The 57,671-nt window shown below is 38.1% G+C and carries 51 protein-coding genes and 1 other RNA gene (1 of these 52 running past the window's edge); 12 read left to right on the top strand and 40 right to left on the bottom strand.

The window, feature by feature from the left end; all coding sequences use genetic code 11:
- Window positions 1–610: the 5' portion of a LamB/YcsF family protein gene (locus ABS917_RS16580; RefSeq protein WP_350480047.1), read on the bottom strand. 161 nt of this gene lie to the left of the window's left edge; 610 of the gene's 771 nt are visible here — the first part of the coding sequence; the start codon lies at window positions 608–610; its stop codon lies off the left edge, out of view.
- Window positions 611–879: 269 nt separating this feature from the next.
- Between ABS917_RS16580 and pxpB the strand changes: the two genes are divergently transcribed.
- Both pxpB and ABS917_RS16570 read left to right on the top strand, forming a co-directional pair.
- Window positions 880–1,614, top strand: a complete 735-nt coding sequence (gene pxpB, locus ABS917_RS16575) for a 5-oxoprolinase subunit PxpB (protein ID WP_350480050.1) — start codon at window positions 880–882, stop codon at window positions 1,612–1,614.
- Window positions 1,611–2,606, top strand: coding sequence for a 5-oxoprolinase subunit C family protein (locus tag ABS917_RS16570; protein WP_350480046.1), 996 nt, complete (start codon window positions 1,611–1,613; stop codon window positions 2,604–2,606). The genes pxpB and ABS917_RS16570 overlap by 4 nt, the downstream gene beginning before the upstream one ends.
- Before the next feature lie 88 nt (window positions 2,607–2,694).
- On the opposite strand, the gene ABS917_RS16565 is transcribed toward ABS917_RS16570, so the two are convergent.
- From ABS917_RS16565 to ABS917_RS16555, 3 genes are all read right to left on the bottom strand, one after another.
- The gene (locus tag ABS917_RS16565) at window positions 2,695–3,450 is read right to left on the bottom strand and encodes an IclR family transcriptional regulator (protein ID WP_350480045.1); all 756 of its coding nucleotides are present in this window, start codon (window positions 3,448–3,450) and stop codon (window positions 2,695–2,697) included.
- Window positions 3,451–3,769: 319 nt separating this feature from the next.
- On the bottom strand, window positions 3,770–4,729 hold the full coding sequence (locus tag ABS917_RS16560; protein ID WP_350480044.1) for a nucleoside hydrolase: 960 nt from the start codon (window positions 4,727–4,729) through the stop codon (window positions 3,770–3,772).
- 221 nt (window positions 4,730–4,950) lie between these two features.
- Window positions 4,951–5,550 (bottom strand): hypothetical protein, encoded by a 600-nt coding sequence (locus tag ABS917_RS16555; RefSeq protein WP_350480043.1) that lies wholly within the window; start codon window positions 5,548–5,550, stop codon window positions 4,951–4,953.
- A 633-nt stretch (window positions 5,551–6,183) separates the two neighbouring features.
- Here ABS917_RS16555 and ABS917_RS16550 point away from each other — a divergent pair.
- The 3 genes from ABS917_RS16550 to ABS917_RS16540 are packed head-to-tail and all read left to right on the top strand — an operon-like array spanning window position 6,184 to window position 8,646.
- Window positions 6,184–6,912: a conserved phage C-terminal domain-containing protein gene (locus ABS917_RS16550; RefSeq protein WP_350480042.1), complete on the top strand. Its 729-nt coding sequence runs from the start codon at window positions 6,184–6,186 to the stop codon at window positions 6,910–6,912.
- Window positions 6,909–8,174: a replicative DNA helicase gene (locus ABS917_RS16545; protein WP_350480041.1), complete on the top strand. Its 1,266-nt coding sequence runs from the start codon at window positions 6,909–6,911 to the stop codon at window positions 8,172–8,174. The genes ABS917_RS16550 and ABS917_RS16545 overlap by 4 nt, the downstream gene beginning before the upstream one ends.
- Window positions 8,167–8,646: a hypothetical protein gene (locus ABS917_RS16540; protein WP_350480040.1), complete on the top strand. Its 480-nt coding sequence runs from the start codon at window positions 8,167–8,169 to the stop codon at window positions 8,644–8,646. The genes ABS917_RS16545 and ABS917_RS16540 overlap by 8 nt, the downstream gene beginning before the upstream one ends.
- A gap of 159 nt (window positions 8,647–8,805) precedes the next feature.
- Here the strand turns inward: ABS917_RS16540 and ABS917_RS16535 are convergent, their stop codons facing one another.
- The 7 genes from ABS917_RS16535 to ABS917_RS16505 form a co-directional block, all read right to left on the bottom strand.
- On the bottom strand, window positions 8,806–8,943 hold the full coding sequence (locus tag ABS917_RS16535) for a hypothetical protein (RefSeq protein ID WP_350480039.1): 138 nt from the start codon (window positions 8,941–8,943) through the stop codon (window positions 8,806–8,808).
- A 77-nt stretch (window positions 8,944–9,020) separates the two neighbouring features.
- Complete coding sequence (dcm, locus tag ABS917_RS16530; protein ID WP_350480038.1) at window positions 9,021–10,295, bottom strand: DNA (cytosine-5-)-methyltransferase; 1,275 nt, start codon at window positions 10,293–10,295, stop codon at window positions 9,021–9,023.
- Window positions 10,296–10,323: 28 nt separating this feature from the next.
- Window positions 10,324–11,307, bottom strand: coding sequence for a phospholipase D family protein (locus tag ABS917_RS16525; protein WP_350480037.1), 984 nt, complete (start codon window positions 11,305–11,307; stop codon window positions 10,324–10,326).
- A complete protein-coding gene (locus ABS917_RS16520) occupies window positions 11,304–12,008 on the bottom strand; it encodes a DUF6339 family protein (RefSeq protein WP_350480036.1) in 705 nt (234 codons plus the stop codon). The genes ABS917_RS16525 and ABS917_RS16520 overlap by 4 nt, the downstream gene beginning before the upstream one ends.
- Window positions 12,001–12,957 carry a hypothetical protein gene (locus ABS917_RS16515; protein ID WP_350480035.1) on the bottom strand — a complete coding sequence of 319 codons (957 nt, stop codon included), beginning with the start codon at window positions 12,955–12,957 and terminating at the stop codon, window positions 12,001–12,003. Before ABS917_RS16515 ends, ABS917_RS16520 begins: the two co-directional genes overlap by 8 nt.
- Window positions 12,958–12,972: 15 nt before the next feature.
- Entirely contained in the window at window positions 12,973–14,952 is a 1,980-nt protein-coding gene (locus ABS917_RS16510) for a hypothetical protein (RefSeq protein ID WP_350480034.1), read from the bottom strand.
- 5 nt (window positions 14,953–14,957) lie between these two features.
- Entirely contained in the window at window positions 14,958–17,738 is a 2,781-nt protein-coding gene (locus tag ABS917_RS16505) for a Z1 domain-containing protein (protein WP_350480033.1), read from the bottom strand.
- Window positions 17,739–18,379: 641 nt separating this feature from the next.
- Between ABS917_RS16505 and ABS917_RS16500 the strand changes: the two genes are divergently transcribed.
- On the top strand, window positions 18,380–18,634 hold the full coding sequence (locus tag ABS917_RS16500) for a hypothetical protein (RefSeq protein ID WP_350480032.1): 255 nt from the start codon (window positions 18,380–18,382) through the stop codon (window positions 18,632–18,634).
- 83 nt (window positions 18,635–18,717) lie between these two features.
- On the opposite strand, the gene ABS917_RS16495 is transcribed toward ABS917_RS16500, so the two are convergent.
- The 15 genes from ABS917_RS16495 to ABS917_RS16425 form a co-directional block, all read right to left on the bottom strand.
- Window positions 18,718–19,071, bottom strand: coding sequence for a DUF3846 domain-containing protein (locus ABS917_RS16495; RefSeq protein WP_483316068.1), 354 nt, complete (start codon window positions 19,069–19,071; stop codon window positions 18,718–18,720).
- A 208-nt stretch (window positions 19,072–19,279) separates the two neighbouring features.
- Window positions 19,280–20,242, bottom strand: a complete 963-nt coding sequence (locus ABS917_RS16490; protein ID WP_350480030.1) for a restriction endonuclease PLD domain-containing protein — start codon at window positions 20,240–20,242, stop codon at window positions 19,280–19,282.
- Between the two features lie 61 nt (window positions 20,243–20,303).
- The gene (locus ABS917_RS16485) at window positions 20,304–21,422 is read right to left on the bottom strand and encodes a DNA cytosine methyltransferase (RefSeq protein ID WP_350480029.1); all 1,119 of its coding nucleotides are present in this window, start codon (window positions 21,420–21,422) and stop codon (window positions 20,304–20,306) included.
- Between the two features lie 538 nt (window positions 21,423–21,960).
- Window positions 21,961–24,627, bottom strand: a complete 2,667-nt coding sequence (locus ABS917_RS16480; RefSeq protein WP_350480028.1) for a hypothetical protein — start codon at window positions 24,625–24,627, stop codon at window positions 21,961–21,963.
- 11 nt (window positions 24,628–24,638) lie between these two features.
- Window positions 24,639–27,695 (bottom strand): UvrD-helicase domain-containing protein, encoded by a 3,057-nt coding sequence (locus ABS917_RS16475; RefSeq protein WP_350480027.1) that lies wholly within the window; start codon window positions 27,693–27,695, stop codon window positions 24,639–24,641.
- 1,030 nt (window positions 27,696–28,725) lie between these two features.
- Window positions 28,726–29,973 carry an AIPR family protein gene (locus ABS917_RS16470; RefSeq protein WP_350480026.1) on the bottom strand — a complete coding sequence of 416 codons (1,248 nt, stop codon included), beginning with the start codon at window positions 29,971–29,973 and terminating at the stop codon, window positions 28,726–28,728.
- A gap of 516 nt (window positions 29,974–30,489) precedes the next feature.
- Window positions 30,490–30,847, bottom strand: a transfer-messenger RNA (tmRNA) gene (gene ssrA / locus ABS917_RS16465).
- Window positions 30,848–31,012: 165 nt separating this feature from the next.
- A complete protein-coding gene (locus tag ABS917_RS16460) occupies window positions 31,013–31,390 on the bottom strand; it encodes a helix-turn-helix domain-containing protein (RefSeq protein WP_350480025.1) in 378 nt (125 codons plus the stop codon).
- 192 nt (window positions 31,391–31,582) lie between these two features.
- Window positions 31,583–32,047 (bottom strand): SsrA-binding protein SmpB, encoded by a 465-nt coding sequence (gene smpB, locus ABS917_RS16455; protein WP_251690278.1) that lies wholly within the window; start codon window positions 32,045–32,047, stop codon window positions 31,583–31,585.
- A gap of 69 nt (window positions 32,048–32,116) precedes the next feature.
- Window positions 32,117–34,525, bottom strand: coding sequence for a ribonuclease R (rnr, locus tag ABS917_RS16450; RefSeq protein ID WP_350480024.1), 2,409 nt, complete (start codon window positions 34,523–34,525; stop codon window positions 32,117–32,119).
- 237 nt (window positions 34,526–34,762) lie between these two features.
- A complete protein-coding gene (locus ABS917_RS16445; RefSeq protein WP_350480023.1) occupies window positions 34,763–35,509 on the bottom strand; it encodes an alpha/beta hydrolase in 747 nt (248 codons plus the stop codon).
- A gap of 182 nt (window positions 35,510–35,691) precedes the next feature.
- Entirely contained in the window at window positions 35,692–35,919 is a 228-nt protein-coding gene (secG, locus tag ABS917_RS16440; RefSeq protein WP_008408959.1) for a preprotein translocase subunit SecG, read from the bottom strand.
- Window positions 35,920–36,033: 114 nt separating this feature from the next.
- The gene (locus ABS917_RS16435; protein ID WP_350480022.1) at window positions 36,034–36,879 is read right to left on the bottom strand and encodes an ABC transporter ATP-binding protein; all 846 of its coding nucleotides are present in this window, start codon (window positions 36,877–36,879) and stop codon (window positions 36,034–36,036) included.
- The gene (locus ABS917_RS16430) at window positions 36,876–37,877 is read right to left on the bottom strand and encodes a FecCD family ABC transporter permease (RefSeq protein WP_350480021.1); all 1,002 of its coding nucleotides are present in this window, start codon (window positions 37,875–37,877) and stop codon (window positions 36,876–36,878) included. Before ABS917_RS16430 ends, ABS917_RS16435 begins: the two co-directional genes overlap by 4 nt.
- 14 nt (window positions 37,878–37,891) lie before the next feature.
- Window positions 37,892–39,022 carry an ABC transporter substrate-binding protein gene (locus tag ABS917_RS16425; protein WP_350480020.1) on the bottom strand — a complete coding sequence of 377 codons (1,131 nt, stop codon included), beginning with the start codon at window positions 39,020–39,022 and terminating at the stop codon, window positions 37,892–37,894.
- 180 nt (window positions 39,023–39,202) lie between these two features.
- Between ABS917_RS16425 and ABS917_RS16420 the strand changes: the two genes are divergently transcribed.
- Window positions 39,203–39,847, top strand: a complete 645-nt coding sequence (locus tag ABS917_RS16420) for a phosphate starvation-inducible protein PhoH (protein WP_350480019.1) — start codon at window positions 39,203–39,205, stop codon at window positions 39,845–39,847.
- Window positions 39,844–40,455: a hypothetical protein gene (locus ABS917_RS16415; protein WP_350480018.1), complete on the top strand. Its 612-nt coding sequence runs from the start codon at window positions 39,844–39,846 to the stop codon at window positions 40,453–40,455. The genes ABS917_RS16420 and ABS917_RS16415 overlap by 4 nt, the downstream gene beginning before the upstream one ends.
- 63 nt (window positions 40,456–40,518) lie before the next feature.
- Here the strand turns inward: ABS917_RS16415 and ABS917_RS16410 are convergent, their stop codons facing one another.
- A complete protein-coding gene (locus ABS917_RS16410) occupies window positions 40,519–40,812 on the bottom strand; it encodes a hypothetical protein (RefSeq protein WP_350480017.1) in 294 nt (97 codons plus the stop codon).
- 153 nt (window positions 40,813–40,965) lie between these two features.
- Here ABS917_RS16410 and ABS917_RS16405 point away from each other — a divergent pair, with 153 nt between their 5' ends.
- Both ABS917_RS16405 and ABS917_RS16400 read left to right on the top strand, forming a co-directional pair.
- Window positions 40,966–41,895, top strand: coding sequence for a nuclease-related domain-containing protein (locus ABS917_RS16405; RefSeq protein ID WP_350480016.1), 930 nt, complete (start codon window positions 40,966–40,968; stop codon window positions 41,893–41,895).
- Window positions 41,896–41,928: 33 nt separating this feature from the next.
- A complete protein-coding gene (locus tag ABS917_RS16400; RefSeq protein ID WP_350480015.1) occupies window positions 41,929–42,216 on the top strand; it encodes a transposase in 288 nt (95 codons plus the stop codon).
- A 56-nt stretch (window positions 42,217–42,272) separates the two neighbouring features.
- Here the strand turns inward: ABS917_RS16400 and ABS917_RS16395 are convergent, their stop codons facing one another.
- The 12 genes from ABS917_RS16395 to ABS917_RS16340 form a co-directional block, all read right to left on the bottom strand.
- Window positions 42,273–42,476 (bottom strand): phosphomannomutase, encoded by a 204-nt coding sequence (locus ABS917_RS16395; protein WP_350480014.1) that lies wholly within the window; start codon window positions 42,474–42,476, stop codon window positions 42,273–42,275.
- Between the two features lie 351 nt (window positions 42,477–42,827).
- A complete protein-coding gene (locus tag ABS917_RS16390; protein ID WP_350480013.1) occupies window positions 42,828–44,243 on the bottom strand; it encodes a DHA2 family efflux MFS transporter permease subunit in 1,416 nt (471 codons plus the stop codon).
- Window positions 44,244–44,706: 463 nt separating this feature from the next.
- Complete coding sequence (locus ABS917_RS16385) at window positions 44,707–45,288, bottom strand: TetR/AcrR family transcriptional regulator (protein ID WP_350480012.1); 582 nt, start codon at window positions 45,286–45,288, stop codon at window positions 44,707–44,709.
- A 555-nt stretch (window positions 45,289–45,843) separates the two neighbouring features.
- On the bottom strand, window positions 45,844–47,136 hold the full coding sequence (gene eno / locus ABS917_RS16380; protein WP_350480011.1) for a phosphopyruvate hydratase: 1,293 nt from the start codon (window positions 47,134–47,136) through the stop codon (window positions 45,844–45,846).
- A 76-nt stretch (window positions 47,137–47,212) separates the two neighbouring features.
- Window positions 47,213–48,754, bottom strand: a complete 1,542-nt coding sequence (gpmI, locus tag ABS917_RS16375; protein ID WP_350480010.1) for a 2,3-bisphosphoglycerate-independent phosphoglycerate mutase — start codon at window positions 48,752–48,754, stop codon at window positions 47,213–47,215.
- Window positions 48,747–49,508, bottom strand: a complete 762-nt coding sequence (tpiA, locus tag ABS917_RS16370) for a triose-phosphate isomerase (protein ID WP_350480009.1) — start codon at window positions 49,506–49,508, stop codon at window positions 48,747–48,749. The genes gpmI and tpiA overlap by 8 nt, the downstream gene beginning before the upstream one ends.
- 128 nt (window positions 49,509–49,636) lie before the next feature.
- A complete protein-coding gene (locus ABS917_RS16365; protein ID WP_350480008.1) occupies window positions 49,637–50,821 on the bottom strand; it encodes a phosphoglycerate kinase in 1,185 nt (394 codons plus the stop codon).
- 285 nt (window positions 50,822–51,106) lie between these two features.
- The gene (gap, locus tag ABS917_RS16360; RefSeq protein WP_350480007.1) at window positions 51,107–52,120 is read right to left on the bottom strand and encodes a type I glyceraldehyde-3-phosphate dehydrogenase; all 1,014 of its coding nucleotides are present in this window, start codon (window positions 52,118–52,120) and stop codon (window positions 51,107–51,109) included.
- Between the two features lie 66 nt (window positions 52,121–52,186).
- Window positions 52,187–53,248, bottom strand: a complete 1,062-nt coding sequence (locus ABS917_RS16355; protein ID WP_350480006.1) for a sugar-binding transcriptional regulator — start codon at window positions 53,246–53,248, stop codon at window positions 52,187–52,189.
- 137 nt (window positions 53,249–53,385) lie between these two features.
- Entirely contained in the window at window positions 53,386–53,619 is a 234-nt protein-coding gene (locus tag ABS917_RS16350; RefSeq protein WP_350480005.1) for a glutaredoxin family protein, read from the bottom strand.
- Window positions 53,620–54,297: 678 nt separating this feature from the next.
- On the bottom strand, window positions 54,298–55,071 hold the full coding sequence (locus ABS917_RS16345) for a TPM domain-containing protein (RefSeq protein ID WP_350480004.1): 774 nt from the start codon (window positions 55,069–55,071) through the stop codon (window positions 54,298–54,300).
- A 57-nt stretch (window positions 55,072–55,128) separates the two neighbouring features.
- Window positions 55,129–55,719, bottom strand: a complete 591-nt coding sequence (locus tag ABS917_RS16340) for a LemA family protein (protein ID WP_014822790.1) — start codon at window positions 55,717–55,719, stop codon at window positions 55,129–55,131.
- Window positions 55,720–55,817: 98 nt separating this feature from the next.
- Between ABS917_RS16340 and ABS917_RS16335 the strand changes: the two genes are divergently transcribed.
- On the top strand, window positions 55,818–56,429 hold the full coding sequence (locus ABS917_RS16335; protein ID WP_350480003.1) for a spore coat protein: 612 nt from the start codon (window positions 55,818–55,820) through the stop codon (window positions 56,427–56,429).
- A 146-nt stretch (window positions 56,430–56,575) separates the two neighbouring features.
- Entirely contained in the window at window positions 56,576–56,752 is a 177-nt protein-coding gene (locus ABS917_RS16330; protein WP_008406370.1) for a hypothetical protein, read from the top strand.
- 156 nt (window positions 56,753–56,908) lie between these two features.
- Here the strand turns inward: ABS917_RS16330 and ABS917_RS16325 are convergent, their stop codons facing one another.
- Entirely contained in the window at window positions 56,909–57,364 is a 456-nt protein-coding gene (locus ABS917_RS16325) for a nucleotide-binding protein (protein WP_350480002.1), read from the bottom strand.
- Between the last annotated feature and the right edge of the window lie 307 nt (window positions 57,365–57,671).

Below are 57,671 nucleotides of genomic sequence, written 5' to 3'. Positions count from 1 at the left end.
CTTTTGTCACCATTTTCACTATTTGCGCTACAGATTGCTCTTGATCTGTAATCATCGCATTCTTTTGTGATCGAGAAGTCAAAGACCCGTCTGCCTGATACGTGCGATCAGCAAAAACCTCATGTGCCGTTCGTAAACCAATCTTCTCTCCGGCCTTCGTCAATTCACTGCCGGAAAGTCCAAATAATATCAATGATGGGGATACATCATATACTGCTTGTGCAATCGCTTCGGCAAGTTTTGGATCCTTTGCAGCCATATTGTACAGAGCACCGTGGGGTTTTACATGCTGCATTTTTTCATTGAATGTCATTAAAAATCCTTGCAATGCACCAATTTGATAGACGACCATGTCATATCCTTCTTGAGGAGTAATCGCCATTTCTCTTCGCCCGAATCCGTTCAAATCCGGCAAACCAGGATGCGCTCCAATTTTGACACCATTGGCAATGGCCATCTTCACGGTTTCTCTCATCACGCTCGGATCTCCGCCATGAAAACCGCAGGCAATATTTGCAGATGTAACGTATTTCAAAATCTCTTCCTGCTCCCCAAGTTTATAGCGACCAAAACTCTCCCCTAAATCACAATTCAAATCTACTTGAAACATATTTCTCCCCCCATTGATAATCGTTAAATTATTTTAAGTATTTTCACTGTTCCCGAAATTCGGAACATTAGTTTTAAAACTAAAACAAATTCTAGCATAAATATTTTCACTTGAATATATTATTCGCAAAATTATTCGAAAATTGTAAATAACGCAATATTCTTAACATACATACTTGATTTTAAATTTGAAAACAAATTATAATGTTAGCAATATCCGTTTTGAAAAACATAGATACCGAAATTCGAAACCTTGAGGAGCTGTATATAATGGCCTATCAGAAAATAAATGCAAACATAAGGCCCTTAGGGGATTCTGCGCTCGTCATACAGTTAGGTGATGGAATCAGCCTTGCCGTCCATGAAAAAGTGAAAAATCTTTCCAATCTATTAGAAAAAGAACCGTTTACAGGATTGATAGAATCTGTGCCGTCTTATAATAGCTTGACCATTTATTACAATCCTGTTGCCGTCTTTTTGTCTAACACGGATAAAGAATCTTCAAGTCCTTATAAGAAAGTAAGTGCAATTCTTTTATCGCTGCTGGATCAATTGGAAACAAGTGAAACTTCCGAACAACGGCTAATCACAATCCCAGTCCTGTACGGAGGAGAGTTTGGTCCGGATTTGGAATATGTCGCAAGTTATCACGGACTTTCTGTTGAAGATGTGATTCAAATTCATTCGTCAAATGAGTATTTAGTTTATATGATTGGCTTTGCTCCTGGGTTTCCGTTTATGGGCGGGATGGATGAAAGAATCGCAACACCACGTAAGGATTCACCGCGTCTAGCCATCGCACCGGGATCTGTAGGAATTGCCGGTAAACAAACAGGCATCTACCCGTTGGAAACTCCCGGAGGATGGCAAATTATCGGCAGGACTCCGCTTGATTTGTTTCTTCCGGAACTTTCACCGCCAACACTGTTGCAGGCCGGAGATAGAATCCGCTATGTACCGATAACGCTTGAAGAGTATGCTGTCTATAAGGAGATGAAACAATGAGCATTAAAGTACTTCATCCTGGATTAATGACTACGATTCAAGATTTAGGGAGGTTTGGTTCACAAAAATTTGGTGTCATCGTAAGTGGCGCAATGGATTCGATTTCTCTCAGGATTGCAAATTTACTTGTCGGAAATGACGAAGGCGAAGGTGCACTCGAAATCACACTTTTAGGGACAACGCTCCAATTTGACACGGATGAGTTAGTTGCCATTACAGGTGGAGACCTGCAGCCTACAATTGATGGAGAAAAAGCGCCAATGTGGAGACCTGTGCTGATTCGTAAAGGTTCTGTTTTAAAATTCAAGTCAGCAATTAATGGGTGCAGGGCCTACGTGGCATTTGCTGGCGGAATCGTGGTCCCGGAAGTTATGGGGAGTAAAAGCACTTATTTGCGTGCAGCTATTGGAGGACTTCAAGGCAGAGCATTACAAAAAGGAGATGTATTGGACAGCGGAGACTCCAATCCAATCAGTCAGGCATTTGTACATCAGCTCGAAAAAATGACGACTCACTTTAATTGGTCTGTCGACTATACAGAGTTTCTATCATTCGATAAAACACAAACGATCAGGGTTTTACATGGTGCTGAGTTCGAGCGTTTCGATATTGAAAGCCAACAAGCATTTTTCTCGAAGCCCTATAAATTAACGACACAAGCGGATCGAATGGGCTATCGGTTGGATGGCGAACCACTCAACCTTTCAGAGAAATTTGAATTGTTATCTGAAGGAGTTACGTACGGTACGATCCAAGTGCCTTCAAACGGCCAGCCTATTATTCTGATGGTAGACCGTCAAACGACAGGAGGATATCCAAAAATCGGTCAAGTCATTTCCGTTGACCTCCCTTGTTTAGCACAGATGCAGCCAAACTCTAACATTCAGTTCAAGAAGTTTTCCCTTGAACAAGCAGAATTAGAATTGATCAAACAAGAGCAGTTGCTGCGTAAATTAGCAATGGGCATTCAGTTTAAAGCACTTCATCAATAAGAGTATATAAAAATCGATACATAAGTGTATTTAGAAGCAAAACGAGGCGGTCTCCCATCCAATTGATGCAGAGACCGCCTCGTTTATGTTATTTGCGATAGCCTAATTGCATTGAAATATCCTCAGCAACTTTTTTTACCTTCTTTGCATAGATCTCAATGTTTTCATCCTGATAATTCGCTTCGATTCCTGCAATACTTATTCCCGCAATAACTTCTCCATTGTGATTAAAAATCGGGGCAGCAATGGCAGCTGTATGGTTTTCCAATTCAGAATGACTGATTGTATAGCCATCGATTCTCGCTTGTTTAATCGTTTCATAAATTTTATCTTTTTCAGTAATTGTCCCGTTTGCAAATGATTTTGGATTGATCGATTCGAGATATGTCTCTATTTCGGAATCAGGTAAAAAGGACAAGATTGCCCTTGAACAGGCACCGGCATAAAGCGGACTTTTCCTGCCGATCGAAGTATACAAACGCACCTTTTGTTTTGTGTCTATTTTCTCAATATAGATCGCTTCATCTCCATCTTTAACAATTAAGTTAATGGCTTCCTTCACATCATTATGTAATTCATGCATAAACGGATAAGCAACCTTACGTAAATCAATCCTGCCTAAAACCAGCTGACCGAATTTGAGAAACAAAAGTCCAAGCCGGTATTTCGAATCGCTTCCCTTTTCCAAGAACTCCATTTCCTCTAATGACCTGAGCATTCGATAGACCGAAGATTTCGGAATCCCCGATAGATTAATAATTTCTTGAAAGGTTAATTCCGTATTCTCTATAAATAAATTCAATATATCCATCGAACGGACAACCGTTTTATTTTTGTTGTTCATTAATTGTCGTCTGCTCCTTCCCATTCTATTTCTATATGTATAAAACTCCCTATTGGAATCCGTTGAATACACTTCCTTACTTAATATAATTATTATACCAAGATTGGAAGATAAAACGGAACCTATAGTAGGTGCGCATTAAATAAAGAACAGATTTACTAATGGAACAGTTTTCTGTGACTATCCTTTCGTACGTAATCGGTTGACCAGACCTGGTTTTCATTCGACTAGGTATTTTTTTACCCATCAAAAAAGCCGATTGAAAATTCTCAATCAGCCTTAATTGCCATGTTTGATTCTGTTTCCGTTTGTGCTCCTCTTATGATAATCGATCAGAAATTGTCCGGACGGCATCCATAAATACGTTAACAAATGCTTCGCGATCCACATCATGCAATACATGCACGTTTGGTTTATGGCCTGTTGAATTGTGTAAATCTACGACGGTCGCACCTGCTGTAATACCCTCTGTCGACATTTCTACGTAGTAGTCTGTTCCTTTGAAAAACTCAGGATGCAGTAAATACATGATGGCAGAAACATCATGGAAGCGGAGCACATCGGCGTAATGCGGCTCACTAAAAGGTGTTGGTTTCGCTACGTCCAAATAGTACGTCACAAGATCATAAGCCTTTTGTGCAAATTCTGTACCGATGTCTAGAATTTTTTCAGCCTCAGTTTGTGTGACAAATGCTTTGTGCGTCACATCTAACCCGCACATGCTCATCGGTACGCCTGATTGCATCACAATTTGAGCGGCATGCGGATCTACAAAGGCGTTAAATTCGGCAACGGCTGTTTTATTGCCACCTTGAGCTGCCCCACCCATCCATGAAATCGTTTCAATGTTATCCTTTACTTCTGGGTGAGCGAGTAATAATGCACCGACATTTGTTAAAGGACCTGTCGCAACAATCGTTACCTTCTCCTCACTCGCTAAAATCGTTTCACGCATAGCTGCAACTGCTGGAAGGACATTTGTCGGTACCTCCACTTTCGGAAACTCTACTTTTCCAAATCCAAATGCACCGTGAATCTCCTCTGCTACTTCAAGCTTACGGAACATCGGCTGCTCAAGCCCTCGTGCAATCGTAACGTCTTCTCTAATATAATTTAAAAATGCATGTGCATTGTAATTCGCCTTACTTTGCGAAATATTTCCAGATGCAGTGGTTACTAAACGAATATCAAAAATATCCTTATTAGCAAATGCTACGGTTAGCATCATTGCATCATCAATGCCTGGATCTGTGTCAATAATTAGTGGTCGTCTTATCATGCTGAATTCACCTAATTCTTTTATTTATAGTCTCATTTTCATTATAGACAAAAATAAAATGAATAAAAGCTTTCCGATATATGTTTGTTCAGAAACCTATAATGACTGGAGTTAGTCTAATCGCTTAAGCTACGACGCATGATATAAAAAATAAACTCAACGAAATTAACAATCTTTAGTTAATTCGTTAAGTTTAAATTAGCAATATTAATATATTCTACTTAATAAAAATCTATTGATATTTCCGATACATCTTTTTTAGTGAAGCGTTGAATAAATTCAATCAGTTCCTCTTTATTTTGGATTTCCTTGAAAGAGATAATAATTTTTTCTTCAAAAAATTTTGAATCGTTATTATTAGAATAATGAATTCTCAAAAACTCTTCATAGCTTCTATTAGTTAGCTTATTTTCAATGGTTGTTAATATGGTTCCCCACTCATTAAGCTTTTTTTCACCTAACTTTGCTTTCAATTTTTTTTCGCTTTCTTCTCGTTCTATTTGTTCTATCAAACTTCTTATTTCGTTAATATAGCTTTTGAGTTCGATATAACTATAAGAATCTAAATTCGGCAAGATTCGAGAGTTATATTCTAAATATTTAATTTCCCTAAACGGTATTTTGCCTTTATTTTTCTTTTTTTCGATTCGTTTTTCATTTTGATTTTTAATTACATTTATCGCTGAATTAGCTACATCTTTAACATGTGGTATTAATGGAATAATTATAGCAGCTTTCTTAAATGTTTCTTCATTCTCTTTAATTATCTGAGCTGTTTTTTTAATTCCACCTACAACTTGATTTAAAGGTATTTTTGCCATGTAGTTCCCCTCTTTAGCTATATCTTCTTCACAAGACTTTATCAAATAACCATTCATCCTTAAACTTTAAAATATAAATTGCATGAGTACCTAGTACTATTAAACTCTCACGCATACTAATCATAAAAAAGAACTATACCCCTCCAATTATACACGATTTGGAAATTTATTTACTATATGATTTCATAGAATTGGACACCTTCAAAACTTTCTTACTCCTTGTTAACATTAAAAGTATTTTACCCTAATAAAAATTTATACATTATTCAATACCCATTATTATTTTGAAATATCTATATTCTATTTCCCCAATACTTAACAACCCATTTTAAATTCCTAAGTTTACGGGAAAATAACTACCCTTCCAACAGCCGGTTCCATTCCTTTCTAGAATAAACCACTAAAGGCCTCTCCACATGAAACCGTAAAAGGTCGCTCAAAAAGATCTTATATCTTTTAAATAATTTAAAAATATATATATTGTTGCGTTAACACGCAACTAGGTGGATTTTTTCTTTATGGCTTTTAATTATTTTTTCTCTCGAAAAATTATTTCCAATTAGCTTGTCCCTTTTTTTGTCTTTGGATGACATATATAGGGCAAGACAATATTCAAGAATTGGAGGTTGAAGCATGAAATTATTAGTGGACGGCAGACAGTTATTTTTATCACAAGATTTGGCGGTACGTATCGGAATTGAGGAAGCGCTATTCCTTCAGCAACTGTATTATCGATTAGAAACACGTGGTGTGGAGAAAGAGGGACACATCTGGTATCGCCAAACTTATCAAGGGTGGGCTAAGCAATGCCCACAATGGAATATTAGAAAAATTAAAAGACTCGTAATGAAATTGGAACGCTATCAAATTATTATTTCTTCAAATAAATTTAACAGTTTCAAGACAGACCGTTCAAAATGGTACCGAATCGATTATGGAAAAATTGATCAGATCGTTCAATCAGAAGTTTATACACAGGAGGAACTGTTTCCTGAAGAAGAAAACTTATCTGAGAAGAATACGAAATCAAACACTGGCCAAAGTAATGAGATTGCCAACATCATTCACTACTTAAATGAAAAAGCCAAAAAGAACTTTAACGAACATTCAAAGACAACGATCCGACTGATCAAAGCAATTTTAAAGGAAGGCTATACAGCAGAAGATTGCTACTTAGTCATTGATGAACAGGTGAGAAACTGGAAAAATGATCCGCAGATGAATAAATATTTAAGACCGATTACATTATTCCGACCAGGGAATTTCGAAAGCTATTTAAACGATGCCCTTACAAGACAGCAGGAAAATAATCTTGATTTTGAACCTGTCATACTCGATTTTGATGAAGGTGATTGCTATTGATCAAAAAGGAATTTTTAGAGCAGAGCATTTTAGCAACAATGCTTGAGGAAAACTATTTGATTATGGATAGTCAGCTGAAGCCGGAAATGTTCTACGGACGACACCACCGACAGCTTTTTATGCTCATGCAGCAGCTCGTAACAGAAGGACACCCGGTCGATTACCTGACGCTCAGCGCACGATTTGAACAGATGAAAACAATCGGCCTATCCTACGTTACGGAGCTCATGATGTTTGCAGATACGGAGAAATTTGATGATTATGCCCGACTGTTACGAGAAATCTGGCGTGAACGACAAAAAGCCCAAATATTATTTCAGGCTGCTGAAGGTGATTGGGCGATTCCTCAAATTATCGAGCGGCTTGATCATACACAGCTAGAAGGTAATCAGGTTGATACATCCATCACACAAGATTTGGTCACGATGCATAACCGCCCTTGGGAAGATGTCGAGACTCCAGGGCTCATCGTCCCCCACATTCAGGATCTTGCTTCCATAATCGATGGATTTCGACCAGGAGAATTGACGATTATCGCAGCCCGTCCTTCAATGGGGAAAACCGATGTCATGAACAATATCGCCCTACAAGCTGGCTGGCAAGGACATTTACCGATCATCTTTTCGTTGGAAATGAGTAAAACCATTTTACTGGACAGGCTTATTGCAACGACAGGTCAATATTCTCGACTTAAGATGCGCAACCCGAAAGAATATTTTTCGGAAGACCAGAAAAATAATTGGCTGCATGTACTTGATAAAGTCAATAAGTCGTATATCCATTTAGATGACCGTAGTAGTTTAACAATGCCCCAAATTCGAAGTCAGGCTCGCCGTATTATCCGGCATAATCCAAACAAGACACCTGTAATATTAATCGATTACTTACAAATTATTCAGACGGATGGCGACCACGATTATCCGGCGACGGCAATGAGCAAAATCAGCCGTGCCTTAAAGCAAATGGCTAAAGAGTTCAACTGTCCGGTCATTTGCCTGTCACAGCTCAATCGCAATGTTGAAACGCGCAGCAATAAGCGACCAGTAATGAGTGATTTACGTGATTCCGGTTCTATTGAACAAGATGCGGACGTCATTATTTTACTGTATCGCAACTCGTATTATGAAACAGAAAAGACCGATTCCCCTGATTTATTGGAATTCATCGTTGCGAAAAACCGCAATGGTCCGACTGATACAGCAAAAGCCATCTATAACAAAAAAACAGGACATATTTGGACAAGGAGCGAAGTGAATGCCTAAAGTAAGCGTCTATAATCTATTATTAGAGATGATAAAACACGAAGAAAACTTCGGTGCCTACTGGATCTATCTTGCTTTAAAGAAAGGCTATCTACAAAAGGAAGATGACCCAAAGCGAATTTACGATGTACCTTTTACTGATGAAGAAATCGCTGAAATCAACGCAATGAACGAGCGTGATGTGCTCGGCATCAATCGGATTAAACTTTATGCAACAAATATTTCAGATACTAAGTATGCCCTATATTTTGCAAGAACACCATACGATGCACAAATACTGCACTCCAATATTTATGGCTCCAAACCTACAAAATGGCACAGCATTTATAATCAACATAAATACACGAGTATCCTACATAGCGAAACAAATGAGGAAATCTATCTGTTTATGTTGAAGGAACGAGTTAAGGAATTTCCTTATTATATTGGAGAGGTTGTTGTAGAGAATGATGAAAATAGAGTTGGGGTATAAGGAGATGATGTGTAATCTTAACTTAAATAGTCCTTTAACGAAAGGGGCTATACCAGGACATAATACATTTCAAATGCACGACACCAATAATTACTAATAAAAACGGATTATCTATTACTTTTTATAAGTAATAATAATCCGTATGGTTTCAATTATTATTTACGTTATTATAACATTCGGATCAAGCATACTACTTACACCCTTCGCTACTGGTGCTACACAACAAGTTACCCATCTTATTATCCCAACTTTGCGTAAAGCTTGCCTTGCTTCGCTACTGTACCAAATTCTCTGCACAATCTTTACTCCCCTAAAAATCTAAATAAAAAAGCACCTAATTGTTAAAATGACATACAATTAGGTGCCGCTTAAAATTAAATTAATACTTTCCTTTTTTCCTCTTTAGAGTGAAAGAAAATATTATTTATATCATTAATCTGTTCAAAAATACTTTCAAGCACTTGAACAACAATACTGTTACCTGCTAATCTAATTAGCTTAGAGTTAGAGAGAATTTTCCCTTTATTCCCAATATTTATGTTATACTCCATTAGTAAATCAAACTGCTTTTCATCAAAACCCATTAATAAAAAACATTCACGAGGAGTTAAATTTCGGTATTTTGTATTAGTCGGTGTTAGCACTATATTATTGTATCCTATAATCCCAGAATTAGGATGGCGATCTTGCTTTGTAGTAATAGTTCTAGCAAATTCATGCTCATATACTAAATTATCTACAGCTAATAATTTATTATTTTCAAAAATTTTTTTTCTTGACACAGTGTATGTTGGTGTACTTTCAATTGCTTCATTTCTATATTTGCTAATTTTATAATCTACTTTCAAGTATTTTTTTAATGGATTAACCTTATTTTCAGGTAATACTCTTCTTTCTAAATCATTAATAACAAAATAATTTTCAATGTCTTCCGCTTCTTTTACATTGGAGGCCAAAACACTAATCAAATAAGTACGTATTCTTGATTGTGGAACACCAAAGTTCCTTGCATCTAAGGTATATACTTTATTTACATAACCTAAGTCTTTAAGGAAATTTGTCCACTCATTAAAATTGTGAATATGTTTACTAGATAAAATATTACTAACATTTTCCATCAATAAAAAACGTGGAAGCTCTTTTTCGTTATCTTTATATTCTTTTAAAATACGTTCAATCTCCCAAAGTAACATTGAACGGTTATTAGCATCTCGGTCAATTCCCCCTTGATTATTATGCCAATGTCCACTGACAGACAAATCTTGGCAAGGAAATGAATATGTTAATATATCGGCTTGGGGCAAATCTTTAGCCTTTACTGTTGTAATATCAACTAAGTTATTTGTACGATCAATAGCACATAAAATAGACTTTAATTGAATTACTGGCATCGCTACCAATGCTCTCAAGGTAATGGGTTCTTTTCCATCTACTGATAAATTGTATTTTTCTAATTGCTTTATTAAAGAATCCTTCGTATGATGCCTATATGGTGTTAAATCTTGTGGACCATTGTGCATAATATCATAGGCATACATTGCCCCAATCTCCCACTCTACAATAGCTTTTACTGAATGTTCGATTTGTAAATTCTTAAGAGCTTGCACCTGGCTACCAATGCCACTAAATGTTTCTATAATACTTAACATTGAGCCTAATCAACCTCCTAAAAATAATTTAATTTTTTTCAAAGCTCATTATATATGTTGTTTCATTTATTCTAATGAAATACAACCTTTCAATGCTATTAATAGCTAAATCTTCGAAACTAATAGCTCTTTCCTCTTCCAGTGATAATTTAGTATATAGGTACTCATATAAATCAAAGTCTTTAAAGTATAAATAAGCGCCAAATGCCCCATTTAAATAACATGTAATACACTTAGATTCAAAATATATTTTAAATTCTTTGTCACTAGGGAAAACATTTTGGAAATTCCAAGTATTATTTTGTCTAATATAGCTTTCTCTATTAATGAATCTTGCATTAATTGTACTAGATGCCCAACGAGGATTATTCTCTGCAGGTTGCACGATTAACACATCAAACTTTTCATACATAGTTGGATCAATTTTAGTTTTCAAGAATGACTTATTTTTAATAAAATCTGATGGGGGGTTATTTCCAATCTTGTAAGTTGTAATTGAGTTATGGCGAATATCACCTTTTTCGGATTCACTTTTTTCTATTTCCTCTTCAAGAGTTAACGGTATATAGTCCAAAATATTCTCGTCAATACAAGACAAGGATACTTCAAGTTGTTCATCAAAAATATATTGAAAATTATCCAATACACCCACTAAAATCTCTCTTTGTTTTATAAAACCATTTTCGGAAAAATTAGCAGAACCTATAAATTTTAATGTTTCTGTACTATTTTCAAATTGATAAATTTTCATATGATTATTCGGTTCATATATTTGGTAATATACTTTTATTAAAGGATTATTTCTACATAGATCTGTAAACTTCAAATGATCTTTAAATGTAATCCCTTGTTTAGCCATACCTATATACAATTCAACTTCTAGGTAAGGAAATTGAGTTACAACTCGTTCTAAAAAACCCGCTGAAGCATATCCACTTAATACTTTTAACCTTTTATTATATAAAGCATTCTTTTCAATTACTTTACTATACAATTGGGAACTTATTATCATGTTTTCACAGTCCCTAATACTTTGGCTTTTTCAAACAAATCGTTTACATACCCTTCTACTCCGTCTTCAACCAACTCAGGAGAAATAGTTATAAGTCTTGCCGTATTCAATATTAGCACCCTACGAAATAAGTCTCTAGAAGAATTTCCGTAAAGATTATATTGTAACATAATTTCTCTGTAGAGCTCAGTATGGTAACCTATCCCTGGGCGCTCTACTAACTGTTGAATTGTATCGGTTGTATTAGATGATAATATATCATAGGTTATAAAACTATTTGTTCTCCAAGAAAGATGTATATACCACCAAATTGTCTTTAACCAAATTCTTCGTGATGATTTGTAATAACGCTCTTCATTTAATGACCATCTTGAATGAACAATATCAGGAACTATACAAATTGATAAATATCTCCAAATGTCATCATTTGACGCAATACGGTTGGTAAATCCAATTTGTTCATTTAATATATCATATACTTTTAAACCGAAAGATAAATCAAATGTATAACCTAATTTCTCTGAACTATCTAAGTTATGTTTCTCAAATACTTCATCACGAGCTGCTATCAACCTTACACGTAAATCCTTAAATTCTTCTCTAATACTTATTGGTTCCATTGATGTTGTAAGTACTTGCAACTTTAAAAAATCTCTTTCTGCAGCACCAAATTCATAGCGTAAATTGTGCCAATTAATCACTGCTCTCTCCTCCATTTAAATTGTTTTCTAGATTTGCTCTTAAGGAATTACTAATAGAAAACAAAGATGAAGTATCAATTTCAAAAGTTGAAACCCAGTACCGAACCGCTGTTAATATACTATCAGGTGTGGCTTGATCATCTTGCTCAGCATCAAAATTTTCAATTATTATTACTTGCTGAATAATTAAAGCCATTGCTTGAATCATAATATCTGACATCATTGCCCTAGCTACTTTTGTTTTACCTGCCTTCACTTGAGAAAATAATGGATGAGCTATGTTTAAACTCAAATTAACATTGGCTACATCAAATGAATCGATACTAGGTTCAACCCAGTTTTTATCTAGTTTCCACAAAGGACCTTTAGGATCTTTGAATTCAGAAATAGGGAAAATTGAGCCTTCTCCATCAACCAAAACTGTTAAATTTAATAAATTATCCTTTGATAAACGCATCCCTACTTTTGAAGCATGATATGGATAAGGGTTCACAATCGATTTCAAGTATAAATAAAAATCTAAGCTAACTCTACCGCGAATTGAATTTTTAGGGAAAGTATGTTCAAATAATAATTCAACTGTTTCATTACAGTCTTTAATAACACCAAATGAAACATTTTTTTGGAAACTAGAGCTTTTCGAATATAAATGTACTGCAAATCCAATTTCATTTCCTACCATTGTAACACCATTTACACCGAATAAAACGTTTGGGTTTTTAACTATAAATTTTTGAGTAATTTTCAAATTAAAATCATTTGGTGCCCAATCTGTATCGAATTCATTTATGTTAATTTCGTATGGAGTTTCAGAATTGATTTCAATAATTTTTTCCCCTTCAGAATTCTCATAGCTAATAATAGGATTAGAAATTTCTAATCCCGATAGTTCAAGGAGCTTCACATCAAATTTTTTATATAGTGAAACTTGATTTGTTGATTGAATCATCTATTTAATCCTCACTTACTCTGCCTGTAAAGTTTTTACTGCAATATTTGGTATATAATCACTTGATTTAATATTTAAAGTAATAGTTCCTGTTACTTCAATATTTTCCACAGAATCATTTACAGTCAATATAATCTTCGATTTATCTCCTTCTACTTTCTGTATCTCAATATGATTATTTGAATCTAAATGAATACTTTCAATTTCAAAAGGAAAATCAATTAGACCTTCCATCGATTTATTCCAATTAGTAATATCAATTTTCTTTTCTTGTGATAAAACCTGTAAATATACTTCACTGGAAATATTCCCTTTTAAAAACAAGCGAATTGATACACTCACTTTATTCGTATCTAAAAACTCAGAATCAATAATTGTAATATCTGAATTGCGATTTACATTTTTATTTTTACCTCCGTTTGGGGTATTTGGTTTATCTCGTTTTGAACTTTTCCCGAAATTTATTGGAGGCATTAGTAATGAACCAAATTTTCTTGAAAGTGCAGAAGTTGCGGTAGTTACTTCATTGCCATTGTCAATTTGATAATGTTCTTTAATTGCTTGGGCACAATATTTTTGAATTCTTGAAACTATTGTTACTTTATCTTCATCTTTCCAATTTGCATGATCAGACTGTTCTGTAGCTCTTAAATACTGTTCAACATCTTTATAATGGATATTTGGCTGACTCTTATCTAGCTTAGCTTTTGACACTGGTACAAAGAACCCTAGCAATAAATTATCACTATCTTGTATTTGTTCAGAGGGACTCCAAGCAGAATCAACAGTATATTCAACAACCATTCCCGGTTTACGACAATATGCAATAACTTTAGAATTATGATTTTTTATTTTCATTGTATCCATTACCCCTAGATAAACTAAGCCCGGTGCTTTATTTTCAGGTGGGGTCATTTTTATTTCTTCTTTTGAAACTTCTTTAAATGCGATGTATCCAATAGGATCTTTTTGGTTAGCTAGAGCATTCTTCCCAAGCGTAATTGGTTTGACAACTATACCTTTTTTTATACTTTTACCTAATAATGCTGATGTATAAATATCTTGATAAATTTTAAAAACTGGCTCTAAATTTAGTTCTGGATAGATATAAATATTATTAACTCTAACATCTAAATAGGAATTTTCATGAACAGATGCATATGATTTATTCATAATTCGTGGAAAATACCACCTTTGCACTGCCATATTTACTTCATCTTCTAAATTATTGCGCCATGGTACTCGAATTTCATCCAAATTATTGGTTTCATTATGTTTAATATATGGAATAATAATCGTTGTCCCTGTTTCACTATCTTGATATCGATTTATATTAAATATAGAAAGCATTTCTTCGATTTCATTTGCGTCAACAATAGGAAGAATCTTATTTGAATTTGAATTATATTTACCCCACCAAGCAATACCCCGTTCATTATTAGAAAGTAACCGTTCTTTATCTTTTGGGTTTTCAATTAATGCAGCAATTAAACGTTCTTCATAACCTTTTGCAGTTTTAATTCTTGTATAATAAAGAACAATACCCGCACCTAATCGAAAATAGCTTGTTTTACCTAACCCCCAACTCCCCCCAGCTCCATCTTTTTCTTGATTTTTACCGATACCAAACACCAACTTTTGGAAATTACTTTGATCTAATAGTTCACGATCCTCAGTTAAATAATCTCCTTCCAAACCGTAAGTATTTTTATCACTTATAGCTATAAAATTTTGAATGTTTGGATACATCATCTCTAATTTTTCATTTACTTCCTCCAAATTTTTAGCAAAATTTGATGAGTTGAATTCACCTATTATAAATTGTACATTTGTTGATTCCACGCCATCTATTGTCGCATCTAAACTATTTTGAAGTGATTCACGAACCATTAAATCAATTATTGGCAAACTTTTATTTTGTAATGAGCGTAAAATGGCTGCACCATCTTGGGCCATACTTTGAACATCATTTGGTGCATGTTTAATTTGTAGCATAATTATTACTCCTCTATAAATTGTTCCTCGTCAATTGAGTCTTCTTCAGGTATGTTCACAGTAGCTGAAATATATGTTGCAAAGTCACCTTTTTTCGTCAGTCCTGGAATCATGACATTTATCCCAATAATATCTTTGGGAAAGTTCAATGGTTGCCTATTTAATTTAGTAGGCTTCCCATCCTTATTTATATTTTTTTCGATAAATGCTTCCTCTGTCATTTCGCCTTTATCAATTTTATAAATAATTAATTGTGGTACATTACCATAACCATGTACTTCTCTTAATTTAATTATTTCAGCCATCTTACTAGAGTTTGGAGATACGTCAGCTTCTAAATCAGCCAGTAAATCAGCTGGTGTTCTCAGTGCACCAATATTTGAGATTTGTTCAGTACTACGTATTTTCAATTTCGAACGTTCGTTAGCAATTGGATAATAACCATGAATTTTCCATTCACTTTGTACTAACGATTCATCTAATCCCTTTGTTGGAAATACTACACTCCAACCATCCATGTTAGCCCCATTTTTATTTACCCACCCTAATAATGAAGGCAGGCTAGACATTTTAATATCTAGTGGACACACTTTATATGATTCTAAAAATTCGATTACTGCTTGTGGGTCTACATTTCTCCATATCATATGATTTTTATTAATATCGGGCGTTTCTAAGGAATTTAAAAATTGTCCTGTAATATTTAAATTATGTTGCAGTTTTTCTTCATCATTTTCAAAATAGACTGTTTGCGAGTTAAAACCAGCAAAATCATATTCTTTCGGTGAGGCTGATTGCATTTTGTTTCCAGATGTTATACGAATTAATTGGTAATTTGCCGAATTTTTAATTCTAGGAGCATATTGCTTTGGCGTCAATCCTTGCTCGGCATATACACCTATTTCCTCACGCAATTCTTCATTCATTTGTGATAAAAATTGATACCTTTGTAAGGCTAGGCGATCCATCCAAATTCGGGGGAAAATTTCATATCCTTTACGATAACCAAACCAACGTGCCATTTGCATTAATGTGTCAGCTTGATTTGTAGTGCGTAAAAAATATGTAGTTGTTAACCCTTCTAAAGTTAAACCACGTGATAGTGTGTTACCCCCTACAACGATAAATGCTGGTGCTGTACTAGGCATTTGATTTTTCTTTGGATAAACAAGACGAACAATCTGATTTGTCGCTTTTGCTCGGCTATTATCAATTGTTAAGTGGAAACCTTTATGGTAGACAGGTTCTCCCCCATCGCCTAAATTAATATGTGAAACATATTCATCATCCGATAGCCATACTAGACGCTCAATGTATTTTTCTATTAATTCCCAACTCGGATAATGAGGTACACTTTCTTTAGATGAATAATCTGGTAAGGCTTCTAAAAAAAATGAACGTTTAAAATCCATGCTCTCTATTTCATAAAGCTTTTTAAGTTCCTGAAGAATTCCAGTGTAATTATTTTTAAAATATAATAAGTAATCTTCAATCTTTGAAGCAATAATATTATGAGAAGCAATTTTAAAGCTCGTATGAACTAACATTGTTATAGGCTTCCTATAATCAATTGCTCGCATTGCAGCCACACAAATAATGAACCAATGAATTGACTTTTTAAAGCTTTCTGGAAGAACATCATTTAATTCACCCTCTTGAATTGCTACTACTTTTTTAGCATCTTCATCTGAAATACTTCTAACAATATCAACGGCAGGACATGCTTCAGGTACTTCAGTACCAAAGATTTGTTTAGGACCAATATAATCATCTGAAGGCTCTAATAATTCAATAAAGTCTTTTGGATATAAAGAGTCTTCGCTTGTTTCATTTAAAACATTCGCATAGGGTGTAGCTGTATACGCGATATAGTTCATTCCTCTAAATTTCTTAGAATTTACAAGTTTTCGGATTAACTTATTTATCTGTGTATAATCCTCTTCTTCAATTTTTTTAGTATTGATACTTGCTTGATCGGCTTCATCATCTATAACTAATATCTTTAACTGTTTCGCCTTATTTTCGTCTGATTCAAGCCATTTTATCAATGCTTCAAGTCTTTTGCTATTTTTCAAGCAAACTGTAAAATATCGATCAAGATGATTTTTCCCTAAATTAAATTTACTTATATTATGCTCTGGTGCCGCAGAACGTACTGTAGGGTTATGAATCTGATTCCAATGAAGATTACCATTCCCATCAGATTTCATATCATTAAATAGACGCTCAGATGTTTGAATACGTAGATTTTCAATAACTCCTGATAAAATAATAAAATAGTTAAATCCATTATCTGCAGCTAATGCCATTAATCCAGCCATGTTGGCTGTTTTACCAGATTGGACGTTACCGATTACTAACCCTTTAACAGGACCATCTTCCTCTGTATCCATAGATAAATTTCGGAGAATTCCATATGAGGATTCTTCAATGCTTTCAATAGATTCCATTGACCATTTTTGTTTGATTAATTTCTTCTTGTATTGTTGCCAAGAGGAATTTTTATCTTGTGGTATTTTTGCATCATTTTTAATATTATCCCCCAACTTTGTAATTTTTCGTTCTCTTTCTTTCTCCTCTATTAAGTCAATTAATTTATTCCATATTTCACTAGTAATTTTTTCATAACCCAAATTATACATTTGAGAAATGATATCTAATTTTTCTTCAAAAGTTCCAAATGAAAGAAATTCAATTTCCCTTACTTTATTCCAATCTTTTAAATCTTCAAATTTAGTTTCAATTAAATTTTTAATTGAATGATATCTTGTATCGTAAAGGTTCATTATTTCACCTTCCTATAATTAAATTTTTCAATATAAATTAAAGTCTCAACAAATATGTCTTTAATAACTTAGAATAAAATTCATTGACTAAAAATTATATAGATATATAATACCAAAGTATTATATATCTTTCCACAATCAGTATTAAATGTCATTAATTTAACAGTTTATTAAAAGCATTCTTACATCTTTTCTGTAGAATATAGAGATACTATAGTTTTTCTTACCTACTATCGCCTCACTTTCACATGACTGAAGTTCCCCCTCTCAGTTTCCATCCAATTTCCCTTTATAGATTATTAACACAAGATATAAAAAATTATGAAGTTGGAGTAGGGAACCATTATCATTTTGTAAAACAAATCTAACCTATTTATATGGATCTTTCGAAATATCGAATAATCACGGAAAAATTAAAGAGTTGCTTCAAGTATGTTAAAGGAGGTAGTTAAGTAATTTCCTCATTTTATTGAGAAATTACTATGGATAATGGTCGAGAGTCGGGTATAGGTGTAAAGATAATACATAGTATTAATTAAATCAGCTATTACTTTTTTCCATACTAAATAGAAAATATAGATAGGTTTCTCTTCAAAATTACCATATAATTGAAATGTGAAATAATGAATGGAGGGATTTATATGATTGGATTAAAAAAATCAATTATTTATGAGTTAGGAACGTTTGAAGCCGAAATCTATAATGTTGAAGTTTTTGATTATGAGAACGCAATGATCTCCATCACTTTAAAAAAGTTTACTGATCTGCAATATTCTGCAGATTATATTATTGAATTGGAAGAACAAATAATAAATGGTTCAACCGGTATCTTCCCCACTAAAGAACAAGCTTTGTTTACAGCTGAGAATTTTATCGTGAGGGCATTGGCTAAATAAAAAAACACTCTCATCTTTATCTAACTAGAGATGGGAGTGTTTTTATTCTTATCTGGTTAAGTAAAATATTTAAATAGAAAAATTTATTCATTGTCTAAATTTTTATTAGGAACAATATTAAAAGAAGATCTAAAATCATTGGGCTGATCCCCACTACCTACTACACCTAATAATTGAATGTTTAAATTGTTTCTTAAATAGAAAATATCTTCTGCCTTAATACTACTAATATCTGTACTAAATTCAGTTTCTTCATTATGTGCAAACAATAACTTTCCTGCTAAATGGAGCGTAATACCATCATCTGTTATCACTCTAAATATTGAATTATTCTTTTTAAACTTTCCTTCCTCGTCAATTACCATTACGATTTCTTTATTGAAATCAATAAATTCTATTGAATCGCTACCAATAATATTGCTTAATTCATCATAAATATCATTTATTACCCGATTTATTTTAACTAATTCAGCATTAATTTTTAATAGCTCTGTATCAAACCAAATTACGTAAAACTTCAGTTTTTCTTCCTCCTATATAGAAAATACACTTAGTAACATCTGTGTATTCCTCAACAAGTAGATCAAACATTTTAGCTTACCTTTACATTATTTATAAATAGACTTTTACTAAAATACAAATTGATTAAACACTAAAGTCCATGTAATATGTTTCCTCATCTATTTTGTAAATTCGCACATTGTTACGTCCATATTTTTGCAAATCTTCTACTGTAACAAATTCTCCATCATTTAATCCTAATCTTCTTCTAAAGTAAGAACCTAGGATACTGTTATTTCCCCTCGAATGTATCGCTTTACGATTTTGTTGCGCCATAACACAAACTAAATTTTCTCCATCATCAGTTATCATAATAAATGGTTCCGCTAAATTCGGGAAAAAATCTGGGCGTTCTTGATGTATACTCTGTGATACAGATAAATAGGCTTGATTAGGATCTCTCCCTTCCCGTTGCCCCCAATTCAACCCAGAACGTGCTGGAACTTGACCACTTCTATCTATCAAAGTTAAAACTACATAATCCGTATAATTATGTGTAGGTGTACTCAATATTTCAACTATCGTTGGTTCGTCATGTTCATTGTGTGTTGGGATTACTATACGACTTGGTAACGCGTTATAAAATCGTACTTGTCCTTCTATATCTAAATCATCACATCTAACAACAGTTAATTTCCTAAAAATATCATCAATATTAGAAAATGTAGATTCTACTAAAACTTCTCTTTGTCTACCAAATCCATTTCGTGTAAAGTTTGCAGATCCTACAAAGACACGTGATGTTAACACATTATCATACCAATGATATACTTTAGAATTATTACTAGGTTGCTCAACGTGATAAAAAATCTCTAAACGATCACTATACTGATTCATTAATTCAACAAAAGCTCGGTGTTGCCAAACAGCTAAACCAGCGTTAGCTACCATTCCAAGAATAATCTCTAAATGCAAACTCCGATAAGTTTCCAGTACACGTTCGATAAATATAGGACTTACATATCCTGATAAAACCCTTAAATGTCGATATCCTTGATCATAAGGTAGTGATATAACATTATATTCTAAATCATTTATCAAATACAAAAAATCCACCTCCGTTGATACTAAAAATGTAACATATACGAAGGTAGTTTTAAATTAATTATTATACCAATAAACGGGAAATTTGTAATTTAGCAGTAGGCTCTACGTAGTTGTATTCAATGCCAGCAAAGGATTTTAAAATTGCTTCAAATACAATTTTCGCACCTTCTGGTGGAACAGCCATACCTACTTGCTTACGGACAGCTTCCTTACTACCAACAAATACAAAATCATCAGGGAACGTTTGCAATCTCGCCCGTTCTCTGTTTGTTAATGCTCTTGGTTCTTCCCAATGATACATATGAGTGCCCCCACCACCGCTACCAGTAACTGTATATGCTGGCTTATTAGGGTCTAATCGTTTATAAATACTACTTAAACGTGCCCCACGGACATTTAACTGCAATTCTTCCGGTATTCCAATATACCAAGCATTCTCACCAGGTGGAATATGATTTAACATATCTACTACATTTTGTCTATGAGTTGTCTTTTCATGATTGGGTGCATCATCTGGAATCGCTGGGTTTAAAATTGCATCGCTTGATGTTCGGTAATCAGCAGAATTGGGTGTTGTCGGTGCCGGTACACGATAAACAATACCTTTATCTGCTAAATCTTTTCTTATACCGACAATTATAATACGATGTCGTGCTTGTGGGATACCATACTCTTCAAACTTATACAAATGTGGTATAACTTCATATTCAACATCCCCACTTGGTTGCATTAATTCTTTTAAGATTTGTATAAAAGCCTTTCCTTCGTTGGCGCTTTGTAAACCACCAACATTTTCAGCTACAAAGAATTTAGGTTTATATTCTTTTAAAACTTTTACACCATAGCTATATAAAGGACCAAAAGTACCGTTAAGTCCCTTCTTTTCACCAACGTTTGAATAATCATTACATGGGAAACCAAAAACAAAGCAGTCAATATCACCTAACTTATTTCGCTCTCCAATCGGTAATCGTTCTACCGGACCATAATGCACCGAGGGATGATCTTCATCCCCGCAAATATTTAGCCCATAAGTTTTACAAGCATTAATATCAAAGTCATTAGACCATTGGTGTTGTATTGTATAAACTTCACCATTTGGTGCTACCACTTTTGCCTTTTTAGCTCCTAAACTAAGACCTCCCGGACCATTGAAAAGTTCACCTTTTTTAAATATCATTTTTTCTCCCCTCCTAAATAAGAACGTACATTCTGGCATATATGTATGCTAATTCTATTAAATTATACTCTTTTAACATAAGCACGTCAAAAAAGTCTTTGCAATAAGCAAAGACTTTTTTTGGTTCATATAATTCTTTAAAACATCATGACAAAATAAAGTTGAATACTGCTCCAGTTGACTTCTCAACGCTACTCTTATTACCTACCATCTTCGTGCACGAATTTTAGTCGAAGGGTATTTGGCAAACTTTACTTAAAAGCTTTTTGAAAAAACTAGAATTTTTATGTACTACTCCTTTGATTTTGCATAACTCTCTAACTGTGCATGGTAAGCACGTACGTCACGGATAGTATCTCCTAACGCTATAATGCCGTGGCTATATCGTTTAAGTACCTTCCTTCATGTTCATAACTTTATAATGAGGCTGAAATTTACTTTTTATTGTACTGTAGCAGGTAGCGTGTACTTACTACAATTAACAGATAAAGGATATAATATATATAATCATCATCTAAAATTGTAAGCAAAAATTTTTCTATTTGTATAACATCGAATCAGTACAAACTCTCTGGTACGGACAATATTTACAATGATCTCCAGGTTTAACGAAATGCTTTTCTGTCAATGGATCTTGTCGGCCTTTCGTATTTTCTCCTTCTGAGCGGCTACCGAATAAATTTAAGCCCATTCTAATATCCCGATACTTCCAACCATCAACGACCGTGAAATGAATAGTCCCCATATACGGATTTTTATCCATATAATCCATAGCAGTTGCTTCATAAATGTCTTTTTTAGTTTCAGACCAATGTGGAAACCAGTCACGATACAACGCTAATTTTTGTGTCTTTTTCCGAATACCATAATCATATCCAATCAGCTGTTGGAATAGAAATGGCTCATGGAATGCATTATGAAAAACTGGGCGGCGATCGAGTAAGAATGTATACACAAAGCGCTTCGGACAACGATTGAACATTTGGCTTGGCATAATCTCGTACTTTTGCTCATCAAACGTAATCGTTTCCGTTTGATAATTTGTTTCTATCTGTTTCTGCAACAATGTATTCAACTGCTTATACGACCCTTGAATAAGCGATAAAAAATTCAAGTAAAAGCAACGCTTCAAGTCCTTTCGTTCATTGAGACGTCGAACAATCGAAAAATTGATTTTCACCGCATTCGTCATTATTAAGTAAAATTGATAGCAAGCAATTTCAACCTCTAGCTCTTTTCTCATCTTCAATTGATTTAAGTAATTATTATGGTCACATAATATGTTAAAAGAATCGCGAGAAATCGGCCAACTATTTAGCGGTTGCTGTGTAGGAAAAGCTTCGTTATCCATCATCGTGAAATGAATGACGCGATTGTCCTCAAATTGCAGTCCATCGCTATTTAACAGTGAATTGATTATATTAAGATTATTTTGGTCTTGTTGACCGTACAGTTCCATTTCATATTCATCTTCTAAATCTGGTTTTTGCGCTAAAAAATATTGCAACCCTTGCACTAAATCTTGACGATCCATTTTATCCAATGAATCATCTTTTAATTCATCTAATGCGGTAATAATATTTCCAGCAATCTTTTTATCAAGTTGATCCGATATAACCGGTATGATTTCCTGCTCGATATGGCCTTCTAAAATCTCAATGTACTGCTTAATATCGATCTCATTGCCTTCAAACAACAGTTCAAAAAACTGTTTTATTTTTGTAATTGCGCTTCGGACAAAACGTAAATCTTCCTTTGTACAATAAAAATAGCCGATTGCTTCATGATAGAAAGAGTACATTTGATGATTTTTAGACTTGTATGAATGCCAAGACTTCAATTTACTTTCAGCCTCTTGCTTCAATTCGATAATTTCGGCTAGACCATCATACCAGTCATCGAAAGTAGTAAATGTTTTCGAAATTTCTTGTAGCATATCAAGCGTCCGCATTGCGGATTGTGCATTGACACCCTTTACATATAAATAGCCTGAATTAAATAACTCTCGAAGTAAATCATGTGTAACATTTTCATTATCTATAAACTCACCTGTCGCCACATTAAATTTACGCTTATTGATGCGGTGGATGTTAACTAAAAACCGCCCAAGCGGATGCTCTGATAATTTTTGATGGTTCGTTTGCTCCGTTGTTGTTAAAAAATCAGCCACTTGAATTGCACGTGGCGATACATAACGTTCATTATAATTTTGTGTATAGCGGCGAAGTTGCTGTAACGTATGAAACTCTAAGTAATTAATCTTTTCAAGGTTTTTCTCATTTTTCACGAACTTATTTGCGATAAATTGCCCATTGATTGCAAGTAACAACTCTTTCGCATGGTAGTTTACACTATACGGCGAATCGAGAACCTTTTCAAAATTTTTGCCATCAATATTTAAAAAGCGTTCGACCGTTTGGAAGCCATGCTTGTGATTTGATTGATAATTAATTACATGAATAATATCAAAGCGCTCACTTAGAATATCAAATAAACGCTTCTGAATCGGCACGAGGAAGTAAAATCCATGTAATACAAGGGTGCATTTATTCCTTATCACCAATTTTTCAGACACTAATTTCTCTGCAGATTTACCTGGTAGTATATTCGCAGCTGTTCTTTTTTTAGGATCACCCATTAAGCTATTAAAAAGCTCAACTAGCGTGTCTCGAAAAACGATTTCAGGCGATTGTTGTAATTTCACAAACCATTGATGAATGCATTGAAAAGCCTGATCTTGCTCGATATTTTCCCATAAATCTAAAAATAGTTCCTCCTGCCTTTTTACTTCCGCTCCTATTAGTCGCTGTCTCATTAAAGTGCTCGTATAGCCACTTTCACTCAACAACCGAATCGTTCTCAAAATCAGTTCCTGGTTTTTGTCGATTGCTGCAAAAAGCTCTCGTTCTTCTGATGAAATGGATGCACTACTCTCTCGTAAAGCTTTTGAGAGCAACGTGAATTGTTTTAAGTTTGTTTTACTTTTCGACCATCCGTAACCTAAAAAACGTAATAGTTCTGCGAAAGAAATGATTGGTCCAGAAAACCAACGATTTAAGCTACTGTCACTATTGCTCGTCATCATCCCAGCCTTTAAAGAATTAGTTGCTGTAATATGAATTGCATTTTCGTATGCTTTAAAGCGACTTTCTCGATGCATTAGCTCTTCTGCATTCGTATAAACTAAATTTTTGTAACCAGCCATACCTAATCCCCTTACATTAATAATAACTCGCCCCACGTATTAGGCTGTTTAATATGTTTCTTCGTCTTACCTAAGCCGTATATTTTTAACGATTGTTCCGCGCGTGTCATCGCTACATAGAGAATGCGTGCCTCTTCACGGCGTTGCTCTTCATCTTCCTCAGCACGCAACTTTTTATAATTGGCTGTCATACTTGTAAATTCATTTTGATTATCTTCATATTTCCACCCAAATGTTAACTTATCGTTTTCACCAATTTGAACAATAAAATCTTCTTTCATTTTCTCCATCGGTTTAATGAAAGGGTTGTTAGGATACGGAATGATAACAGTGTGGAACTGCAACCCTTTTGATTTATGCACAGTCATTACGCGAATGAAGTTTTCATCGAACACCGAATCCTCAAGTTCTGCTTCGTCACTTTCACGATTCGTGGCAATCTGTAAGTGAAGCCAATCATAAATTTGTACAAGCGATGCCCCTTGACCAAACTTCGTGAAAATGTCCAGAGTGATTTTCTCTAAATTTAGCTCGTATTTCATAATCGCTTTTTCGTCAAAGTTTTGCAGATCTAAATTTAAGGCAAAATCGCTCTTGCTTAAGAAGTCTTCAATGACTGTTAGAACTGGCTTTTCTTTCATTAAATGCAGCGCTTCATACCATGCTTCTGGTACAAAAAACTCTAAATTCTCTGCGCTAATAATATCGCCATTTTTCGTAAAGGCGAAGTCCTCATCTTTCATGCAAAACGCTGTATCACTTAAAGAAAATATAGCTTGCTTCTTCGCCACTTCATCTGCATTCACATAAATCCACGAGTGTAGTAGAACTCCTAAATCTCTTGCTGCTCTCGACATATAAAGTGTTCCTTCTGTACTTACCTCATATTCCGGACCATTCTTCAACTGACTTAGCATTTCACCAATTTGCGTAGCTTCATAATTATTACGAACGAGAATAGCTAAAACATTTGGTTTTTCGCCACCTGTTGCCATTAATCGATAATCGTTCAGTATAGTATCCATTGTAAACTCGGCATCAATTGGGGCAAACACATGATTTAAACGCATTTTATTTTCCCGGTTTGATTCCATTGGTTTTTCTAAAGAAGGTAATAGCTCATGCTCTCGCCACTTGCCAAAAATCCCCTCCATCTTCTCAATTAACTCCTTCGACGAACGGAAGTTTTCTACTAATTTAAAGGAATGCATATTTTGTGATTTACTTCCCTTTAAATAATCGTCTAATACTGTAAATGCGGTTGAATCTGCACCTCGGAATCGATACACACTTTGCTTTGTATCCCCGACTACCGTAAGATGCAAGCCTGCTCGTTTCGCAACAGTCGCAATAAATTGAATTTGTGCAATATCCGTATCCTGAAATTCGTCCACAAATAAATATTTATAGTTCTTTCTTAAATCTTTCAGCGGCACATTCGGATTGTTTAAAAGCTTTAAAAAGCGTGTTAAATCAGCTACCGTTAAAAAATCGTCCTCAAATTTCAATTTCGTAAATGTTCGGTCGACTCTTCGCAAAATACGTGCGACCACAAGCTTCAGCTCATCATCCATTTCATTTTGTTTTAAATAACGTACTAATTCCTTTTCGATAATTCCCTTTTGAGAGAACTTGTCCCAAATCGATTCTAAAAATTTCATAATTTTATAATACGGTAATTTGCCAAACGGATTTTCCTCATGTCGCGCTAATTCGATATCAAGCGACTTCTCTAAAATTTCTCGGAACTTCACTGTCCTCGGCGACACTTCGATATTGTTCGATAACCCCAAGTGATGTGAAAACTGCTTAATAATATCTTTCGCAAAGGTCGGAATCGTTACAATTTTCATCGCATTAATTTCTTGCAAATACGCATAGTGCTGTGGATTTCCTGTATTACGATACAGCTTCTCAAGCCGCTCTTCTAATGCTTCCTTCATATTATTAGCGGCCTCATTAGTAAAGGTAATCATTACTAGCTGTTGCAAGCTATCAATTTGCTTTGTGAACAATAAATATAAAATTCGCCATACTAACGTCGTTGTTTTTCCACTACCAGCTCCAGCATTAATCGCTAAATTAATTTTTGGTGAAGCATGCTCGACACAGTACTGATGCCAGTTGAACTCATTTAAATATTTTCTATAACGATACAAAAATTTATAGGCATCCGCTCTTAGCATAGGATTTCCATCCAAAGTAAAAACCCTTCCATCTTTCGCCGTAAAAGTTGGATAACCCGGTTTTAAGTAGCAGTGAAACAATCTAACACCGTTCTTTTTTAAATGTTTCATATAGGATGTTTGCGCTTCTGCTTTAGGTCCAATATACACATACGAATATTGTACATCCGTTTCTATATTTTCTACTGCTATTGGTGGTTCTACAGACAACAGTGCAAATTGATCTTCATTTTGCAACACTTGTATCGTAGGTGTAATGACCGATGTAGTCATTTCGGCGATATACTGTGCATCTTTTTCACCAAACAGTAACATTTGCGAGCCATCTACTACAGTTAAATTACGTTTCCATACCAAGTTGTCACGGACATTATAAAGAATGAGTTGATAAGCTAATTGAGACTGTTTTTTTTCGATTGAATTTCGTTTCGTCATTTCGTAGTTTTGATCACCACTGAATACTTGAAGGCCTAGTTCGGTACCGTTTTTTCTTAATAAGATGTCCGTTTGCGCTACTACGTCATGGGCATATTCCATGCATACATCATCAAACAGATTCGATTGCTTCAAGACAAAATAAAAATGTAAATCTATCACTAATGCCTTATAAGCAATGTTCGCATGGTATTGTAATGCTTTATCGTTCAATCCACGCGTCGAGTATTTCCGAATATAATGTTCCTCGTAATATGTTACTTCTGGCAACCGGCCTAGTCTGATAATCATCTCATACAATTCTTTATTAAAAAGCGGTAAATTCCGCGCTCGAACGCCTACGCGAGTAAACGGATATTCAACTTTACGATAAGAACTTTTTAGCACTTGTTCGATACTTTCCGCACTTTGTAAAATATCGAATACTCTTTTCATTTCAAAACCCATATAATTCTCCTATCTAGCAAAATCATTACCTTAATTATATTACATATCACCTACATTAAGGTGATAAATTCCATTTTTCCATCTATGTATTTCAGAACATATAATTAATTTCGAAAATTTTCAAATCGTTTGTTGACCATACCCAAGTGGGGTCTATAACAATAGCTAATTGTATTTTTAATTGACTCATACTTAAATTGATATTGTTTATACTCACTACGTTTGCGCAAATAATATATTTAAATATAAAGCGAGAAGGACTTGCTAACAAGTTCAAACTACTTTTATTATTTTTTATCAATTACACATTTACTTTAGATACTATATTTGTGTTTAACAAAAAACGATGGGAGACTTTTTAATGAAAGTAAACATCCTACGCTTTATCCCATACCAATCACCTAGGTATGTGGGCCACTTAAAACTGTTGAGGAAACAGTAAGTAGGAGAAATCGATAGAGAGCCATTATATTAAGGCAAGAACTACCAAAACGTACGCTTCAAAGGATATTTGGTGCCAACCCTTCCACTGCAAAAACGACATGCTTTCGACTTTTGGACATAAAAGAAGACCCTAATCGTTTTAATCAAAAGGTTAAATAAACTACATTCAATTATAGGTAATTCACCAAAAAGAAAAGGCATTATCCAATGGATAATACACCCTCAGATAACACCTTAGCTTAAATAAACGTTGATAACGCCATTTCTGACGACTATATAAGTATGGAGACGGCGGGAGTCGAACCACTCTTTCTTTAAAAGACTATAATAGCAGTGTTTACAAGGTGTTTAAGCTAGTATTAAAATTGTTTAACTATATTTTAAAAAAATATGTTGAGAGGGAAAGATTTGTTTTCATAATAACTAGTACAAAAAGTACACGATATAGAGTAGTGCTTTAACATTTGAACCCTGAAGCATTAGTATTAAGCTCTCTACAAAAGCAGCAAAAAATTTGTACCCTTTACAAACGATAAAAAATAGTAAAGAGCACCTATGTTTTAAGATAGGTACTCTTTTTTTACTTTTATTGATTTGCTTGGATTAGTTCTAATTGCTTCTTTAATTCTTTTATTTCTTGTTCCTTTAAGTAGCTAGATACAATTTCATAAGTATCTATCCACAAACTTAAAGTTTTACCAACTTCATTGACTGCACCTTGTTTCTCAAAATACACTCCCATAACCTTCGTAACTAATTTATCTGATATTTCATCAAAAACATCAATCGGATCGAGAATCCATTCATACATACCGTTAGGTGCTTCTTTATATAGTTGACGCATAGACGCCAAAATCGGGAAAAACATTGAATTCGGTATTTTATAACTAATCCTTTTATTGTTTTCTGTAAACAATAGAGGGAAAAAATCCTGTTTATATGTTATTCCTTTAAGCTTACCAAAATTTCCCCTTTCAGATTCATACCCATGTTTATTGTAAATGCTTGGAAAATTACTAAGAATATGATCTAAAAATTTAAAAATCTTACTATATAATGGTGTTAACTTATAATAAACATTATTCAACTGATTATTCTCAACATTCCTATTGTACTCATTTATAAAAGCAGTCTCACATGACCCTGCTCCACTATATGTTTTACGCATAGATTTATCTGGAAGTAAGTGATTAAATGTTGTTAATATTTGAATAATAAAGTTAATGGATATATCTCCATCTTCATTTTCTGACCAAGATATATTGTCATAGAAACACTCATTCTTTAACGCTTCTTTAAGAAAATCAAATTTCCCTTCTAAATTAGCTATCGATTTTTCTTTAACTTGAGTACTAGTGTTCCTAGCACGGGCTAAATCAAATAATATATCCTCTACACCAGTAAAAATTTCTAGTATGACATGTTTTTCATCTAATACTTCAGCCTTATTAAGAGCATCAAAAAGAACTTTGATAGTATGACCACCGTCAAAAATACCATGCTCATCAATATCGGATAATTTAAGATAAACTTCTTTTTTATCTTTTATATTTTTTACTCTACATTCCGCAACACTTAAAGAAATACCTCTATTCAGATAGTGGAAAATATCCCTACTATCTCCACTTAATGTTTTTCTCATTTCCTTAGCGGGTTTAAGATTTAAGTTTTGTTCACGAGGATTGACCTCTGTCCATTCTCTTAAAGTCAATGCTTTTTCTAGCTCTTCAACAGATACTTTAACCCAACGTCTACTTCTTGAAATACCCTCTGAGTTTGTTTCTTTCATAGTAGCAACGTCATCCGCAATTAAAGTAATTTCTAAAATATCCATTCCTTACCTCCCAATAATTGTAATTTACTGCTGTGTATGTTTTAATTCGCTAAAACAGTCTTGACATAAGCAGTAACTTCTACTTTCAACATTAACAACATTCCCCTTAGTTTTAAAATGTAGTTCCGCAACTACATTCGAGTTTCCACAAAAGTTACAGCTATAACCTGAATACTTTTCTGAATCAAATGAATTAACTCTGAGAATTAGATTCGACTTAGTCAAAGTAGAATCCTGTTACTCATTGTTCCTTGCTATTTGAAGCAGGTGCAAGTTTAAATGGAAATACAAGATCATTTAGGTCATATTGATGTACAAACAACCATGAATATTGTGTTCACGTTACGAAAAAAGCAAAAGAAGAAGCGATTATGAAGTTCGCCAACTACATTGAAATTTGACTACGTTTTTGACTACGTTCAATTGATATTCTTTGAAACTATATGAATTAGTACAAAATAAAAAACCCTTGAATATCAAGGGTTTCGACACTGTTTGAAATCCACTGATTTCATATTATGGAGACGGTGGGAGTCGAACCCACGTCCAGAAGCTCCAATACGCCGGCTTCTACGCGTGTAGTTTGTCTACTTGCGATTCGCGAGTTCTTATGCCGACAAACAGGCGTCCGAATCGCTAACCTGGGAATCTCTTACCGTTGACTCAGGTGGTACCAACGATCGTATCCCACTTAAGTTGAACCCAGCGTAGTCTACATGGGCGATAGACAGGCTGAGTGCTACGAGCTAATTAAGCTGCGTAAGCGAAGTTTTGTTGTTTGCCAGTTATTATATAACTTCCGTTGTTGACGAAGACGAGACCTCCGACGCGCGACCAGAGCTTGAACCACCCCTGTCGAATCCGTAACGTCCCCGAGTAGTAGTAAACCCGAGTTAAGTTCGGAAAAGAGCTATAAAAACCTGCTCTTTAAAACGTGTACCGTATGAGTAGATACACACTGGCTAGTACAGTCAATTATATGACAAACCGGCTAAGCTTGCAAGTAATTCTGCTTCTCTCTTACACTGCCAATATTTTCTTAGCCTTGTTTATACAATTGGTTGCGGTAGTCTACAGGTGTGACACCGTGGAATCGCTTGAACAGCTGCGTAAATTCAAAGTAACCGTTCATTCCGATCATTTTTGAAATTTCCTTGAAGTCCATTTGCGTATCTTCCAGTAATCCTTCTGCTTTGTGTAATCGAACTTTCGTAATATATTCTTTTACCGGCATCCCGACCTGTTGCTCGAAAATACCATTATAGTCTGGATACTCATCAGCAATTATTTCTTCAACCAATCCCAAACAATGGGCGTGTACACTATATTTTTCAACTAAAATTACAACTTTATCGACCAACTCTGCGTTGCGTAATCCGTTCACTTGTGGAAATCCCCCTACGTATGCTAATGCCATTGACTAAAACACCCCATCACTTGATATCCCATCCTCACTTTTACTCCATTTAAAATTTGTACCCCCTATTTCTAGATTAAAAACCACTTTTTTTGCCCGAAAAAAAAGAGATGTGTAAAATATAAACCAATTCGTTTCACACATCTCTTTTGATCAATCTATAAATTCCGTTTAAAATAACGGATTTTTCGCTTACTGCTGGCGGTCCTTGAAAGCACGTTCCATATCACGCTTCGCTTCTTTTTTCTTCATATCATGACGTTTATCGTAATCTTTCTTACCTTTTGCAAGACCGATTAGTAACTTCGCATAGCCGTCTTTAATATACATTTTCAGTGGAACAATGGTATAGCCGTCACGTTTTACGGCACCAATTAATTCGCTGATTTGTTTTTTATGTAAGAGCAGCTTGCGTTCGCGTAACGGGTCATGATTGTAGCGGTTCCCTTGGTCGAATGGCGAAATATGCATATTTTTTACCCATGCTTCCCCACCCGTAACACTAATATACGCTTCCTTCAGCTGGACACGGGCACCACGTACGGATTTAATCTCCGTTCCTGTCAGTACCATCCCTGCTTCAATTGTTTCTTCTATGAAGTAATCATGGCTCGCTTTTTTGTTTTGAGCTAAAACTTTACCTGCGCCTTTTGCCATTCGTTTTACACCTCTATTTTAAAGGTTAAGAGCTATGATGCCGAAAATGCATCATAGCTTCACACCTTACTATTTCTTTTTACTTTTTTTCTTTTTCCCTTTTGCGATGCCTTCGTAAAACTTCGGCTTATCACCTGATTTACCTTCTTTACGGCGGCCGCGTGGATCACGGTCAGATGAGCCTGAACGTTTTGCTTTTTCAGGACGTGCCTTGCTTCCGCCGCGCGATTTGCGGTCACGCTTTTCACCTGTACGCTCATCATCTTTTTTGCGGCCTTCTCGGCGACCTGCATGGATTACTTTCGATGTTTGGCGACGAGCCGGACGTGGGCTGCTCACCATATCGACGATTTCGAAGTCGACAGAAGATTCCTCGATCACGACGTTCGCAACACGGATTTTCACTTCATCCCCGATGCGGAACTGGCGGCCAGTACGCTCACCGATCATCATCATATGACGGTCTTCAAAACGGTAGTAATCGTCCGTCATATTCGAAATATGAACAAGACCTTCCACCGTATTTTCAAGCTCTACGAAAATACCGAAGTTCGTAATCGATGACACGATCCCTTCAAACTCTTCCCCGATTTTATCCGACATGAACTGCGCTTTTTTCAGTGCATCCGTATCACGCTCTGCTTCAACGGCACGACGCTCACGACCAGATGTATGATCCGCAATTTCATCCATTACCGCGCTCCATTGCACTACCGTTTCCTTCGATGTATCGCCATTAATTAAATACGTACGAATTAAACGATGGACGATTAAGTCCGGGTAACGACGTATCGGTGATGTGAAGTGCGTATAAAACTCTGTCGATAAACCAAAGTGGCCTAATGACTCGGCATAATATTTCGCCTGCTGCATCGAACGTAACAGCATCGTTGAAATAACCGGCTCTTCCGGTAAACCTTCAATCGAACGAATAACTTCCTGTAATGCTTTCGGGTGAACCGAGTTTCCTGTACCTTTTATCATAATACCAAAATTTGTAACAAACTCAAAGAAACGTTGCAGTTTTTCCGGCTTTGGATCTTCGTGAATACGGTATAAGAACGGCAGCTCCATCCAGTGGAAATGCTCGGCAATCGTTTCGTTCGCTGCAAGCATGAACTCCTCGATCAGACGCTCTGCTACTGTACGTTCGCGTAACACGATGTCAGTCGGCCAGCCGTCTTCATTAACAAGCACTTTCGATTCCTTGAAATCAAAGTCAATCGCACCGCGTGACATACGTTTATTGCGTAGAATTTTCGCTAAATCGGCCATATCTCTGAACATCGGCACTAAGCTTTCGTAGCGCTCCATTAATTCTGGGTTTTCATCCGGATTCTCTAAAATGTTATAAACGTCCGAATAAGTCATACGCTCCGTCGTTTTAATCACACTTTGGAAAATTTCATGCTTCACAACTTGCCCTGCTTGGTCGATTGTCATCTCGCATGACAATGTTAAACGGTCAACCTGTGGGTTTAATGAACAGATTCCGTTCGATAAACGGTGTGGAATCATCGGAATTACGCGGTCCGTCAAATAAACAGATGTCGCACGTTCATATGCTTCCTGATCGAGTACAGAGCCTTGTGTCACATAATAGCTGACATCGGCAATGTGTACGCCAAGCTTGTATGTGCCGTTGTCATTTTTCACGACTGTTACAGCATCATCCAAGTCTTTCGCATCGGCACCATCGATAGTCACGATCACTTCATTGCGCAGGTCACGACGTCCGACTAAATCCTGTTCGGTAATCTCATCCGGTACATCAACTGCCGCTTGAACAACCTCTTGCGGGAATTCTGGCGGAATATCATATTTATAAAGAATCGATAAAATGTCCACACCTGGATCATTTTTATGACCTAAAATTTTCGTGATCATCCCTGTCGCAGATTTCGTCGCATCTGGCCAGTGCGTTACTTCTACAACGACTTTATGTCCGTCGACCGCACCCATTGCATCCTCTTTTGCGATAAAGATATCCATATTCAATTTCTTATCATCTGTAACGACAAAACCAAAACCGCGATTTGCCTGGTATGTACCTACAAATGATGTTTTGCTGCGTTCGACGATTTTTACGATCGTCCCTTCACGGCGGTCACCTGATTGTTCTTTTAATACACGTACGAGCACGGTATCTTCATTCAGTGCACCATTAACTTCGTGTGCCGGGATGAAAATATCGTCCATGCCTTGTTCTTCCGGTGCGACGAAACCGAATCCTTTGGCGTTCCCGATAAAGCGGCCGCGCAGTAAGTTCATGCGTTCCGGTAAACCGTAGCGATTTGAACGGGAGCGGACGATAAGTCCTTGTGCTTCCATTTTTACGAGTGTTTTCACTAACTCACGGAACTCATCCGCTTCTTCTAATTCAAGTACATCTTCAATTTCCGATACGGTCATCGGTTTATAGCCATCGTCCTTCATCATATCGAGGACGCGCTGTTGTAATTCATTTTGTTGTGTCATGTATTATTTCCCTCCTTTGAACAGAAAATAAAGTTTCTTACGATCTTGGCTCTTGGAATTAACTTTTCGTTTAGCACCCGTGGATTTCCGTTTCGGCGGACGCTTTCCACGGGCACGGCCTGAGCCTGTAGTCTCAGGCGTCGTGCTATTCCCGTAGGAGTCGCCGCCTACACTCCAATCCACTAGAAAAATTCCAAATTACAAACTTTCGTAAAAAACAAAAATTTATTCACACCATTAGACTATCCAATCTAACGAATTTAAAAACGTGAGAACTTCTTCATGAAGCTGGTCTTTTTCTTTGTCGAGTGTGATGACATGGCCCGAATGCTCATACCAGCTGATTTTTTTGTCGATCGATTCGACGGTGTCATAAATAATATTGGCTGAATCGGGGTTGATCACTTTGTCGTTGCGCGCTTGGATCACCAAAATCGGCGCATACAGTAAGTCGATTGTCTCTCGTACATCGTAAATCAATTGCTGCAGTTCTGGTAATGACTTCATTCCTTGCTGCTTGATCGCTTCAATCTCTAATTCAATTTCCTGTTCACTTTTACCTTGTTGTTTTTTATATTGTTTTGCATATTCAAGTACGCCTTCAAACATAATGTCTGTCGTGCGCATCGTCATCGGCGAGCACATCGTAACAACGCCTTTCACCGGATGACTTGTCGCAAGCTTGAGTGAAAATACGCCACCGAGCGATAATCCTGCAACGGCGATTTCTTCATAGCCTGCCTCTTTTAATTGTGTATACCCGTTTTTTACATCTTGCCACCATTCTTCGGGATTTGAGACAATCAGTTCTTCCGGCGGAACACCATGTCCTTTGTAATGTGGGGCAAGCGATGTGTAGCCGTGCTTTTCCAAAAAGCGTCCAAGCATCCGCACATCTGCCGAACTACCTGTAAAACCATGTAATAATAAAACCGCTCTCGGTCCTGCCTGAAAGAAGAACGGTGAAGACAAAGCTGATTTCATACGCGAGGCTCCTGTCTTATTGAATAATATGAAAGATATGATTCAATCACACCATTGAATCGTGGAAAACTTTTCATTTCTTTCTTCTATTATACTTCGTTTCCTGCCACACTAAAAGAAAAAGCCCAACCTAGCATTAAATGCTTGGTTAGGCGTTTAATTTCAATCTAATTTTCAGTCGATTAGAATTTCGTAATCGCTAATGCTAATACGAAGAATGCAACAGAAAGAACGATTGTTGTGCGGTGCAGGACTAGATCCATTCCACGAGCTTTCTGTTTACCGAATAGTTGCTCAGCTCCACCAGAGATGGCACCTGATAAACCAGCGCTTTTACCTGATTGTAATAATACAACAACGATTAAGGCTATAGCTACGATAATAAGTAATACTGTAAATAACGTATGCATTTGCTCCACCTCCTAAGTATGGACGTCACAATACAAAATAGTATATCAAAATGAGCAAGCCATTACAATATTTCTTGGAAATGAACATCATATTTTATCCAACAATATCCACTCTTATTCAAAATTATTAAAACGACACTCGCTAATATCTCGTTTCGCCGCCAATGCGAGCGGTACCATCGTTTCAAATAACAGATCCGCTTCTTCAAAAATCAGTTTGCGCAGTTCAATATTGAAGTACTCCTTCATCCGCGATTCGGTCATCACTTCATGAACAGCACCGATCACCGCCTTTTTCTCTTTTGCGATTATCAATACTTGATCCGCCAAGTAAAAAGCGTGGTTCGGATAGTGCGTGTTTATAATGCATGAAATATTATGCTCTTTTGATAAGCGTTTTAATGTTTCCAGAATGACAACCTGCTTTTGCACATCCAGATGCGACTCCGGTTCATCCAATATTAAAATTTCCGGATTCGATACGAGCGTCCGTGCAATTAATGCCAGCTGCAGCTCCCCGCCACTCACTTCATTGCATGACTTTTTCGCCAAGTGCACAATGCCGACTTCATTTAATGCTGCATGTGCTTTTTCGTAGTCCTCCTTACGCGGCTTTGACAACGAGCCGATATACGGAGCACGTCCCATCACAACCAAGTCTTCAATCGAAAAGCCGAACACCATTTTATGCGCCTGCGGAACGTAGCCGATTTTCTTCCATAATTCCTTTTGCGAAACTTTCGGAAGCGGCAAATCATCGATCAATGTTTCACCAACCCGCCAGTCGTGCAAGCCGGTAATGCATTTTAACAGCGTCGTTTTCCCTGCGCCGTTCGGACCGAGTATTGCCATAATCTTGCCCGGCTCCAGCGTAAAGCTAATGTTCGATTCATAAATGAACGGCTTCACTTCCTTCTTTTTCGCATAGCAGAAGTTGCCTTCACGTACTTCTATTTTCATGACCAGCTACCTCCTGTACGACGTAAAAGATAAGCAAAGAATGGTGCCCCGACAATCGCCGTTAAGATCGACAACGGAATCTCCGCCGCTGTCACCGAACGGGCCAATGTATCGATAATGAGCAAATACGCACCACCCAGTGCAATCGACATCGGCAGTACACGTTCATTATTGCTGCCGACAAACATCCTTGCGATATGCGGAATAATCAAACCGACCCAGCCGACAATCCCGGCAACAGCAACGGCTGCCGCTGTACAAAGTGTCGCCCCTGCAATAACGAGCCACTTCATGCGTACCACATTGATCCCTAACGACTTCGCCTCATCATCCGGCAATGTCAGTAAGTTAATGCGCCAGCGCAGTGCAAGTAAAATAAACATCCCGACTAAAATAATCGGTCCTGCTGTCCATAAATCCCGGTAAGAAGCTGTCCCTAAACTTCCCATCAGCCAATACGTAATCGCAGGCAGCTTTTCTTCCGGGTCTGCCACAAACTTCGTTAACGAAATCAATGCATTAAACAACGCACTTGTCACAACCCCTGCGAGTACGAGCATAAAGATCGGCATATTGCGTCCGGACCCGCCAATCATATACGTAAACGCGATGGCCGCTAAACCAAAGACCAGCGCAAAACCTTGTGTTACATAACCATTGCCAAATAGTAAAATTCCGATAGAAGCACCAAAACCGGCACCCGCTGCGACCCCTAAAATATCCGCGCTCACTAATGGATTGGCGAACATCCCCTGGAATGCAGCACCTGAAATGGAAAGCCCCGCACCGATCAATAGTGCGAGGATAATACGCGGCAGCCGAACGGTCATGACTACGTTATATTCCATTTGCGTCCACGTTTCTTCTATCGGAAAAATATGCGAACCGAGGATTTTCACGACCGTTACAAAATCGACTTCAAACCGGCCGATGCCAAGTGAAGCAATCGCAAGTACGAGCGGCAATACCCACAGTAAAATACTTTTCCATTTTTTCATGACAGTCCCTCGTTCTAATACTTCGCAGCGTCAGAAGATGGGTGCAGAATCTGCTCTACTTCTTCGTCCGTTACGTCATATCCGTAAAAGTCTTTATAGTAACTCTTAATTTCAGCGTTCATATCATAATTGAACAATTCAGGCTGGTTGTTGTTTGCCAACCATTTCAGCATTAACGGTGCATCGCCACTTGGCGGGAACCAGCGATAAATACCCAACGGAATTTTATACACTTGCTTGTTTTTCACCGCTTCCACTTCGCTCCAGTCCTGACCTGGTATTGTGTTGTTATACAGATCTTCCGGCTGGATTTCCGTGAAGTTCGTAATATAGATGATTTCCGGATTCCAGTTGTAGATTTGCTCCATGTTCACATCTTTGCGCCCTGTTACTTCGCTTTCCGCAACGTCATTCGCACCTGTTGCGTTCAGCCATTGATTCCCGAAGAAATTTTTACCGCCAACTGTGATTGCCTGCTCGGATAATTGATACAACATAAGCGCATTCGGTTTCTCTTCCGCTTTCAAGCCATCGATTTTTTCATAAATTTCGTTTTGTACATCGGTACCGATTTCGATAAATTGGTCCGCACGATCTGTTGTGCTCGCAATTTCACCCGTCAGTTTTAACCAGCTGTTGAATGTTGCAAGTGGCTCTGCTGCAGCTGCGTCAATTGCTTTAATCGCTACCGTGTTGATACCTGCAGCACGAGCCTGCTCGATTGATTTTTCATCTGTTGAAATTTCAAAGAACACATCCGGGTTAATTTTCATTAATTCCTCAACATTCATTTCTCCGTTTTGTACGAATGATGTATCCGCATCCAAAATTTCCGGAGCCATTTTCGATAAAATCGAGTTTTCCGCTGCATTGTAAGAGTTCGGGTGCATTCCTACGATTTCTTTTGCCGAGTTTGTTGCGACATACCATGTATGGAAGTACGGTAAAATCCCGCCTGATACAATCGAGTTCACTTTTGCAGGAATCGTTACTTCTGTACCCGCCTGATCAATGACGATTTTCTCTTCCGCTGTCGTTTCAACCTCTCCACCCGAAGCTGAATTTGTTGCCTCATTATCTGAACATGCTGCTAGTGCCATTGAAGCGAGTGCAAGCGTTGTCAAAATTGCCTTACGTCCTACCATTGTTTTCTCTCCTTAAATATCTTTCGTTTTTCACGAAATTTATTATTTTAATAAAATATTATTTGATTTCTATTCGAGATTGAGTATAATTGATAATGATTTTCAGTGTCAATAAGAAATAGGTTCCCAAATGAGAATTTGTATCAATTAATTAAATTTACAGGATTAAAGGAGATTTTTATGTCTGAATATAAAATTGTAAAACTGGATGGCGGACATGCATTCAGCTTAGAGGGACGTGCTATGAACGTCTCTAATGAACCAATGGACCATGTAACATTCATCGATCAGTATGAAATTTCGACTGCCGACCTTTCCGGGTTCAATGTGATGGTCGTAACGGACTTTATCGATCAGGAACATCTTCACGAGCACAAACAAGTCATTGAAAACTTCCTGAATGGGGGGAAAATTATTATTGCAAACACACATATTTTCCGTCCTTGGCTGCCAGGTGCCGGGCTGTTCATGCCAAAAGAAATTAAGTCGCACGCGGATTATGTAATGGAGCCTGCAGCTGAAGGTACTTTTTATGAAGGAGTTAATATGATGGAGCTTACATACCGTAAAGGCGTTTCCGGCTTCTATGCGCGCGGCTCGCATCCCGTAGTCAACAAGGAATCAGAAATCGTACTGCAGTTTACGGACGGCACACCGATCGTTTTCATTGACCGCACAGCAACAAAAGGAACGGTTGTCGCAGCATCTTGCCGTGATTTCCTGACGTACGCAACAGGTGAAAACTCGACTCAACTGATCGCTCCACAGTTTTTAGCTTGGCTCGATCAAGAATTACTACGTTTGAAAGAAGGATCTGAAGCATGAGAAAAATAGCTGTATTATATAGTGGTCACGCGCCTCATTACGTGACATTCAATACACCGAAATTCAAGCAGTACTTCGAGAAAATCATCTATTTACCACGCTTTGTCGAAGAAGATTTGGAAGGAATGGACGTAGTGATTGTTCCTTCACAATTGCACAACAAATTATTGCTGGAAGCAGCACCTGCAATCCGTCGCTTTGCGGATAACGGCGGTGTTGTCGTAGCATTCGGACCTCAACCATGGCAATGGATTCCGGGCCAAAACTGGGAAACACGCCCGACGAACTTCTGGTGGTGGCTTGAAAAAGATGCGGACAGCGGCTTACGTATGGTTGCACCGGAATACCCGTTATTCCGTGACGGTTTTCTGGATGAAGCTAGCTGCACATGGCATCAGCACGGCGTATTCCACTTACAGGAAGGCATGCAGTCACTGATCGATATGAAGGATGGCGGTTCATTACTGTATGTCGACAAAGTCAGCTCAAAAGGCACTTGGATCGTAACGACACTTGACCCGGACTTCCATTTCGGCTCATACTTCATGCCGGCAACGGAGAAATTTATTGACGGCTTCTTCCCGTGGTTAGCTTTCGGGGAAATTTAAGGAAATGAAAAAAGCATGGTACCCGTAATTTAATACGGGCGCCATGCTTTTTATACGTTTTGATTAGTCGTTGCTCTTGTCATCTTCATCAGTATTATCATCAACAGTGCCATCAGTGTTGTCGTCTGTGTTATCGTCTTTGTTGTCATCTAAGTTGTCATCAGTGTTGTCGTTGTTGTCGTCGCCATCAACATCTAATTCAACATTCGTATCATCAGTGTTGTCCTCCATTAGGCCGTCATCAGTACCGTCATCCACATTGTTGTCGATGTTCGTATCATCTTCATCATTACATGCCGCAAGCGATAATGATAGTAATAACGTCATCATCAGAGTAGGTGTCTTTTTAAGTTTCATAATGTAATAGCCTCCTTTGGTGTATGCTTTATGTTTCCCCGATTTATAAAAGAAAAACATCTTTTCTGATTTTTCACCCCAAAAAGATATTTTCAGGCATTGTATTTTCTTTCAGGTTTCCATTCGCTATAGTGAAATGAGGAGGTGAAAATCGTGCAGCAATCAAGGCATTATGTATTTGTCAAAACATTGTTGAATCGCATGAAAATGAATGATTTGGACGCACCTGCAATCGAACAGGAATTTTACCGATTGGAGGCCGGCTTATCAGGAGAACAAAAGCTGAAACGGCTGCTCTCGGACTATCATTTTAAATCCCCTTCCCATATTTTTTATAATTTCGAATGCATCAATTCAAAAGGTTTTACCCATCAAATGGACGCTTTGCTTATTACGCCGCATTTTGTTGTCGTCATGGAAGTAAAACAAATGTCCGGCACCCTTTTCTACAAATCCGCCCTCCATGAATTTTCCCGCGTCCACGATAATGTCAGCGAAAACTTCCCGAACCCGTTTGATCAGGCATACCGCCACCAGCTTTTTTTGGAGCATCAATTTAAAGTATGGCAAATCTCCATTCCCGTTTACCACATCGTCGTGCTCGCAAATCACCGCGCAACACTCGACCATTCCCTATCTAATTTCCCGATCATGCATATGAGCGGCATCCCGAGATTTATCGAAAAACTGTATAGGCAGCATCCCAATTCTCGAGCAAACATTACTTTTCTGCAAAACCAATTGGAACAGCTTTACGAACAGCTTCCCCCTCGCCGAACTATTGAAAGGCACCGGCTACGTAATGGTGTTCTTTGCAAGGAGTGCGATTATGTCAATGAAATGCAATATAGGCAAGGCTATTTTATTTGTCAGGTTTGCGGAGGGAAAAGTAAAGAAGCGTTGTATGAAACTTTTCTGCAATACCGAATTTTAGTCGGTCCCCGCATAACGAATAAAGAGTTCCGTGAGTTTTTTAATATTTCGTGTATCCATATTGCTTCGAAACTGTTGGCAAGAGCCGGTTTGGAGAAGCATGGGGTGAATAAAGGAACATATTATATGATTCCGGAAAAGTTTGAATAGTTGTACAATATAGAAAAGGACGTGACGAATATAATGGAAAAAAAGAACCGTACGCGATTGGATTCGGCATCTAAAGAGCTCATTATAAAATCTGTTGCAGAAGAAGGTGCACAGGTTTCCGACATTGCTGGTCAATATGATGCAGGCCCTTCAACCGTTCATCGATGGGTGAAAGAATACCGTGAGTCACTGACAGGCTTGGTGTCAGAAAGTGAAGCGGAAAAAATAACGGCAGCATACGAAAAGAAAATACGCGCATTGGAAGAAGAGAATGAAATCTTGAGAAAAGCGATTCGAGGATTTTCGGACATTGAACGTTAAGACGCGAGGTACCCCCACATTCCGTACGTGGGGGGCTTGTCATTGCATGTGATTTTCTAATATATCCCAAAAAGTTCTAATATAAATTTATTTGTTCTAATAATTTGGCGATTTTCTAATATAAGTGCGATTTGTTCTAATAAAAGTTCCAGATGTTCAAATAAAGTATCTACTTCTTCTAATATCGTGCTGCCATTTTCTAATAAGCGACTTAAATGTTCTAATAAATTCCAAGCAAGCTTTCTCCCGGCCCTTTCCATACGGAATAAATCCTCTCCTACACTTAAAATTCACGGAACTTCTAATATCCATCCCAGTTCTTCTAATATCACCCGGCTTTCTTCTAATAACCCACTCAATTGTTCTAATAAATCACGGCACGCTATCTCCCCACCTATTTCACCGACAATAAAAGATCTTTTGCACCTCAAATTCAAGGAACTTCTAATATCCCCCGTACTACTTCTAATAACCGGCACAATTGTTCTAATAAAATCCTCGCCTCGCCTCGCCTCGCCACCCCCAACAAAAAACAGCACCGGCAAAATCCCCCGATGCTGTCCCATAAACGATTAACTGTAAATCTGAGCAGTTAATTCATAGCTATTAAATTAATTTCCAACCGGCTTGCTGTTCTTCACGAAGAACGATCCCACTAAACCTAATACCGAAACGACTGTCACGACGATGAACGCTGAATGGACACCGTACGCTAAAAATTCTGCCGGCAAGGCATTGCTGAATTTTTCGATGTAGTTTTGCTGACCGATTGTGAACATTGTAATGGCAATCGCTGTACCTGAAGCACCGGCGATTTGCGTTAATGTGTTTAACGCTGCTGAACCGTCAGCGAATTTTTGAGGTGCTAATGAGTTCATCGCATTCGTTTGTGCTGGCATGATTGTCATCGATACTCCGACGAAGAATACACATAAGTTAACAATGATAATCCAAGTTGCTGTTGTTGCTGAAATTGTTGTTAAGAATACAATCATCGACACTAAAATCATCGTAAACCCGATACGTGTAAAGATTTTCGCTCCGATTTTATCGAAGTTTGTCCCAACGATTGGTGACATGATGATATTTAAAATGTTACCCGGCAACATGCATAAGCCTGCTGTTAATGCAGCGAAACCTAATACTGTTTTCAGGAACATCGGCACTAAAATCGCCACTGAAAGAATCATGAACATTGTTGCGACCATTAAGGCTACACCTAAAGAGAACATCGGTGACTTGAATACCGATAAGTCGATCATCGGCTCGTCCATTTTTGTTTGGCGAACGCCGAATACTACTAATAATACTAAACCAACGACAAGTGGTACCCAAACGATTGGTTTTGAAATTGATTGCTCGGCTAATGTTGCTAACGCGAATACAACACCACCGAAACCTAATGTAGAAGCTACCAATGATAATAAATCAATTTTTGGTCGTGTTACGTTTGATACATTGTCCACTTTCGATAGTGCTAAAACGATTACAAGTGCATAAATAACGACCATGATCCAGAAAATATATCTCCAGCTTAATGAAGATACGATTAAACCTGCGATTGATGGACCTAGTGCCGGACCTGCAGTTAAGATAATCCCGACGATCCCCATTACGGCACCGCGCTTTTGTACAGGGAAAATCAGCATTACGACACTGAACATTAACGGTAAAATAATACCTGTTGCAAGTGCTTGTACGAAACGACCTGCCAGTAATACCGCAAACTTCGGTGCCAATGCTCCCATTAATGAACCGATCACCGCGAAGACAACTGCCGTCACTACTAATTGACGTGTTGTAAACCAGCGTACTAAATAAGATGATAACGGAACTAATACGGCTAATACTAATAAGTAGCCTGTTGTTAACCATGCGGCTGATGCGGCTGATACACCGAAGTCATCCATAATATTTGTTAACGCCATGTTTAATGCCGTTTCACCAAATAAACCAACGAATGTACTGATCATCAGAACAGCGGCCATTCCTTTTGGGCTTTTCACATTGAAAATAGGTGCTGTCATTTTTGTTCCTCCAATTTTATAAGACTCATTTATGAAAGATGATAATTGCTTCGTATCATGCTTTTTGCTGTTATATAACGAAAGCTTCAAACAGCACGCTTTAAAATATATCAAATTTTTTCAGGAAAATTCAATGACATAAGCTGAAAATATTAGACCAGTCGTTATAATTGTGAACAAACATTATCCAGTTTTAACCTTAACTGGGCCTATCTTTCGTAGACATTTATTTACATATTTTCGTGAAAACGATTGCATCTTTACGATAAAATCTGGAGAGATATAATAAGAACCTTGCTACATCAACCTTTGCAAACGATTTCATATCCATTGCTATGATAAACAATGATTTTGCAATAGTTTCCCACACACTTAATACGAAATTTACGGTAATTGTGAACAACCTCTTTCTCTCCACAACAGCACAAAAGCCTGTCCGGATAATCACATTCCGGACAAGCCTTTACTTATACTGCGCAAGTAACGCAGGGATGACTTTGCTTATGTTTAATAGCGGTTCATTTGTACGCTGGGACAATGACAGTGTAACGGCCCCTTCAATCATCGCGCTTACCGCTTTACTTAGCGTGACAGCGGCTTCATCACCGAACCCGTTTGCGATCAATTTTGTGTAATAAATAGATTCCCAGTACTTATACGTATCACCGCATACTTTCCGCAAACGCTCATTCATAAATGCCGATTCCGCCGCAAGTAGCCCAAATGGCATCATCGTATAGGAATCTTCAAGTCCATTGTCCAGATCAAATAAATCAGCCATCGCTAAAATATGGGCATTCAGTGCAACCCCCACATCCTCGAACTCGTTCATATAATGCTGAATAACCGCGCCGATCCGCCGTTTTGACAATACAATTGCTTCTTCGGCAAGCTGCTCTTTCCCTTCAGGAAAATAGTGATACAGCGACCCTTTTGGTGATCCCGATTCTTTTATAATCTGATTTAAGCCCGTCCCGTGAAAACCTTGAAAGTAAAACAACCGCGTCGCTGTTTCTAAAATTTTGTCTTTCGTTTGATTAGACATACCGTTCCCTCACCATCTATAACAACTGGTCTAATTTCAACCAAGTGTGTGCCGTTAAATTTGCATAGCTTAAACATAACACATATTCTATCGCTTATTTAATAACCGAATGCAAACGTTCACAAATTTTCAATAAATCTGGCCGCACATCTTCCCGGATTTTCTAATATAATTCGAAATGTTCTAATATAAATTTATTTGTTCGAATATATTGCTGATTTTCTAATATAAGTGCCCATTGTGCTAATAAGTGCTCCGGAAGTTCTAATAAAGCTTTTACTTGTTCTAATATCCTGTCGCCATTTTCTAATAAAACACTCTATTGTTCTATTAAAATCATGGTCCGGCTTTTTTTCACAAAATTTAACGGCCCTCACCGGCAAATCCGGCCTCTCTCCACCTCAAATTCACAGAACTTCTAATATCCTAGCCGGTTCTTCTAATATCACCAAGATTTCTTCTAATAACCGATACATTTCTTCTAATAAAAATACCAACCCACAAAACAAAAAAGCACCCGCCAAAAAGCGAGTGCCCAATCCAATAGTAATACAATTATTTAATATTGTAGAAAGATTTTAGCCCTTCAAAACGGCTAGTTGCGCCTAATTGGTCTTCGATGCGTAGTAATTGGTTGTACTTCGCAACGCGGTCCGTACGAGATGGTGCACCAGTTTTGATTTGGCCTGCGTTTGTAGCAACAGCGATGTCAGCGATTGTGTTGTCTTCTGATTCGCCTGAACGGTGAGAAATAACTGCTGTGTAGCCAGCGCGTTTTGCCATTTCGATTGCTTCAAATGTTTCTGTTAAAGTACCGATTTGGTTTACTTTGATTAAGATTGAGTTGCCAACGCCTTCTTCGATACCACGAGATAATTTCGTTGTGTTTGTTACGAACAGATCGTCACCAACTAATTGTACGCGGTCACCGATACGCTCTGTTAGTAGCTTGTGGCCAGCCCAGTCGTTTTCGTCTAAACCGTCTTCGATTGAGATGATTGGGTATTTAGAAGTTAACTCTTCGTACCAAGCAACCATTTCCTCAGAAGTTTTTTCTACGCCTTCACCAGCTAAAACGTATTTGCCTGTTTCTTTGTTGTAAAGCTCAGAAGAAGCAACGTCCATCGCTAAACGGATTTCTTCGCCCATTTTGTAGCCTGCTTTTTCAACTGCTTCGATGATAACAGTGATTGCTTCCTCGTTTGAACCTAGGTTTGGAGCGAATCCGCCTTCGTCACCTACAGCTGTGTTGTGGCCTTTTTCTTTTAATACTGTTTTTAAGTTATGGAAGATTTCTGTACCCATACGTAATGCTTCTTTGAAAGATTTAGCACCTACTGGCATTACCATGAATTCTTGGATGTCCACGTTGTTGTCAGCGTGTGCTCCACCGTTTAGGATGTTCATCATTGGTACTGGTAACTGCTTCGAGTTGAAACCACCTAAGTATTGGTATAAAGGAATGTCCAGGTAGTCAGCTGCTGCGTGCGCTACTGCCATTGACACACCTAAAATTGCGTTTGCACCTAATTTACCTTTGTTTTCTGTTCCATCAAGTTCGATTAACGCTTGGTCGATCACAACTTGATCCAATACAGAATATTGACCTTCAAGCTCTTCCGCGATAATTGTGTTGACGTTTTCTACCGCTTTTTCAACACCTTTACCTAAGTAACGGCTTTTGTCTCCATCACGTAATTCCACTGCTTCATATTCACCAGTTGAAGCACCAGATGGCACGATTGCACGGCCGAATGCGCCTGATTCTGTGAATACTTCTACTTCCACTGTCGGGTTACCGCGAGAATCTAATACTTCACGAGCATATACTTGAGTAATGAATGGCATAATAAAAAACTCCTCTATTGATAAATTTAGTAGGTGCTTGCACAAGGACAAGCTATATAATTAACCGCGCGATCAATTACTGTTCGCTTGGCATAACTAACGATTTTCCTGTCATCTCTGCAGGTTGGGCAATATTAAGTAATTCAAGCATTGTCGGTGCCAGATCGGCTAGGATGCCATCTTCATAAAGCTTAACACCAGGCTTCGTTACAATAACCGGTACCGGGTTTGTGGTATGTGCTGTCATCGGTTTGTCATCGAATGTCACTACTTCATCCGAGTTACCATGGTCAGCTGTAATGATCGCATAACCGCCTTTAGCAGTAATCGCATCAACAATTTTCCCTAGACACTCGTCCACCGTTTCGATTGCTTTGATCGTCGGTTCAAGCATTCCTGAATGTCCGACCATATCCGGGTTCGCAAAGTTTAAAATGATCGCATCGAACTTCTCTCCTGCAATAGCTTCCAGTAATGAATCCGTCACTTCATACGCACTCATCTCAGGCTTCAAGTCGTATGTCGCCACTTTTGGAGACGCGATTAAAATACGCTCCTCACCCGCAAACGTATCTTCACGACCACCGCTCATAAAGAACGTGACATGCGGATATTTTTCCGTTTCCGCAATACGCAGCTGAGTTTTGCCTGCTTTTGAAATAACTTCTCCGACCGTATTAACTAAGTTGTCATTTTCGTATGCCACATCCGCTACCACATCATCACTGTAATGTGTAAACGTAACGAATTTCAAATTCGTCGGATGATTTTCAGAGCGTGGCATTGCATCAAACTTTTCATTAGTAAGTAAAGAAGATAATTGAATCGCACGGTCCGGACGGAAGTTGAAGAAAATGACCGCATCATTCGAGCTGATCGTTGCGGCAGGACGGCCTTCTTCTGTCACGACAAACGGCACAACGAATTCATCATGCAGTTCACGTTCATACGAAGACTGGACACCTGCTGTTGCAGTTGAAGCTGTTTGACCGATTCCGTCAACCAATGCATTGTACGTTAAGCTGACACGTTCCCAGCGGCGGTCACGGTCCATTGCATAATAGCGACCATGAATCGATGCGAACTTCCCGATCCCGATTTCCTTCATCTGTTTTTCTGTTTCAAGAATATATCCAAGTGCTGTCGTTGGACCGACATCACGTCCATCAAGGAAACCGTGAACATATACTTGCTCAAGACCATTTGCTTTCGCCAATTTTAACAAGGCAAAAAGATGCTCATAGTGGCTATGAACACCGCCATCTGAAAGCAGACCCATTAAATGGAGCTTCGAACCATGTGCTTTTGCATGTTCAACAGCCGCCAGAAATGATTCGTTGCGGAAGAAATCGCCGTCACGGATCGATTTATGAATACGTGTCAGGGACTGGTACACAATACGTCCAGCCCCGATATTTAAGTGTCCAACTTCAGAGTTCCCCATTTGACCTTCCGGTAGACCTACTGCTTCCCCACTTGCTGTTAAAGTCGCATGTGGATATGCATGCCAGTAACGGTCAAAATTCGGTTTGTTTGCTTGTGCTACGGCATTACCTTTTACTTCATCGCGAAAGGCAAAGCCGTCCAAAATAATTAATGCAACGGGTTGTTTAGGCATTTGCTGCCGCCTCCAATAATTTCATGAATGATGCTGGTTGTAGGCTTGCTCCTCCTACTAATGCGCCATCGATATGCTCTTGTGATAAAAGCTCTTCAATGTTTTCAGGCTTTACACTACCGCCGTATTGAATACGCACTTTTTCAGCTGTATCTTTTCCGTATAATGTTTCAACCGCAAGACGGATTGCGCAGCATACTGTATTCGCATCTTCTGCAGTAGCTGTTTTCCCTGTTCCGATTGCCCAGATTGGCTCATATGCAATGACCATATGCTCTACTTCAATTGGAGCAAAGTCTTTCAACGCCATTGTAATTTGGCGTGCTACTTTTGCTTCGGTTTGATCCGCTTCACGCTCTTCCAATGTTTCTCCGCAGCAAATAATCGGTACAATACCGTAATTAAGAGCAGCACGGACTTTTTTGTTGATCGCTTCGTCTGTTTCATTGAATAGCTCACGGCGCTCCGAATGCCCTAAAATAACATAATCAACATTGACATTCGAAAGCATTTTCGGGCTGATTTCCCCTGTGAATGCACCTTCGTCTTCAAAGTGCATGTTTTGCGCGCCAATTGCCAGGCTTGAATCTTCTGCCCCTACGACAAGTGTCGGTAAATATAATGCAGGTGCACAGATGACCGCATCGACTTTATCCGGAGAAGGAACCTCTTGTTGGATTTCTTCGATAAAATCAACTGCCTCATCAAAGGACTTATACATTTTCCAGTTTCCTGCTATGATCGGTTTTCTCATTCAAAACCCTCCGTTTTTAAAAGATTCTGTTCGTAATCGCCATTGATTTCAGCAAGGCGCTCGCTTTTCCCTGGCGAGCCGCCTTCGCTTCAACAACTCTTCAACAGATATTTTAGCCTATAAACTATTTATTTATCGTTTAGCGCAACAATTCCCGGTAATTCTTTACCCTCCATTAACTCTAATGAAGCACCGCCGCCTGTTGAAATATGGTCCATTTTCGAAGCGACTTCGAATTTTTCTACCGCAGCAGCTGAGTCACCGCCGCCGATAATTGTGTAGCCGTCTGTTGTTGCCATTGCATCCGCAACTGTTTTTGTACCGTTTGCGAATTTTTCCATTTCGAATACACCCATTGGTCCGTTCCAAATGATCAGTTTTGATTGCTTAATGACTTCTGCATAGTTTTCAGCCGTTTTCGGTCCAATATCAAGTCCCATCCAGTCAGATGGAATTGCATCGATTGCCACAACTTTTGTTTCCGCATCTTTAGAGAACTCGTTTGCTACGACAGCATCGACCGGCATATGCAGTTGTACGCCCTTTTCTTTCGCTTGTTCGATGAAACCTTTTGCCAGCTCGATTTTATCTTCTTCAAGCAATGACTTCCCGATATCGTGGCCCATCGCTTTGACGAACGTAAATACTAAACCGCCACCGATAATCAGGTGATCCACTTTATCCAACAGGTTTTCAATAACACCGATTTTATCTTTAACTTTCGCTCCACCAATAATTGCTGTGAACGGGCGCTCTGGATTTGATAATGCCTTACCTAGTACGTCTAGCTCTTTCTCCATTAATAAGCCTGAAACAGCCGGTACATGTTTTGCGATACCTTCTGTTGAAGCATGTGCACGGTGAGCTGCGCCGAACGCATCATTTACATAAAGATCCGCTAATTTCGCAAACTCTTTTGCCAATGCTTCGTCGTTTTTCTCTTCGCCTTTATGGAAACGAACATTTTCAAGCAGGATAATTTCGCCTTCTTGCAAATTGTTAACCGCCGCTTCTACATCTGAACCGATTGATTCATCCAATTTTTTGACTGGCTTGTCCATTAATTCCGAAAGACGCTCGCCGACTGCTGTTAGGCGCATGTCCTCATTTACTTCGCCTTTTGGACGGCCAAGATGTGATGCTAAAATTACTTTTGCTCCAGCGTTTACTAGTTGTTCAATTGTTGGAATAGCTGCACGAATACGCGTTTCGTCGGTAATGCGGCCCTCATCCATCGGCACATTAAAATCGACACGCACAAATACGCGTTTTCCTTTTACATCTACATCGTTCATTGATTTCTTTAAAAACATACTGAAAATCCTCCTTCATACTCGTTCGTCAATTATTGTGGATCGTATACTCGCTAGTTAAAATAGTAACAAAATTCGATAAGGCTGTCTTGGTATCGCCTCTGTTTTGTATATTTTCCTTATATCCGAAAAAAGAGCGGTCCGGGTGAGTCCCTGCCGCTCTTTTACCCTTATTTATTATAAGGTTTACATGTATTAAAGGCTATACTTTTTATGCCCATTTCCTTTTAATATGTCACACTTTTTCTTTAATTTAGAAAAAGTATGTCACATTTTATCGGATTATTATGCTTTTTCGATACCTTGTTCTGCGATATATAAAGCTAAGTCCATTAAACGAGTTGAGTAGCCGATTTCGTTATCATACCAAGAAACGACTTTCGCCATACGACCTTCCATTACCATTGTTGATAAACCGTCAATTGTAGATGAAGCCGGGTTACCATTGTAGTCGATTGATACTAATGGTAATTCGTTGTAAGCAAGAACGCCTTTTAAGTCGCCTTCTGACGCTTCTTTTAATGCTGCGTTAATCGAATCTTTTGTTACGTCTTTCTCCAACTCAACAACTAAGTCAACACATGAAACGTTCGGTGTTGGAACACGCATTGAGAAACCGTCCAATTTGCCTTTTAATTGTGGCAACACTTTTGATACCGCGATTGCTGCACCAGTAGTTGTCGGTATCATTGATACCGCGCCAGCACGTGCACGACGTGGGTCAGAGTGCGGGAAGTCAAGGATACGTTGGTCATTTGTATAAGAGTGAATTGTTGTCATCATACCGCGTTTGATGCCGAACTTTTCATCCAACACTTTCGCAAGTGGTGCTAAGCAGTTTGTTGTACAAGAAGCATTTGAAATAACATTTTGCGCTGGGTCATATTCCGTATGGTTAACACCCATTACATATGTTGGCATATCGCCTTGTGCTGGTGCAGAAAGGATTGCTTTTTTCGCGCCGGCTTCGATATGTTTCGATACTTCTTCCATTGAACGCCATCTACCTGTACATTCTAAAACTACATCTACACCAAGTTCACCCCATGGTAAATTTGCAGGATCTTTTTCAGAAAGCACTTGAATGCGTTTGCCGTTTACGATAAATGCATCATCTTCTGCTTGAACGTCTGCATCATACACTCCATGTACTGAGTCGTATTTCAATAAATGTGCAAGCTGTTTCGCATCAGTTAAATCATTTACTGCAACTACTTCAAATTCCTCGTGCTTCATTGCTTCACGGAATACTAAACGTCCGATTCGTCCAAATCCATTGATTGCTAATTGTAATGCCATGTGTAATTCCTCCAATAACTTTATTATTAAAATAGTATGTGTAAAATCATACTTTTAAAAACATGTTTAATTTTTAAGAATTGTACTTGCGGTTTGCTCATCTGTAATCAAAATCGTTTGCGATGCGGCATTTTTAAAATACGCCTGAATCGCAGCTGCCTTATTTCTGCCTGCCGCAATGGCAAGAACATGCTTCGCTTTATTTACTTGATCACGCTGGATTCCAATTGTCCGTAGATGATGGACCGTATCGCCGTTTGCATTGAAATAGTAGCCAAATGCTTCGGCAACCGCGCCTTTTTCTTCAAGTATCTGCTGCTCATGCTGTGAACTTTTACGACGAAGCGCCATTTCCTGTGCTGCACCAATTCCGTGAATAACGATGTCCACCTGTTCATAAAGTGCGATCATCTCCCGAATGATCGGTTCATCCTTCATCGCTTCATACGCCTGCTCACTTAAATGCTCCGGCAAAAACAACGTGCGGTATGTTGCCCCGCATCTTTTTGAAAACTTCGAAACAATTGTATTCGCCTGGAATGTCATCTCATCACCCATACCACCGCGTGCCGCAATAAAATTCGCGTCGCTCAGCACCGGGCAGTCCGATAAATATTCCTTCATCGATGCAACACTGCTTCCGCCTGTAACCGCAATTTTGGCTTTGGCAGGTGCGATTTGCTGTAATACTTGTGCCGCAACTTTACCGAGCTGCTGCTTTACCGATTCATCTTGTTCGGCATCACCTGGCACAATGATGACACGTGCGATGCCAAAGATGTTTGTAAGCTGCTGTTCCATCGCTACAATACCGGAAAGCTCACGATACAGTTCGTAAAGCTGTTCTATTACTTCATACCCTTTTGGCGTGCAAATCATGCCTTTTTTTTGAATCAAGATCAATTGCTGTTCGCTCAGGACCGTTGTTTCATTCCGGATATCACGCTCTGTCATCTGAAGCTGTTCTCCTAAAGCACGTCTTCCAATCGGGCTAAATGTCGCAATTGCTTGTAATACTCGAAATCTCTTTTGAAAAAGAGCATCAATTTCAGGCATTAGTTTACGCTCAGCTGCAAAAAATGAAATATCCGTCAAAAAACCACCTACCCGATTTATCCAGTTGGACAATATATGTCCCACATAAACATTTTGTGTCCCACATGGGGTAAAAAAAAGAATTTCTGTCTTCATTATAGATCGACCCGGAGTGATTTGCAACTTATATGACGGAATTACTCGCAAAAAATAGCGAACAGGCACCAATGCTAGTCCACCAGCGCCTCGTACAATGTCGCATAATCGAGCTGCCCGTATTGCACAACGTCGCCGTTAAACTCAACAACCGGAATCATCAGCATATACTTTTCATGGGCTTCATCGTCTTCTTCTATATTATAGTGCTCAATCGTAAAGTCGATGTCTTCCTGCACAATTTTTAATGTATGAAGTCCTTCAATGCAAAGTCCGCAGTCCGGTTTTGAATAAAATTTGATAATCATTGGCAGTTCCTCCCTTTTTTTATTATTATAGCGAATTATGGTTGTGGTTGCGTAGTGTTTTATTAGAAGATTTTCGGATTTATTAGAACATCTCGCCAACTTATTAGAAAATGCTTACCTCATTTTCACCGGCTGCTTTTATTAGAAGATCCCCGGCTATATTAGAACATCCGGGTGGCATATTAGAAGTTCTCGAATGCTTATTAGAAGATCCGGACCACTTATTTGAACATCAGCCGCTTATATTAGAAGATCCTAGTTTTATTAGAACTTTTCCGGGTTTATTAGAACAATACGCCAACTTATTAGAAGTTCTCGCTTACTTAATTAGGAAATGCGGACTTCTTTGTCATCTGCCGCTTTTATTAGAACTTCCCCGGCTATATTAGAACATCTGACTAACTTATTAGAAATTCTCGAACACTTATTAGAACTTCCGGACCACTTATTTGAGCATCAGCCGCTTATATTAGAAGATCCGCGTTTTATTAGAACTTATTCGGATTTATTAGAACAACGCGCCAACTTATTAGAAGTTCTCGCTTACATAATTCGAAAATGCTGACCTCTTTTTAACGGCCGCTTTTATTAGAACATCGTACCAAATTATTAGAAAACCACCACCCGCACCACGAAAAAGCACCTCACCGCAAAGAGTGAGATGCCTTTCCCTTAAACCTAAAACTTCCTGCCTGCGCCTCCGCCGAATGAGCCGCCGCCACCGAAGCCGCCAAAGCCGCCCGATGAACCGCCGCCACCGCCGAAGCCGCCTCCTCCAAAGCCACCGAAACCGCCACTGCGGTATACACGGCGTGCTGTGCGTCGGCGTCCACCAGGTCCACCGCCACCACCAAACTTCGTAATAATGAAGTAAATAATAATGATCATTATAATGAAACCGATTGAAATCCCATCATCATCATTTGACGCAACAGGCTGTACTAGATCCGCGCCGCCTGCTTCACCACCCATTTCTTCATAAAAAGCGGAGAAGATACTGGCGAACGCATTCGTATAATCACCATCAGCTAGATAAGGCATCATATACGTATCGATCATGCCCCCGAGCTTTCCGTCCGGATAAACTCCTTCCAGACCGCCACCGACCGTTATCCATACATCATTTTGCCCTGGCCCCTGCTCGGTCGTCGCAAATATGAGCATACCGTTATCGAGTGCTTCATCACCGATTCCCCAGCTGCGCATCGTCTCCGTACCGAATTCAAACGCATCCATTCCATCGATCGTATCAATTGTCATCATGACAACGACATTTCCCGTTGAACCTTCAAGCGCTTTTGCCGACTGGATCAGATTCTGTTCCACATCATCGGACAGAACGTTCGCGTAATCATACACGTAAGAATTGTAAGCCGGCTTATCCGGTATAGCTGCCATCGCTTGGAGTGGTACGAGCATTAACCATAAAAGAAGTGATACCCCTAACCTCACATACAGTCCCCCTTTCAGAAGCTACGGTCATTGCCGACTGCTTCATTACTCCCATCATCAATCGCCAAAATCGACAGCCGGTGCTTCTTCCACACCTTCTTTAATTTCGAAGTAGTCTTTTTGTTCAAAGCTGAACATGCCCGCGATTAAGTTTCCTGGGAAGCGGCGAACATCATTATTAAACTGCTGAACCGTGTCATTATAATCTTTGCGCGCTACCGTTAGGCGATTTTCCGTCCCTGCCAATTCATCCATTAACCGTGTAAATTGTACATCCGCTTTTAAATTCGGATAGTTTTCAACTACAACGAGTAAACGGGATAATGCAGAAGACAGTTCATTATTTGCGTCCGCCGTTTCTTCTACTGTATTTGCATTCCCGTATTGTGTACGGGCATCTGCAATCTGTGTAAATATTTCTTCCTCATGTTCCGCATAGCCTTTTACTGTATTTACTAAGTTTGGCACTAAATCAAATCGACGCTGCAGCTGGTTTTCGACTTGGGCCCATGCTGCATCCACCGTTTCTTCACCTGTTACAAGTTTGTTGTATTTTGGCACGACAAGCATTGCCGCAATGACGATCAATGCAACAATTGCAATAAGGGCGACTAATACTGCACTGCCTCGTTCATTTTTTTTAAACATTTGCCCCATCCTCTCTTTTTTTAAAAATGCGTATAAAATTACTGTTCGTTTCCACAATAAGAACGTACGAAATATCTTACTATGGAGGTTTTTTATTAATGTTTACCCAATCATCTGAATCTCAAGACAATCAAATGCCCCTTTCAACAAATCATGGTGCCCACGAAATTCTGGATGTTCATGAAGTACTAAGCGCAATGATCGGCGGATTAAACCAATACGTCCTGCTTCGCGACCAAGTTCAAGATAGTGAACTTCTGTCTATTATGGATCGCCAGTATGCGTTTATGCTTGATGAGTATAATATTACAGTGGAAGCCTTTAAAACAGGTCACGATCCAAAACACCCTACACGCAGCTACAATATGAATATGGGCAACGATACTGTTTACGGCTTAAAACCAGGTGAGCCTAAAAAGCCGATCACTTCAGCTAGCGAAATTAATGATGGCATTATTTCAGGTTTCCTGCTTAGCTGCCATAAAGCTGGAGCTACAGGAAAAACAGGTGCTGCTTTAGAAAGCACAAACCCGGTAGTACGCCGCGTGCTACAAGATTCAGTACCAAACTGCATCGAAATGGCATATGAACTATCACTGTATCAAAACAAAAAAGGCTATTACCAAGTACCACAACTATCACCGCAGGATATGAGCACAATGCTCAATATGTATGGCAAAGCAGATCAAGCGAAAAATATGCCTAACTAGTATGCCCAATAATCTATACGAACGAATCATTGTATAGTTTCAATTTTTAAATAATTCATCCAGTATTTACAACAAATATTTCGGGTGGATATACAAACAATAAGAACGGTGCTCGTTTCACCTACTACGATGAAGGAGGGGCTTTTATGAAAAATATTCGTGAAGGTTTAATTCCGACTGTACTTGGTTCAGCTGTCACTGCAACGGGGTATGCGATGAAACAAAAAATCGGTACGAACAAGATGCTTGCCAATACCATTTTCGGTTTCGGCCTTGCCCATATAGTATTAGGGGCAATTGACCTTGTAGAACATCGTAAGTAATAAGGAAAAGCTGATATAAAGAAATCTGCTTTTCCACAAAGAAACGCCCAACTTTCTAAAGTGTATAGAAAGTTGGGCGTTCTATATTTGTACTTCCCCCTTTATTTTTTAACGGTATTTTACATTCAAAGCCTATCGCAGATTCACCGATAAGCGCTAACCCATGCTATAACCACACTCTTCACAAAACTTTTTCGGTTCATCGTAGCATTCATTACAGTTGGCGCAATTGTATATATATGACGCCGTAATATCGTCAATCGTTTGCTTTGCATTCAGGTCGGGCACTGTTTCCTCCTCTTCGACGCCCGCTAATTTACTGAGTTCATTTAATTCTTCAATATCTTTTTCCAGCTGCGCAATCGTGTTTTCTTTCGCCTCAATCTGCGCGAGCTGATAATTCACCATGCTGACCGAAAACAGGCTGTTGCGGTTCAAATTGACAATTTCCCCGATTTGCTGTTTCAGCACTTTAATTTCTTCTTCAATTCCATTGATTTGTTTTCGCAGTTTGGACCGGTCAACCGCAAAAGACGTTTTACTGCTAAGCGTTGTCACCTTCTTGTTGACTTTCTTCCTCCATTTCTGAAATGTGCCTTTCCCTTCACCCATAAAAACCCTCCACTTCGATCAGAAATTTTTCTGGATTCAACTGGTGCATCCACTTGTTCTGTTTCAAAATATGTGTTTCCATGTCGAAATATGCCTTTATTATAAATTTTCTCATGTAATTAATAAATAAAAAATGCGCATCCCGTTAGGAAATGCGCCTGCCGCTCTAAATTTTCAACTGCTCAATTGTTCCAACAGTTTACTGGAGAAATATTTTCTTGTGTCTGCCATTTTAATATGCAGTAAACGCTCCTCATGAGTTGCTGGATTGATAAACGTAACGAAAGCTCCTTCCAGATTCTCATCG

It is taken from the genome of Solibacillus sp. (genome assembly GCF_040273735.1).
Lineage (GTDB): Bacteria > Bacillota > Bacilli > Bacillales_A > Planococcaceae > Solibacillus.
This window is presented reverse-complemented; position numbering and strand designations above follow the sequence as displayed.

Coding starts and splice junctions, on each gene's coding strand:
- pxpB (WP_350480050.1), top strand. CDS start 880: ATGGCCTATCAGAAAATAAATGCAAACATAAGGCCCTTAGGGGATTCT.
- ABS917_RS16365 (WP_350480008.1), bottom strand. CDS start 50,821: ATGTTTTTAAAGAAATCAATGAACGATGTAGATGTAAAAGGAAAACGC.
- ABS917_RS16420 (WP_350480019.1), top strand. CDS start 39,203: ATGTCTGAATATAAAATTGTAAAACTGGATGGCGGACATGCATTCAGC.
- ABS917_RS16485 (WP_350480029.1), bottom strand. CDS start 21,422: ATGATATTTAAAAAAGGTGAACTTTTCAATGGTCCGGGAGGTCTTAGT.
- ABS917_RS16515 (WP_350480035.1), bottom strand. CDS start 12,957: ATGATTCAATCAACAAATCAAGTTTCACTATATAAAAAATTTGATGTG.
- ABS917_RS16565 (WP_350480045.1), bottom strand. CDS start 3,450: ATGAACAACAAAAATAAAACGGTTGTCCGTTCGATGGATATATTGAAT.
- ABS917_RS16505 (WP_350480033.1), bottom strand. CDS start 17,738: ATGAACCTTTACGATACAAGATATCATTCAATTAAAAATTTAATTGAA.
- rnr (WP_350480024.1), bottom strand. CDS start 34,525: ATGACACAACAAAATGAATTACAACAGCGCGTCCTCGATATGATGAAG.
- ABS917_RS16550 (WP_350480042.1), top strand. CDS start 6,184: ATGAAATTATTAGTGGACGGCAGACAGTTATTTTTATCACAAGATTTG.
- ABS917_RS16475 (WP_350480027.1), bottom strand. CDS start 27,695: ATGGGTTTTGAAATGAAAAGAGTATTCGATATTTTACAAAGTGCGGAA.
- ABS917_RS16500 (WP_350480032.1), top strand. CDS start 18,380: ATGATTGGATTAAAAAAATCAATTATTTATGAGTTAGGAACGTTTGAA.
- ABS917_RS16330 (WP_008406370.1), top strand. CDS start 56,576: ATGAAAAATATTCGTGAAGGTTTAATTCCGACTGTACTTGGTTCAGCT.
- ABS917_RS16445 (WP_350480023.1), bottom strand. CDS start 35,509: ATGAAATCAGCTTTGTCTTCACCGTTCTTCTTTCAGGCAGGACCGAGA.
- ABS917_RS16560 (WP_350480044.1), bottom strand. CDS start 4,729: ATGATAAGACGACCACTAATTATTGACACAGATCCAGGCATTGATGAT.
- ABS917_RS16470 (WP_350480026.1), bottom strand. CDS start 29,973: ATGGATATTTTAGAAATTACTTTAATTGCGGATGACGTTGCTACTATG.
- ABS917_RS16480 (WP_350480028.1), bottom strand. CDS start 24,627: ATGGCTGGTTACAAAAATTTAGTTTATACGAATGCAGAAGAGCTAATG.
- ABS917_RS16425 (WP_350480020.1), bottom strand. CDS start 39,022: ATGGTAGGACGTAAGGCAATTTTGACAACGCTTGCACTCGCTTCAATG.
- smpB (WP_251690278.1), bottom strand. CDS start 32,047: ATGGCAAAAGGCGCAGGTAAAGTTTTAGCTCAAAACAAAAAAGCGAGC.
- ABS917_RS16335 (WP_350480003.1), top strand. CDS start 55,818: ATGTTTACCCAATCATCTGAATCTCAAGACAATCAAATGCCCCTTTCA.
- ABS917_RS16430 (WP_350480021.1), bottom strand. CDS start 37,877: ATGAAAAAATGGAAAAGTATTTTACTGTGGGTATTGCCGCTCGTACTT.
- ABS917_RS16525 (WP_350480037.1), bottom strand. CDS start 11,307: ATGATAATAAGTTCCCAATTGTATAGTAAAGTAATTGAAAAGAATGCT.
- ABS917_RS16435 (WP_350480022.1), bottom strand. CDS start 36,879: ATGAAAATAGAAGTACGTGAAGGCAACTTCTGCTATGCGAAAAAGAAG.
- gap (WP_350480007.1), bottom strand. CDS start 52,120: ATGGCATTACAATTAGCAATCAATGGATTTGGACGAATCGGACGTTTA.
- ABS917_RS16410 (WP_350480017.1), bottom strand. CDS start 40,812: ATGAAACTTAAAAAGACACCTACTCTGATGATGACGTTATTACTATCA.
- ABS917_RS16555 (WP_350480043.1), bottom strand. CDS start 5,550: ATGGCAAAAATACCTTTAAATCAAGTTGTAGGTGGAATTAAAAAAACA.
- ABS917_RS16325 (WP_350480002.1), bottom strand. CDS start 57,364: ATGGGTGAAGGGAAAGGCACATTTCAGAAATGGAGGAAGAAAGTCAAC.
- ABS917_RS16395 (WP_350480014.1), bottom strand. CDS start 42,476: ATGGAAAGGGCCGGGAGAAAGCTTGCTTGGAATTTATTAGAACATTTA.
- gpmI (WP_350480010.1), bottom strand. CDS start 48,754: ATGCCTAAACAACCCGTTGCATTAATTATTTTGGACGGCTTTGCCTTT.
- ABS917_RS16350 (WP_350480005.1), bottom strand. CDS start 53,619: ATGATTATCAAATTTTATTCAAAACCGGACTGCGGACTTTGCATTGAA.
- ABS917_RS16460 (WP_350480025.1), bottom strand. CDS start 31,390: ATGGCATTAGCATACGTAGGGGGATTTCCACAAGTGAACGGATTACGC.
- ABS917_RS16400 (WP_350480015.1), top strand. CDS start 41,929: ATGGAAAAAAAGAACCGTACGCGATTGGATTCGGCATCTAAAGAGCTC.
- eno (WP_350480011.1), bottom strand. CDS start 47,136: ATGCCATTCATTACTCAAGTATATGCTCGTGAAGTATTAGATTCTCGC.
- ABS917_RS16570 (WP_350480046.1), top strand. CDS start 1,611: ATGAGCATTAAAGTACTTCATCCTGGATTAATGACTACGATTCAAGAT.
- ABS917_RS16340 (WP_014822790.1), bottom strand. CDS start 55,719: ATGTTTAAAAAAAATGAACGAGGCAGTGCAGTATTAGTCGCCCTTATT.
- secG (WP_008408959.1), bottom strand. CDS start 35,919: ATGCATACGTTATTTACAGTATTACTTATTATCGTAGCTATAGCCTTA.
- ABS917_RS16540 (WP_350480040.1), top strand. CDS start 8,167: ATGCCTAAAGTAAGCGTCTATAATCTATTATTAGAGATGATAAAACAC.
- ABS917_RS16390 (WP_350480013.1), bottom strand. CDS start 44,243: ATGACAGCACCTATTTTCAATGTGAAAAGCCCAAAAGGAATGGCCGCT.
- ABS917_RS16415 (WP_350480018.1), top strand. CDS start 39,844: ATGAGAAAAATAGCTGTATTATATAGTGGTCACGCGCCTCATTACGTG.
- dcm (WP_350480038.1), bottom strand. CDS start 10,295: ATGTTAAGTATTATAGAAACATTTAGTGGCATTGGTAGCCAGGTGCAA.
- ABS917_RS16510 (WP_350480034.1), bottom strand. CDS start 14,952: ATGCTACAAATTAAACATGCACCAAATGATGTTCAAAGTATGGCCCAA.
- tpiA (WP_350480009.1), bottom strand. CDS start 49,508: ATGAGAAAACCGATCATAGCAGGAAACTGGAAAATGTATAAGTCCTTT.
- ABS917_RS16385 (WP_350480012.1), bottom strand. CDS start 45,288: ATGTCTAATCAAACGAAAGACAAAATTTTAGAAACAGCGACGCGGTTG.